Source organism: Curvibacter fontanus, from assembly GCF_054780335.1.
The window spans coordinates 56,737-99,426 of sequence record NZ_BAAGWN010000001.1 but is presented as its reverse complement, the minus strand read 5'-3'; the positions used below and the strand labels follow the sequence as shown (position 1 = coordinate 99,426).

Sequence of the window (42,690 nt, the reverse complement as noted above, 5' to 3'; positions counted from 1 at the left end):
GGGGACAAGGGCCACAAGGGCCACAAGGGCTGTGACCGCGACGGCGACAAACACGACCGTGATTGCGATAAGCCACGCTCCGGCCACCACAACCCGTTCAAGCCGAACGACAAGGACCACAAGTCGGGTGACATGGGTGACCGGAGCTGAAAGTGGCAGGCCGAGATGGCCTGTCACTGACCGCAAGCTGACCAAGTTCGACTCTCGCACCTGTTATCGTTGCGGGGCACATTCCATCGGTTGAATGTGTCGTTTACGTCGTCGAACCCTAGGAAATCTGAACATGAACAAGTTGCTCGCTGCCCTGATCGCCGGCCTGTTTGCCGCAGGTGCTTACGCCCAGGCCCCCGCTCCCGCTGTGGCTCCGGCTCCGGCGGTTGCACCGGCACCGGCCGTGGCCCCCACCAAGCCCGAGACCAAGCCCGAAGCCCGCGCTGACAAGAAGAAAAAGAGCAAGGTCAGCAAGTCCAGCAAGGCCAAGAAGTCCAAGAAAAAGGCAGAGATGAAGGAAGGCGCCGCCAAGTAAAGGCCGCTGTCCTCTGCGCAAGGCCCGCTACGGCGGGCTTTTTTCATGGGCTCTCGTAAAGCGCCGCCAGGACAGGCTTCAGTCCACGCCCACCAGCCTGGCCTTCACGCTTTTGCCCTTGACCTTGCCCGCATTGAGACGGGTCACGGCCTCGCCGGCAATGCTGCGCTCCACGGCCACGAAGGTGCAGAACTCGGTGACGTTGATCTTGCCGATCTGCTCGCGTGTGTAGCCGGCCTCGCCGGTCAGCGCGCCCAGCACGTCGCCGGGGCGGATCTTTTCCTTGCGGCCGCCCAGGATCTGCAGGGTGGTCATGGGCGGCAGCAGGGGCTCCTTGCTGGCCGGTTTCAGTTCGTCCAGCTTGTGCCAGACAGACTCCTGCGTCTGGTACTGCTCGATGCGGCCCACGGCCCCCATCTCGTCCATGCTGGCCAGACTCAGGGCCAGGCCGGATTCGCCCGCGCGGCCGGTGCGGCCGATGCGGTGCACATGCACCTCGGGGTCAGGCGAGATGTCCACATTGACCACGGCTTCGAGCTGTGTGATGTCCAGTCCACGTGAGGCCACGTCGGTGGCCACCAGCACCGAGCAGCTGCGGTTAGCGAACTGCGCCAGCACCTGGTCGCGTTCGCGCTGCTCCAGTTCGCCGTACAGCGCCAGCGCGCTGATGCCCTGGCTTTGCAGCAGCGCCACCAGTTCCTTGCAGCGTTGTTTGGTGTTGCAGAAGGCCAGGGTGCTGACCGGGCGGAAGTGCAGCAGCAGCTGGGCCACGGCCTGCAGGCGGGTGGCGCGTGTCACCTCGTAGAAACGCTGTTCGATCTTCAGCGCGCTTTGTTTCGTCTCCACCTTGACCTGCTGAGGTTCGCGCAGGAACTGGGTGGCGATCTTCGCGATGCCTTCGGGGTAGGTGGCCGAGAACAGCAGGGTCTGCCGTTCCCGGGGGCACTGCTGGGCCACGGTGGCGATGTCGTCGAAGAAGCCCATGTCCAACATGCGATCGGCTTCGTCCAGCACGAGGGTGTTGAGGGCGGCCAGGTCCAGGGTGCCGCGCTGCAGGTGGTCCATGATGCGCCCCGGCGTGCCCACCACGATGTGGGCGCCATGCTCCAGGCTGGCGCTCTGCATGCGCAGCGGCACGCCGCCGCAGAGGGTGACGATCTTGACGTTGTCCTGCGCGCGCGCCAGGCGCCGCAGCTCCACGGTCACCTGGTCGGCCAGCTCGCGCGTGGGGCACAGCACCAGGGACTGCACGGCAAAACGCCGCGGGTTCAGGTTGGTCAACACCACCAGGGCGAAGGCCGCGGTCTTGCCGCTGCCGGTCTGGGCCTGGGCGATCAGGTCCTTGCCCATCAGCGCCAGGGGCAGGCTGGCGGCCTGGATCGGCGTCATCGCGCTGTAACCCAGCTGCTGCAGGTTCTCCAGCATGGCGGGGCTCAGGGGCAGGGTGCTGAAGGCGGTGGGGCTGGACATGCCCGATTATCGGGCTTCGCAGCGTGGGGGATTGGGTAGGCGCTGTGCAACGGGGCGGGAGGGCCCCTAGACTACGAATTCCCAAACACCGAGATGAGGAGCCCCCGATGATGAACCGCGATCTTGAAACCGAATTCAAGGCCCTGCTGCCGGGCCGGAGTACCGAGATGGGCGCCACGCGCCGCACGGCGCTCAAGGCCGCGCTGGGCGTGGGTTATGCCGCTTCCGTCCTGCCCGTCATGGCGCAGACCGTGATCAAGACCCCGACCGACGGCCTGACCGTGGGCGAGGTCACCATCGACGTCAGGGGTTTCAGGATGCCGGCCTACCGCGCCATGCCCGCCGGTGGCAGGAACCTGCCCGTGGTGCTGGTGCTGTCCGAGGTCTTCGGCGTGCACGAGCACATCGCCGACGTGGCCAACCGCTTCGCCCGCGCCGGTTACCTGGCCATCGCGCCCGAGCTCTTCGTGCGCCAGGGTGATGCGCAGAGTTATGGCGAGATCGCCAAGCTGATCGCCGAGGTGGTCTCCAAGGTGCCCGATGCGCAGGTGCTGGGCGACCTGGACGCCGCCGTGGCCTGGGCCGGCGCCAACGGCGGCGACCTGGCGCGTGTGGGCGTCACGGGTTTCTGCTGGGGCGGCCGCCAGACCTGGCTCTATGCCGCGCACAGCAAGTCCATCAAGGCCGGTGTGGCCTGGTACGGCCGCATCACCGGCAACCAGAGTGATCTGACGCCGAAGAACCCGATCGACATCGCGGGTGTCATCAACGGCCCCGTGCTGGGCCTGTACGGCGAGGCCGACACGGGCATTCCGCTGGCCGATGTCGAGAAGATGAAGGTCGCGCTGGCCGCCGGCAATGCCAGCGCAAAGGCCTCGCAGTTCGTGGTCTACAAGGAGGCGCCGCACGCCTTCCACGCCGACTACCGCCCCAGCTACCGCAAGGAAGCGGCCGACGATGGCTGGAAGCGTTGCCTGGCGTGGTTCAAGCAGCACGGCGTGGCTTGAGCGGCACGCTGGAGATTGAAGACCCCCGTTCGGGCTGAGCTTGTCGAAGCCAGTCTTGAGTCCTGTCAACGAGCCCTTCGACAAGTTCAGGGCGAACGGAACAGGTTCTGGCGATTGTCTAGAGGCCTCTTGACACGTCTGCGAGAATCGAAGCCATGACCCTGATCGCCATTCTTCTCGGCACGCTGGCGGCCGGCATCGGCAGCGTCTGGCTGGCCGCGGCCCTGAGCTTCGGCGTGCTGGCGCGCTACACCCAGCACATGCTGAGCCTGGCGGCCGGCGCCCTCTTGGGCACGGCCTTTCTGCATCTGTTGCCCGAGGCCTTCGAAAGCGGCATCGAGCCGCAGGCGCTGTTCCTCACCCTGCTGGTCGGTGTGGTGTTCTTCTTCCTGCTCGACAAGGCCGAACTCTGGCACCACGGGCACGAACACCACCACGCCGAGGCAGCCGATGCGCACGACCATGATCATGCGCACCGCGACGGGCATCACCATGACCACGCACCGCAGCGCATGGCCGGCGGCTGGACCGTGCTGGCCGGGGACAGCGTGCACTGCTTCGGCGACGGCATCCTGATCGCCTCGGCCTTCATGGCCGACCTGCGCCTGGGTGTGATCGCCGCGCTGGCCGTGCTGGCGCACGAGGTGCCGCACCATATGGGTGACCTCATGGTGCTGCGCAAGAGCAGCGGCACGCGCCGGGCGGCCCTGCTCAAGGTCACGCTGGCCGGCGCCATCACCGCCCTGGGCGGCCTGGTGGGTTACTGGCTGGTGGACCTGCTGCATGACTATCTGACCTACTTCCTGGTCGTGGCGGCCAGCAGCTTCATCTACGTGGCCCTGGCCGACCTGATCCCCCAGCTGCAAAAGCGCCTGAGCCTGGGCCAGACCCTGGCCCAGATCGCCTGGCTGCTCGCGGGCATCCTGCTGGTCACGCTGGCCGGCGCGCTGGCGCACACGCACTGAGATCGTCCCCATGTTCAAGTTCAAGATGAACGAGCGCTCGCTGTTTGCGGTGCTGCTGCGCTCGCCCTGGTGGATCAGCCTGCTGATTTCACTGCTCATGTCGGTGGTCGCGTTTGCCCTGCTGTCGCGCGAGTACGCGATGGTGGTCACGCTGGGCACCTTCCCCTTTCTGGTCGTGGCGGCCATCGCCGCCTGGCGCCAGTGGCGCGCACCGGGTGCCGCCCGGCTCGACGCGGCGCTGACGCGCGCCGCGGCCATGAACTGGCGCGATTTTTCGGCCTGGGTCGCGCAGGTTTATGCGCAGCAGGGCTACACGGTCACGCGCCTGGAAGGCGAGGCGGCGGATTTCCGCATCGAGCGCCAGGGCCAGACCAGCCTGCTGAGCTGCCGGCGCTGGAAAGCGGCCACGCATGGCGTGGAGGCCCTGCGTCTGCTGCAGGCGGCCTGCGAGCAGCAGGGCGCGCGCGGCGTCTATCTGAGCCTGGGCCCGGTTTCGGAAGCGGCTGAGCCCTATGCCCGGGCGCAGGGCCTGCAACTGGCGCACGGCGCGGGACTGGCCCTGTTGCTGGTTCAGTAAAGAAATGCACCGGGCTCTTGTTAGCCCGGCAAGACGACCCATCTGCGACAGACGACCATGACTTCCATTTTCAAGATGATCTTCGGCCTGCTGCTGCGCATCGTGCTGGCCCTCATGGGCCTGGTGTTCCTGCTCAGCCTGCTGGTGGCGGGCCTTTTGCTGCTGGCCTTCTGGGGCCTGCGCGCGCTCTGGGCCCGGCTCACGGGCCGGCCGGTGCAGCCCCTGGCCTTCACCATCCTGCGCCGTGCGCAGTGGCAGCGTTTTTACCGTCCTGGAACGGCGCAGACCCAACAGGGCGCCGACGTGATCGACGTCGAGTCGCGCCGGGTCGATGGCCCGGCCTCGGACCGGCTGGGGCGCTAGCCCGCCGCGTCTTCCCAGGCCGGGTTCCACACCACCTCCCACAGGTGCTGGTCCGGGTCCTGGAAGTAGCCGGCGTAGCCGCCCCAGAAGGTGGCCTGCGCGGGCTTGACGATCACGGCCCCGGCCCGCTGCGCCTGTGCCATCACGGCATCGACCTCCTCGCGTGAGGCCACGTTGTGGCCCAGCGAAAGTTCGGTCGGGTTCGGCCGTGCCAGCGGCAGGCCGCTGTCCTGCGCCAGACTGGCGCGCGGCCACAGGGCCAGCTTGAGGCCGGCCTGCAGCTCGATGAAAACCACGGCCCCATGTTCGAACTCGGTGCCGATGATGCCCCCGGTGGCGAAACCCAGGCCGTCGCGGTAGAAGCGCAGCGCGCGCTCCAGGTCCTCGACGCCCAGGGTGATGACGGTGATGCGCGGTTTCATGGGAATGATGGTACCCCCCGAGCGGCTGCGCCGCTCCCCCCTGGGGGGAGACGCGCAGCGTCTCGGGGGGGAACCTAAAGCCAGCGGAATGCCAGCACCGCCACCAGGGTGGGCGGCAGCGCGCCCAGCAGCAGGCCCAGCGGGTTGATCGTGCTGTCTTCGAACTTGCCGCGCAGGATGGAAACGCCCGCAGGGTTGGGCGCGTTGGCGATCACCGTCAGGCCGCCGCCGGTGACCGCGCCGGCCACCAGCGCCACCTTGAACTCCTCGCTCAGGCCCTGCACCAGCGAGCCCAGATAGGTCAGGGCCGCGTTGTCGGTGATGGCGGTCAGCCCCATGGCGCCGTAGAACACGGCGGTTGCATCCATGCCCATGAGCAGGGGCTGCAGCCACCATTGCTGCAGGCCACCCAGCACCACCAGGCCTGCCAGGAAAAAGGCCACCAGCAGGGCCTCGCGCAGGATCAGGCGGTCCTGGTGGCGTTCATAAGCGTGGGCGTAACCCATGAAGAAGAGGAACAGTCCCAGGAAGACCGGCGGGTAGTGCGCAAACAGCACGGCCGCCAGCAGGAAAAGCAGGTGCACCAGCACCACGGTCCAGGGCACGGCGGGGGTTGAACTCTCTGCCGGCCGCTCCATGGGCCCCAGCTCCTTGCGGAACAGCAGCGTGACCAGGGCGGCGTTGACGACGACCGCCACGGCCGCTTTCCAGCCGAAGGTCGTGGCCATGAAGGCCAGGTCCCAGTTCCAGGGCGCGGCCACCATGAGCACCGGGGGCGCGGCAAAGGGCGTGAGCGTGCCGCCGATGGAGATGTTGACGAAGAGCACGCCCACCGTGGCGTACTGCAGGCGGCGCGAGACCGCCTGGGCAAACAGGGTGTCGCGCAGCATCAGCGCGGCCAGGGTCATGGCCGCGGGCTCGGTGATGAAGGAGCCCAGCAGGGGCACCAAGGCCAGCAGCAGGAAATACAGGGCCACGCCGCGCGGCAGCGGCAGCCGCTGCGCCAGCCAGCGTACCAGCGCGCCGGCGCATTGCAGCACGGCGCGCGTGCCGGCGATCACCATGATCACGAAGACGAACAGGGGTTCGGTGTAGTTGCGGCTGTCGAGGTAGGCCGTGGTGGCCTGCTTGCCGCTGAGCGCGAACATGCAGACCACCAGCACCATGGCCCAGAAGCCGAACACCACCTCCACCTCGCCCAGCAGATGCCACAGACCCGCATGGCGCGGCTGCGTGCGCGCCAGGAGCTCGAAGAATTGGGTCGAGAAGGTGTGGACGATGGCCAGCGCGAACAGCAGGGCGGCGAGGAGCTGGATCAGGGTCGGGCTCATCACCCGACCTTAACCCAGGATGGTGGCGCCGGCCGGCGCCGCGGGTTTGTTGATCCACGCCATCCCATGCGGACTTCTCAGCCCTGGGCCACCGGGCGTGCCGGATGGGCGCACCACTCGCTCCAGCTGCCGGCGTAGAGCGCGCCCCGGCCCAGACCGGCGACTTCCATGGCCAGCAGATTGGGCAGGGCGCTCACGCCGCTGCCGCAGTGGTGCACCACGGTGGAGGGGCGACGGCCGCCCAGCAGGGCTTCGAACTCGGCCTTGAGCTGTTCCGGCGACTTGAATTTGCCGTCCGGCCCCAGGTTTTCGGCAAAAGGTCGGTTCAGCGCGCCGGGAATGTGGCCGGCCACCGGGTCCAGCGGTTCCACCTCGCCGCGAAAACGTGCCGGGGCCCGTGCGTCGATCAGGGTCTGGTCGGGCAGCTCCAGGTGCTTGAGCACATCGTCGGTCGTGGCCAGCCGGGCACGCGGCGTGCCGGCCTTGTAGGGCGAGGGCACACGCGGCAGGTCGGGGCCGGTGGCCACGGGGCCGTTGACGGCTTCCCAGGCCTGCAGGCCGCCGTCGAGCACGGCCACGTTCTCGTGGCCCACCCACTTGAGCATCCACCACAGGCGCCCGCAGTAATTGACGCCCTGGCGGTCGTAGACCACGGCCTGCATATCGCTTTGAAAACCCACACGGGCCAGCCAGGCGGCAAACACCTCGGGCTTGGGTAAGGGGTGGCGGCCACCATTGACGGCCTGCGACTTGTCCTTGGCGCTCAGGTGCCGGTCCAGATCGGCGCGCACGGCGCCGGCGACACGCAGGCGTTCGTACTGCGCGTCGCCTTCGGCCGGTTTCATCAGTTCGAAACTGCAGTCGAACACCATCAGGGGCTTGTGGTCGTGCACCAGGTGCTTGAGCTGCTCGGCGCTGATCAGGGTGGTGTACATCAATGCTCCTCGGCGGGGGTGTCAGGGATGGCGCGTTCGCGCAGGAAGGTGGCGGCCACGCCGCTGGCGACGATGAGGGCGATGCCCAGCCAGCCGTAGAGCGGGATGCGGTCGCCGAACAGGATCAGGCTGTAGAAGGAGGCGAAGATGATGCCCGAGTACTGCAGGCTGGCCACCACCAGGGTGTGGCCGCGGCTGTAGGCGCGGGTCATGCACCACTGGCCCAGCGAGGCCAGGATGCCGATGGGCAGCAGCCAGATGGCGGCCTGCCAGCCGATCTGCTCCCAGGGGGTGAAGCCGGTGAACAGGATGCCCACCAGACCCGTGACCGCGGTGCCGACGGCAAAATAAAAGACCGTGCGGCCTTCGGGCTCGCCCGAGCGGGCCAGGGCCGTGACCTGCAGATAGGCCAGCGAGGCGCTCATGCCCGAGAGCAGGCCGATCAGGCCGGCAAAGAGCTGGTTGTGGTCGATGGTGGGGCGCAGCGTGAGCACCACGCCGGCAAAACCCAGCAGCACGGTGCCCAGCAGCGGCCCCTGGCGTTCGGACCTGCCGTAGAGCAGGGCGCCACCCACGATGAAGGCCGAGACCCAGATGCCGCTCATGTAGTTCAGCGTCATGGCCGTGGCCAGGGGCAGCCAGGCGATGGCGTAGAACCAGGCCGTCAGCGAGGCGCCACCCACGAGGCTGCGCCAGACGTGCATATAGGGCACGGGGGTCCTGAGCTGGATGCCGCGGCTGCGCAGCACCAGGGCCAGGAAGGCAACGCTGATGAGGCCGCGGTAGAAGACCAGCTCGAAGGTGTTGAAAGAGGCCGAGGCGTATTTCACCGCCACACCCATGGTGGCGAAGAAGAAGGCCCCGAGGACCATCCAGAGGGCTTGCATTTACTTGTTTGCTCTTGTGTGTTTTCTGGCGAGGCGTTGAACAACCCCCCAATCATCCCCCCGCCCTTCTTTGCCCCCCGCCGGGGGCAAAGAAGGGGGCCTGGATTTTGTTTTTGGTGTTTTGGACAGGCTTCTATGAAGCGAGGCGTCGCCACTGCTTGAGGTCATCCGAGATTGCTGGCTTGCGGTCGTAGTAAAAGGCTGCGTCCCTATATGCCAACGACGGCCGCCGCTGTGCGGTCTGCCGTTCGCGAGACAGGTTTCGTTTCTGGCCGGCGTAGCCGTCAGCCGTGGCGTGTTGGTGCGTGCGAGTTCTCTACGACCGTTGGCCTGCCAGTGGAGGCCAGCGAGGACGGTCGCGCCTTCCCGCGTCGTAGAAGCGTAGCCGGCGCGCAGTAACCAAATCCAGGCCCCCCTCTCTACCCCGGCGGGGGTAGAGAGGGGCGGGGGGGAGTGTGGGGGGAAGGAAGGTGCCCCGTCAGGGAAAAACATAACGAGGCAAAAAGATTCAGAGACGCATCTGCTTCCGGTACCACTCGTGGAAGTGCTGCATGCCATCCTCCATGGGGCTCTGGTAGGGGCCGACCTCGTTGTCACCGCGTGCCAGCAGGACCTTGCGGCCGGCGTCCATGCGTTCGGCGATCTCGTCGTCCTCGATGCAGGTCTCCATGTAGGCGGCCTGCTGGGCCTCGACGAATTCGCGTTCGAAGGCGGTGATCTCTTCGGGGTAATAGAACTCCACCATGTTCAGCGTCTTGTTCGGGCTGATCGGGTGCAGGGTGGAGACGGTCAGCACGTGCGGGTACCACTCGACCATGATGTGCGGGTAGTAGGTCAGCCAGATCGCGCCGCGCTCGGGCTTCTGGCCCTTGCGGTACTTCAGCAGCGCGTCGTGCCAGCGCTGGTAGACGGGTGAACCCGGGCGCTCGAAGGCCTCGGACACGCCCACGGTCTGCACCGAATAGCTGTCCTTGAACTCCCAGTTCAGGTCCTCGCAGGTCACGAAGTGGCCCAGGCCCGGGTGGAAGGGGCCCACGTGGTAGTCCTCCAGATAGACCTCGATGAAGGTCTTCCAGTTGTAGTCGCACTCGTGCAGTTCCACGCGGTCCAGGGTGTAGCCCGTGAAGTCCAGATCGGCGCGCGGGCCCATGCCGGCCAGATCGGCTTCGATGTCGCGGCCGTTGTCCTCGAAGAGCAGGCCGTTCCACTCGCGCAGCTTGTAGTTGTTGAGGTTCAGGCAGGGATCCTGTGCGAAATGCGGCGCGCCGATCAGCTGGCCCCGGGCGGAATAGGTCCAGCGGTGCAGGGGGCAGACGATGTTGCCGCCGGCGCTGCCGGGCTGGGTCTGGTTCAGCGAGCCGCGGCCCTTGAGCATGACGGCCTGGCGATGCCGGCAGACGTTGGAGATGAGCTCCACGCCCGAGGGCGTGCGCACCAGGGCCCGCCCTTCCTTTTCCTGGGGGAGGGCGTGGTAGTCACCGACTTCGGGAACGCTGGCGGCATGCCCCACATAACGGGGCCCGCGCTGAAAAATCTGCGCCATCTCGCGCTGGAACAGCGCTTCGTCGAAGTAGCTGGAAACTGGTAGTTGGCTGTGCGCCTGCTGCAGTTGAAGGCTTAAATCAGACATGGGTGACCTGACCTAAAGACTCCCCGCCATAGCTGGTTTCGGGAGGTATGCCCAGGGGCGTGACAAAAGGAAAATGGCGTTGCCAGCACGGCAGGCCAAGAGAGCACAGGATTGTACCCCGGGGGAGGTACGACGGACGATGCGGCTCGTTTTACGACCCGGTCCTGTATTTCAGGCCCCGATGGGGGCTGTGATCGGGCCGGATGGCCTTGCACAGCCTAAAATGCAGCGTTTGCATCCCTCTGTTTCCATGGTCAAGGCTTCCACATCCACGTCCGCACCCAACACGCCCGCCAGCTACGAGGCGGCTGTGCTGGAGCTCGAACAGCTGGTCAGCCGCCTGGAGTCCGGTGAGCTGCCGCTGGCGCAGCTGCTCACGGGCTACCAGCGCGGGGCCGAACTGCTCAAGTACTGCCGTGAGCAGCTGGCCGCCGTGGAAGGCCAGATCAAGGTGCTGGACGAAGGCATGCTCAAGACATGGACACCCGAGTGAAGCTGACGACGGAATTCGAGCTGCGCACCTGGAGCAGTGCGCGGCTGGCGCGTGTGGAGCGCGCGCTGGAAGCCTGGGTGGCGGCCGATGCGCCGGCCGGTCTGGGCGAGGCCATGCGCTACTCGGTGCTCGACGGCGGCAAGCGCCTGCGGCCCCTGCTGGTGCTGGCCGCCAGCGAGGCCGTGGGCGGCAACGAGCGGGCCGCCCTGCGCGCGGCCTGCGCGGTGGAACTGATCCACGCCTATTCCCTGGTGCACGACGACATGCCCTGCATGGACAACGACGTGCTGCGCCGGGGCAAGCCCACGGTGCACGTGAAATACGGCGAGGCCGGCGCCCTGCTGGCCGGTGACGCGCTGCAGGCCCTGGCCTTCGAGCTGCTCACCCCCGAAAGCGACAACGTTCCCGAAACCATGCAGGCCCGCCTGTGCCGCCTGCTCGCGCACGCGGCCGGCAGCGCGGGCATGGCCGGCGGCCAGGCCATCGACCTGGCCAGCGTGGGTCTCAAGCTCGATGAAAACGAACTGCGCCAGATGCACCGCCTCAAGACCGGCGCGCTGCTGCAGGGCAGCGTGCTCATGGGCGCGGCTTGCGGCGAACAGGCGGCCACCGTGCACACCGCCCTGTCCGACTACGGCGCCGCCCTCGGTCTGGCCTTCCAGGTGGTGGACGACATCCTCGACGTCACGGCCGATTCGGCCACCCTGGGCAAGACCGCCGGCAAGGACGCCGAGCAGGACAAGCCCACCTATGTGTCCCTCCTCGGACTGGAGCGTTCCCGTGCCTACGCGCAGGAATTGCATGCACAGGCCCTGGCCGCACTGGCTGTCAGCGGCCTGGCCGACACGCGCGCCCTGCATGCGCTGGCCGATATGGTCGTTCACCGAGCAAGCTGAACATGACTTCCGCACCCTATTCCCTGTTGCAGACGATCGACGACCCGGCCGAGTTGCGCAAGCTCTCGCGCGCCGATCTGCGCACCCTGGCCGACGAGCTGCGTGCCTATGTGCTCGAGAGCGTCTCGAAAACCGGCGGTCACCTCAGTTCCAACCTGGGCACGGTGGAGCTCACCGTGGCGCTGCACTACGTCTTCAACACGCCGCACGACCGCCTGATCTGGGACGTGGGCCACCAGACCTACCCCCACAAGATCCTGACGGGCCGGCGCGAGCGCATGGACACGCTGCGCCAGCTCGGCGGCCTCAGCGGCTTCCCGCAGCGCAGCGAGAGCGAATACGACGCCTTCGGCACCGCGCACAGCAGCACCTCCATCTCCGCCGCCCTGGGCATGGCCCTGGCCGCGCGTCAGAAGGGTGAGGACCGCCATGCGATCGCTGTCATCGGCGACGGGGCCATGACGGCCGGCATGGCCTTCGAGGCGCTCAACCACGGCGGTGTGGAGGACTGCAAGCTGCTGGTGGTTCTCAACGACAACGACATGTCCATCAGCCCGCCCGTGGGCGCGCTGAACCGCTACCTGGCGCAATTGATGAGCGGGCGTTTTTATGCCGCCGCCAAGCAGGTGGGCAAGCAGGTGCTCCAGGTTGCGCCGCCCTTGTTTGAACTGGCCAAACGTTTCGAGGAACACGCCAAGGGCATGGTGGTGCCGGCCACGCTGTTCGAGAAATTCGGCTTCAACTACATCGGCCCCATCGACGGTCACGACCTCGAGTCCCTGATCCCCACGCTGGAAAACATCAAGCAGCTCAAGGGCCCGCAGTTCCTGCACGTGGTGACCAAGAAGGGCCAGGGCTACAAGCTGGCCGAGGCCGACCCCGTGGCCTACCACGGCCCCGGCAAATTCGACCCGGCCGTGGGCCTGCAGAAGCCCGCCACCCCCCCGAAGCAGACCTTCACGCAGGTCTTCGGTCACTGGCTGTGCGACATGGCCGAGCAGGACATGCGCCTGGTCGGCATCACGCCGGCCATGCGCGAAGGTTCGGGCATGGTGGAGTTCCACCAGCGTTTTCCCGGCCGTTATTACGACGTGGGCATCGCCGAGCAGCACGCCGTCACGCTGGCCGCCGGCCTGGCCTGCGAGGGGCTCAAGCCCGTGGTGGCGATCTACTCCACCTTCCTGCAGCGGGGTTATGACCAGCTGATCCACGACGTGGCCCTGCAGAAGCTGCCCGTGGTCTTCGCGCTGGACCGCGCGGGCCTGGTCGGCGCCGACGGCGCCACCCACGCGGGCAATTACGACATCGCCTACCTGCGCTGCATCCCCAACCTGGCCGTGGCCTGCCCGGCCGACGAGCGTGAATGCCGCCAGCTGCTGAGCACCGCCTTCGAGCAGGACCATCCCGTGGCCGTGCGTTACCCGCGCGGCGCCGGTGCGGGCGTGGCCACTATGCCGGGTCTGGAATCCCTGCCCTATGGCAAGGGCGAGGTGCGCCGCGAGGGCAAGGGCATTGCCATTCTGGCCTTCGGCACCTTGCTGTATCCCGCGCTGGCCGCCGCCGAGAAACTCAATGCCACCGTGGTGAACATGCGCTGGGCCAAGCCGCTCGACGTGGAACTGCTGCTCAAGGTGGCCGCCGCGCACGAGGCCCTGGTCACGGTGGAGGAGGGCGCCGTCATGGGCGGCGCCGGCAGCGCGGTGGGCGAGGCCCTGCAGCGTGCGGGTGTGCTCAAGCCCCTGCTGCAGCTGGGTCTGCCCGACCTCTTCATCGAGCACGGCGACCCGGCCAAGCTGCTGGCCCTGCAGGGGCTGGATGCTGCCGGCATCCAGGCCGCCATCGAAAAGCGCCACCCGGCGCTGACGGCCCAGGCCAAACCCGCGCTCAAGGTCGTGGGTTAAGCCGAAGGGGTGTTCCAGCCCGCTGAATGGCGGGTCGCCCCGGTCGTGGTTACTGCACGGGCTGCTGGTTGCGTTGCTCCTGTTCTCGCAGTTCCTTGCATGCAGTGTGCGGGGCAAAACGCGGCTTGTCGCACTGCTCTTTCATGCATGTAAGGTAGCCGAGAAGGATGCGGCCCTTGCACTCCCCGTTCGGGTCCGGGAGTGCGTTGCTATCTGCTGTGGGTGCAGGTGCCGGAGTGGGGGCAGACGCTGGCGCAGTCTTTCCCGCACCCGCGGCCTTTGCGCTGGCCGGTGTCGCAGCCTTGACTGGTGGCGCGGCCTTGGCCGGTATCGCGGCAACAGCCTTTGGTATGTCTGTGGGCTGCGGTACCGGGGCAGCGGTCGCAGGGCTGGCAGGTGCCGTGTCCTGGACCAGGGCTGCGGGCTGGGGGGGCGGCGCCACTGGACGGGACATACCGAGGTAGCCGACCGCCATGGCGGCTACCGCGACCGCGCCGATGCCGCCCAGGATCCAGCCCCGTTTGCTGCCAGCCACTGCGGGACCGGATCGGGCTTGGCCCGGCGTGGCTGCACGCGGCGTCAGCTTGCGAGTGGCCTCAGGCTCGTCCGCATCCGTTTCCAGGTCCACCACGGTCGGCCGGGCGTCTGTGCCGAAGCCGGACTGGGAGCCGATTTTTTCGCCCGGGTTGGTCAGGCGCTTGATACGCCGCCGCGCCAGGTCCGAGTAAATGCCCGAGGGAAACTTGAGCAGGAAATCGCGGAACTCATCGATGTCGACCGAGTCCTTGATTTCCTTCCAGTACACCAGTTCCACTTCCTGCGTCACGGTGGAGCCGGGCACGCCGGACGTGCTGCCCGAACTGGTGCTGACCAGCGACTCGCCCTTGACCACGGTGGAGGTCCAGGTCGAGCTTTCGCCGGAGCGCGGCGCTGCCTTGGGCGGTGTGATCGTGGGGTCGGCCGCCGAACCGGCGGCGGCCTGCAGCGCTGCGTTGAATTCGCGGGCGGTCGGGTAGCGCCGCTCGCGTGACTTGTCCAGCGCACAGGCCACAAGCTGGTCGATGGCCGGCGGCAGTTTGGGGTTGATGGTGGAGGGCGCAGCTGCTTCCTCCGAGACGATCTTCTGGATGATCTCGTAGTCGCCCGGGCCGTCGAAGGGCCGGGTTCCCGTCAACAGCTGGTAGAGCACGATGCCGGCCGAAAACAGGTCGGAGCGCGAGTCGATGGGCAGGCCGCGCAACTGCTCCGGCGACATGTACTTTAGCGTGCCCACCACGGTGCCCTTGGTACGGGTGGCCTCGCCTGAATCCTGGATGCGGGCCACACCGAAGTCCGTGAGCTTGATACGGCCGCTGGCTTCTATCAGCAGATTGGCCGGCTTGATGTCGCGGTGCACGATATTCTGGCGATGGGCATAGTCCAGTGCCTCGAGCAGGTCGCTCATGATGCTCGCGGCCTGTTCCAGGGTGTAGCGCTCGCCCTGGTCCAGGTGGTGTTTGAGATCGTCGCCCTGGATGAACTCCATGACGAGGTAGGCGATGTCGCCATCGCGGTCGGAGTCGTAGACGCTGACGATGTTGGGGTGCTGCAGCCGCGCGGCGGAGCGGGCTTCGGTGCGGAAGCGGATCTCGTACTCGGCAGCCTCTTCGCTGCTGAGGTTTTCGACCTTGATGGTCTTGATGGCCACGCGTCGGTCCAGATTCGGGTCACGACCTTCGTAGACCAGGCCCATGGCTCCCTTGCCCAGGACACGGATCAGTTCGTAACGTCCCAGCTTGCTCTGATTCATGACTTGGGTCCCAGGGTCTTGACGGAGAATGCGATCGCAGGCGCGTCTTCTTCCTCGCGGGCACAGCCCGGCACGATCTGGCCGCTGCCGACCAGGGTGCATTCGGTGCGCCGCAGCACCATGGCCTCGTTCTGGTTGCCCAGGTAGACCCAGGTGCCGAAGCTGGAGGCGTCTGTCAGCACGAACTGGCCGCCGCGCCACTCCAGTGTCGCGTGCAGGCGCGAGACCCGGGGATCGTTCACATGCAGCGTCGCGTCGGCCGCGCGGCCCAGCGAGATCTTGCCGGTCTTGGCATCCAGCCGCAGCCGCTGCTCCCCGAAGGACAGTTCCAGGACTTCCTCGCGCCGGGGCGCGATGGTCGAGCGCCCGATCATGGTGGCTTCGCCGTCGCGCCCTGCCTGCCACTCGACCCGGTAGACGTGGCAGGACTCGGTCTTGCCGCGCAGGTACATGGGGCCCATGCTTCGCAGCGCGGCGCGCTGCACCGGGAAGATCGCGTTCCAGACGTTCTCGGTGGTGAGGATCTGCGAGGCCCCGGCCAGATCGGCCAGGCGGGCGGCGGAGTTGACCGTATCACCGAAGCAGTCGCCCTCGATCTCGACGATTTCGCCGCTGTCGATGCCGATCTGCAGCTCCACCGGCGCGCCGCTGCCACCTGCCCGTATCTGTTTTTCCAGCAGGTGGTTCTGGACCTGGATGCAGGCTGCGAGGGCTGCACCTTCGTGCTGGAAGACGACAAAGAGGCCGTCGCCCAGCACCTTGACGACGCGCCCGTGGTGCTGGCCGAAGATCTCGCTGAGCATGCTGACCAGCTGGGTCACAAACCTGGAGGCTGCTTCGTCTCCCAGTCGCTCGAATAGACTGGTGCTGCCCACAAGATCCGCAAAAACGACGGTGGCCATCAATCGCCCGGTTGGGTTGCTAGCAGGGGCGGTCACTCGAGCGTTGGCCGCGCTGACGCCCCATCTCCGAGGAATGGTACCTGAAAAGCCCGGGCGAGCCCCCGTACGGGTGGTGGGCAGGACGCGTGCTTGCGGCTATTACCTAGGGTTTCCACGGGGCCGGAGGAATACACTAGAAGGCTTCCCTGCACCCGAGGTGCGAGGAACCCTGCATCACTGAACTGGAGTCAAGAACATGGATCGTCGTTCCCTCATCAAGCAGGCCGGTATCGCCGGCGTGCTGGCCGCCGGTGCCGCCCCCGCTGTCCACGCCCAGGCCGCCGTGCGCTGGCGCCTGGCTTCGAGCTTCCCCAAATCGCTGGACACCATTTTCGGCAGCGCCGAGAAGTTTTCGCAGACCGTCAAGGCCCTGTCGGGCGGCCGGTTCGAAGTCTCCGTGCATGCGGCCGGCGAGATCATGCCCGCCTTCGGCGTGGTGGATGCCCTGCAGGGCAACACCATCGAGATGGCGCAGACCGCGCCCTACTACTTCACGGGCAAGAGCCCGATCTTCGCCTTCGGCTGCGCCGTGCCCTTCGGCCTGACCGCCCGCCAGATGGACGCCTGGATGGAGCACGGCAACGGCCGCAAGCTCATGGACGCCTTCCTGGATCCCTACAACATCAAGAGCGCCAGCGCCGGCAACACCGGCACCCAGATGGGTGGCTGGTACCGCAAGGAGATCAAGACCGTCAAGGACCTCAAGGGCCTGAAGATGCGCATGGGCGGCGGCCTGTTCGGCGAGACCATGGCCAAGCTGGGCGTGGTGGCGCAGAACATGCCCGCCGGCGAGGTCTACCAGGCCCTGGAGAAGGGCACGCTGGACGCCACCGAGTTCGTCGGTCCCTACGACGACGAGAAGCTGGGTTTCAACAAGGTTGCCCCCTACTACTACTACCCCGGCTGGTGGGAAGGCGGCGCCGAGCTCGAGTTCTTCATCAACAAGAAGGCCTACGCCGCCCTGTCGGCCGAGAACCAGGCCATCGTCGATGCCGCCACCGCCGTGGCCGCGCGCGACATGACGGCCAAGTACGACGCCCGCAACCCGATCGCCCTCAAGCGCCTGGTGGCGGCCAAAACCCAGCTCAAGCCCTTCTCCAAGGAGATCATGGACGCCGGCTACCAGGCCGCCATGGAAGTCTTCGCCGAGCACGAGGCCAAGTCGCCCGAGTTCAAGACCATCCACCGGGACATGCGCACCTTCCAGCGCGACCAGATCCTCTGGGCCCGTTTCTCCGAGTTCCGCTACGACGGTTTCATGGCCTCTGCCAAACTGTAAGTCGCACGACAATGCGCACAAGAAACGGGCCTGCGGGCCCGTTTCTTTTTTGCGTAGAAGCGCGTACGGGGGTAACTCCCTATGCCTGCTGCGATGGGCGCTTCCTAGAATCGGCCCATCTCAGTCCCCTACAAGGAGAAATACCATGGATCGTCGTTCCCTCATCAAGCAGGCCGGTATCGCCGGCGTGCTGGCCGCCGGTGTCGCACCGGCGGTGCATGCCCAGGCTACCGTCCGCTGGCGCCTGGCTTCGAGCTTCCCCAAGGCCCTGGACACCATCTTCGGCGCGGCCGATGTGTTCGCCAAGTCCGTCAAGGCCATGTCCGGCGGCAAGTTCGAAGTCTCGGTTCACGCGGCCGGTGAAATCATGCCGGCCTTCGGCGTGGTGGACGGCGTGCAGCAGGGCTCCATCGAAATGGCCCACACGGCTCCCTACTACTTCTTCGGCAAGGACGAGACCTTTGCCCTGGGCTGCGCCATCCCCTTCGGCCTGAACAGCCGCCAGATGACGGCCTGGATGTACGAGGGCAACGGCCTCAAGCTCATGCGCGAGTTCTACGCCAACTACAACATCATCAACCTGCCTGGCGGCAACACCGGCGCGCAGATGGGCGGCTGGTACCGCAAGGAGATCAAGTCACTCAAGGACATCAAGGGCCTGAAGATGCGCATCGGCGGCTTCGGCGGCAAGATCCTCGAGAAGATCGGGGGCGTGCCGCAGAACATCCCTGGCGGTGAAATCTACTCCGCGCTGGAAAAGGGCACCATCGACTCCGCCGAATGGGTGGGTCCTTACGACGACCTGAAGCTGGGCTTCAACAAGGTCGCTCCCTACTACTACTACCCCGGCTGGTGGGAAGGCGGCCCCGAGCTGGACTTCTACATCAACAACAAGGCCTTCGACGCCCTGTCGCCCGAGAACAAGGCCATCGTGCAGGCAGCGGCCAGCCACGCCCACGTGACCATGCAGGCCATGTACGACGCCCGCAACCCGATCGCGCTCAAGCAGCTCGTCGGCGCCGGCACCAAGCTGCGTCCTTTCCCGAACGACGTGATGGCCGCCGCCTACAAGGCCGCCATGGGCTTCTACGAGGAGCTGTCGGCCAAGAACGAAAACTGGAAGAAGGTCTACGCCGACTACGCCGTGTTCCGTCGTGACCAGAACCAGTGGTTCCGCTTCACCGAAGCCCGCTTCGACAGCTTCATGCAAGCGCAGAAGATGTAAGGCCCTGCGGCCCCAAAGAAAACCGCGCCTCGGCGCGGTTTTTTTATGCCCATGAGGAGCCGTTATCGTAGAAGGACTTGATCGGGGAATGCCGTGGAACCGGCTTGGCCGGGCCACTGGCGTTGCCCCCTTGAGGGGTGGCGTAGTGAACGAAGGGAACGGAGCCTGGGGGTGTTTCACATCTTCCGGAATTCAGCCACTTCGCGCACCAGGCGTTCGAAGTCGGCCAGCAACACCGGGTCGGCGGCGTAGAAGACTGCGAACTTGCCCATCAGGGTGCGGGCATAGAGGCGCGGCGCGATCAGCCAGTCCAGCCCGCGCACGCGGATCAGCTTGCCGTAGGCCAGCTCGCGCAGTTCCAGCTGCTTGTCCCAGACCCAGGTCTGGTGCAGCGCCCCTGCGTCCAGCCGGGTGCGGCTGCGCATGATGTGCCACCAGGTGTAGAGCATCAGGGCCAGGGCCGTGAGCAGCCAGACCAGGCCCGTGCTGCTGCCCGAGCCCAGGGCGCCGGCGCGCCAGAGCGAGGCCAGCCAGGCCGAGCCCGCAGCCACGATGACGGTGGCCAGGGCCTTGAAAGGGAGGGTGAAGGCCGGGCCGGACAGGCCGGCCTGGGTCGGGATGAAGCGGAAGGGCGGCGGGCCCAGGCTTTGCAACAGCTCTTCGTTCATGCGGCAAAGGGCGACCGGCCCTTTTATTTCTTGCTGTCCTTGAGCATGTCCTCAAGGCGCCTCTGATCCTCGTTGGCGCTGGCATCGGCGGCCTCTTCCGCGGTGGGCGCGGCCTGCCCATCCTCGCTGGGTTCGATCACCAGTTCCAGATTGACCTTGTCCAAGTCGATCTTCTCTTCCTTGTCGAGGAAGGCGGTCACGGTCTGCGGTACGAAGATCACGATGGCCACCAGCAGCAGTTGCATGATCACCCAGGGGATGGCGCCCAGGTAGATGTCATTGGAGAGCACCGGCTTGGCGATGCGTTTTTCCTTGAACAGGGTGTCGGCGATGCCGCGCAGGTAGAACAGCGCGAAGCCGAAGGGCGGGTGCATGAAGCTGGTCTGCATGTTCACGCACAGCAGCACGCCGAACCAGATCAGGTCGATGCCCATCTTGTCGGCCACCGGGCCCAGCATGGGGATGATGATGAAGGCGATCTCGAAGAAGTCCAGGAAGAAGGCCAGGAAGAACACGAAGATGTTCACCGCGATCAGGAAACCGAGCTGGCCGCCGGGCAGGTGGCTGAGCATGTGCTCGACCCACTTGGCGCCGTCGACGCCCTGGAAGACCATGGAGAAGACGCGCGAGCCGATCAGGATGAAGACCACCATGGCGGTCAGGCGCATGGTGCTCTTCATGGCGTCCCAGACCAGGGCCCAGGTCAGGCGCTTGTGCATGGCCGCCAGGATCAGCGCGCCCACGCAGCCCATGGCGCCGGCCTCGGTGGGCGTGGCGATGGCGGTGTTCAGGCCGGGCAGGCCGCCCATGGAGCCCAGCACGGCGAAGATCAGGATGGCCGAGGGGATGATGCCGCGCAGGCACTTGGCCCACAGGGCCCAGCCGTTGAGCGTGCGCGCTTCCTTGGGCACACCCGGTACGTGGTGCGGCTTGATCATGCTCAGCGCGAAGGTGTAGCCCGCGAAGATCAGGATCTGCAGGATGGAGGGGCCCCAGGCGCCCTTGTACATGTCGCCCACGGGTTTGCCCAGCTGGTCGGCCAGCACGATCAGCACGAGGGAAGGCGGCACCAGCTGCGTGATGGTGCCCGAAGCGGCCAGCACGCCGGTGGCGTAGCGCATGTTGTAGCCGTAGCGGATCATCACCGGCAGCGAGATCAGCGCCATGGCGATCACCTGGCCGGCCCACGGTGCCCGTGATGGCACCCAGGATGAAGCCCACGATGATGACCGAGTAACCCAGGCCGCCGCGCACCGGGCCGAAGAGCTGGCCCATGGAGTCCAGCATGTCTTCCGCCAGGCCGCACTTCTCCAGGATGGCGCCCATGAAGGTGAAGAAGGGGATGGCCAGCAGCAGGTCGTTGCTGAGGATGCCGAACATGTTGAGCGGCAGGTTGGCCATGAACTCGGCCGGGAACCAGCCCATCTCGATGGCGAAGAAGCCGCTGAACAGGCCCAGGGCCGCCAGCGAGAAGGCCACGGGGAAGCCGATCAGCATCACCAGCACCAGGCCGGCGAACATGATGGGCGCAAAGTTTTCCATCTGCATTTTTGATTCCTGAAGTCTTTGTGTGAGGGGCGGCAGATGGTGCTTATTGCACCGGCTTTTCGTAGTGGGTGTCCATCTCGATCAGGCCCATGAGGTAGGCCACGCGCTTGATGATCTCGCTCAGACCCTGCAGGAACATCCAGCCGAAGCCCAGCGGCAGCAGCAGCATGGCGGGCCAGCGGATCAGGCCGCCGGCGTTCTGGGACATCTCGCCCGTCATGTACATTTTGACGAACAAGGGCCAGCTGAACCAGGTCAGCAGCGCCATGACCGGCAGCAGGAAGACGGTGAGGCCGAACAGGTCCACGAAGACCGGGCCGTGGTTCTTGAGCTTGCCGTAGAAGATGTCCACGCGCACGTGCTCGTTGAGCTTGAGCACGATGGGCGCGCCCAGCATCACGGTGGCGGCGAACATGTACCACTGGATTTCAAGCCAACCGTTGGAGCTGATGTCCAGGCCGTAGCGCACGAAGGCGTTGCCGGCGGAAATCAAGGCGGCGGCGAGGACGCCGACGGCGGCGATCTTGCCGAACTTGTCGCTGATCCAGTCGATGAACTGGCTGAATTTCAGAAGGACATGCATGCTCTCTCCAGGAGGGGTGATCCGGTTTTGCCCGGTGGCCGGTCGCGCGGCAGGGCGCAGGCCGGCTCAAGCGAGCAAATCGGACGATTTTAACGGACTGCCGGCGCAATTCCAGGGGGTGTAAACGCCTAAGTAGTTCTGCCGACCTGCGCCTGTGGCAGTCAGGTCACCGTCAGGTCGACAGCGGACCCGGCCCGGGGAATAATGGGCCATGGCCTTCGAACTTCCCGTGCCTTCCTACTCGCGGCTGGATGCAGCCGATCTGCGCAGCGCCGGGCGTGATCTGCTGAGCCTGGCGCTGATGGACGCGCGCAACCACACCCTGTTCCTGATCGGGCAGTACGAGTCGGCCTTGCGCACCCAGGGCCTGCAGGTGCCCCTGCAGCCCGGGCTCAATCCCCCGCTGTGGGAGCTGGGCCATGTGGGCTGGTTTCAGGAGCGCTGGATCGGGCGCAACCTGCAGCGCCACCAGGGCCCGCGCGCCGACCCGCAGGCCACGCCCCTGGCCTCGCTGCTGCCCCAGGCCGACTTCTGGTGGGATTCCAGCCGCATGCCGCACGACCGGCGCTGGGCCCTGGAGCTGCCCCCGCTGGCCGACCTCAAGTCCTACCTGCTCACCACGCTGGAATCCACGCTGGAGCTGCTGGCCAAGACCCCGGACGAGGACGACGCCCTCTACTTCTACCGCCTGGTGCTTTTCCACGAGGACATGCACGGCGAGGCCTTCGTCTACATGGCCCAGACCCTGGGCCTGCGCCTGCAGCTGCCCCTGCCGGCGCCTGCGCTGGCGCGCGAGCCCCTGTGCCTGCCCGCGATGCGCTGGCGCCTGGGCCTGGACGCGGGCCAGGGCTACACCTTCGACAACGAGCGCCCGGCGCACGAGGTGGCCGTGCCCGAGTTCGAGATCGACGCCCAGCCCGTGAGCTGGACGCAGTACGTCGAATTCGTCGCCGACGGCGGCTACGACCGTCCCGAACTCTGGCTGCCGGCCGGCTGGGACTGGCTGCAGCAGCAGGTGCAGCGCGAGGGCCGGCGCGCCCCCCGCCATGTCGAGCAGATCGGCGTGGCGCGTCCGGGCGTGAAGGGGGGCGGCCAGGGCGGCGTGCTGCAGCGCTGGTTCGGCCAGACCGTGCGCCTGGGCGGCTGGTCGCCCGTGATGCACGTGAGCTGGTGGGAGGCCGACGCCTGGTGCCGCTGGGCCGGCCGGCGCCTGCCCACCGAGGTCGAGTGGGAAGTGGCGGCGCACCAGGGGGCCGCGCGCGGTTTCCGCTGGGGTGATGTGTGGGAATGGACCGCCGGCACCTTTTACGGTTACCCCGGTTTCAGCGCCGACCCCTACCGCGACTACTCCGAGCCCTGGTTCGGCACCCACAAGGTGCTGCGCGGCGCCTCGCTGGCCACGCGCCAGCGCATGAAGTCGCCCAAGTACCGCAACTACTACCTGCCCGGGCGCGACGACTTCTTCAGCGGCTTCCGCTCCTGCGCCCTCTAAGAGCCCGCTCACGGTCTCGCAGGGGTCCCCTGCGAGGCCGTGAGCGGGCTCTACGTCTTGCGCGCGGCCGGACTGGCCGGTTTGTCCTTGGGCCTGCGGTAGTTCCACCAGGGCAGCAGGCGGCTCATGGCCAGCACCGCGCCCATGCGCCCGGCCGCCTGGTAACCCGGCAGCAGCTGCAGCTGCTGCAACCAGTCCTCATCCTGCAGCACCGTACACAGGGCCTGCACGGCCGGCTCGTCCAGCGCCGACTTCAGGCACACCAGGTGGTAATCCTCCTGCACCAGGGGCACGAAGTCCAGGCCGCGCGCACGCGCGGCCGCCTCGATCCCCAGGCCTGCGTCGGCCTGGCCAGCGGCAATGGCCTGGGCCACGGCCGCGTGCGAAGGCTCGGTGTGGCGGTAGCCCTTGATGCGGCCGGGTGTGATGCGCTGCTGCTTCAACATCTCGTCGAGCAGCACGCGTGTGCCCGTGCCCAGGGCGCGGTTCACGAAACGCGCGCCGCCGCCGGCCAGCTGCTGCAGGCTGTGCAGCTTGAGCGGGTTGCCGCGCGCCACCATCAGGCCCTGGCTGCGCCGCGCAAAGCCGATGATCTTGTGCAGGCCGGGCTTGAGCAGGGGTTTGTAGGTCTTTTCGGCCAGCGAGCCCGCGCCGGGCTGCTGCGCCGTGTGAAAGCCCGCCATCACGCAGCGCCCCTCGTTGAGCGCGCGCAGCGCGTCCACGCTGCCCATGAAACGCACGTCCAGGTGCAGCTGGTGCTGGCTGGCGGCATGCGTGCGCAAGGCGCTCAAGGCGTCATCGTGGCTGGCGTAGAGCGTGAGCACGTGCACCGAGTCGTCGAAGGCCAGGGCGTAGGCGCGCTCCAGGTCGGCGCGCAGCGACTCGATCTGCGGTGAGAGGCGGGCCTGCGCCTGCCGTTCGGCCCACAGCAGCTTGTGGCCGAACTCGCTCAGGCGCGCGGCCTGGCCCTTCTCCCAGATCAGCAGCTCGTTGCCCAGCTCGTTCTCCCAGCGCTTGAGCTCGCCCCAGACGTGGCGGTAGGACAGGCCCAGCAGCCGCGCGGCGGCCGAGATCGAGCCGCTCTCCTGCACCGCGTGCAACAGGTCCAGCAGGGGGTTGCGGATCAGGCCGGTCTGCGGCTGCGCCTGCGGGACGAATGTGTAGTGGAACTGCAACCTATGCACGGTGATTCATATGGTGGGGTTTTGGACTCATCCGTACGATACCCGAGAAGCATTCCGATCCATGTCCACGTTCACCGAAAGCGCGAGCACAGCGCTGCAACTCATCCGCACCCTCGATCCCGCCCTGCTGACCATCGTCGGCCGTTCGCTGGCGGTCAGCGCGACGGCCTGCGCCATGGCCTGCGTCCTGGGCCTGGTGCTCGGCGCCTGGCTGGGCGTGGCGCGCTTCCCCGGGCGCGACGCCCTGCTCACCCTGCTCAACACCCTGCTGGCCGTGCCCTCGGTGGTGGTGGGCCTGGTGGTCTATCTGCTGCTCTCGCGTTCGGGGCCGCTGGGTCACCTGGGCTGGCTCTTCAACTTCCAGGCCATGGTGCTGGCCCAGGTCATCCTGGTGCTGCCCGTGGCCATGGCCCTGACGCGCCAGGTCATCGAGGACGCCGAAACCCAGCACGGCGAGCAGTTGCGCTCCCTGGGCGCGGGCACCGGCCTGCGCGGCCTGCTGCTGGCCTGGGACGAGCGCTACGCCCTGCTGACCATGCTCATGGCCTCCTTCGGGCGAGCCATCTCCGAGGTCGGCGCCGTGATGATCGTCGGCGGCAACATCGACGGCTTCACGCGGGTCATGACCACCGCCATCGCCCTGGAAACCAGCAAGGGCGACCTGCCCCTGGCCCTGGCCCTGGGGCTGATCCTGCTGGGCGTGGTGCTGGGCCTCAACACCCTGATCGCGCTGGTGCGCCGCTGGCGCGAGCGGCTGGAAGGTCAGGCACGTGCGGTGCGTCTTGTTCCCTCTCCCTCTNTGGCCCTGGCCCTGGGGCTGATCCTGCTGGGCGTGGTGCTGGGCCTCAACACCCTGATCGCGCTGGTGCGCCGCTGGCGCGAGCGGCTGGAAGGTCAGGCACGTGCGGTGCGTCTTGTTCCCTCTCCCACGGGGAGAGGGAGAAAGAAGCGGCTGCATGAACGCGGTGGTTTTTTCTCTGCGCTCGGCCGGCCTGTCATATGGCAGGCTGAGTGCCTTGCGCGACGTCAGCCTGAGCATCCAGCCCGGCGAATCCGTGGCCCTGGTCGGCGCCAATGGCAGCGGCAAGAGCACCTTGCTGCGGGTCTTGCACGGCCTGCTGCGGCCCACGGCCGGCAGCTGTGTGGCCGACGCAGGCCTGCGCCAGGCCATGCTCTTTCAACGTCCTTTCATGCTGCGCACCAGCGCGCAGAACAATGTGGCCCTGGCCCTGTGGCTGCGCGGCACACCCTGGCGCGAGGCCCGGGCCCTGGCCCTGGCCGCCATCGAGCGTGTGGGCCTGCAGCACCAGGCCGGCCAGAGCGCGCGCACGCTCTCGGGCGGGCAGCAGCAGCGCCTGGCGCTGGCGCGCGCCTGGGCCCTGCGGCCCGAGGTGCTGCTGCTGGACGAACCCACGGCCAGCCTGGACCCGCACGCCAAGCGCGAGGTCGAGCAGCTCATGGCCGAATTCGCCGCCGGCACGGCCGGACGGCCGATGACCGTCGTCTTCGCCAGCCACAACCTGGGCCAGGTCAAGCGCCTGGCCACGCGCGTCATCTACCTGGAGTTCGGCCAGGTGCTGGCCGACCTGCCGGTGCAGGAATTTTTCGATGCAGTACGCCTGCAGTCCGTCTCACCATCCGCAGCCATGTTCGTCAAAGGAGAACTCGCATGAACCGTTACACCTTCCTCTTCCGCCAGGCCGCCCTGGGCCTCACTCTGGCGGTGGTCACGTTGGCCGCTTCGGCGCAGCAGACCATCGTCATGTCCTCGACCACCTCCACCGAGCAGTCGGGCCTGTTCTCTTACCTGCTGCCCGCCTTCAAGGCGGCCAGCGGCATCGACATCAAGGTCGTGGCCCTGGGCACCGGTCAGGCCCTGGACATGGCGCGCCGTGGTGATGCCGACGTGGTCTTCGTGCACGACCAGGCGGCCGAGGAAAAGTTTGTCGCCGAAGGCTGGGGCCTCAAGCGCCAGGCGGTCATGTACAACGACTTCGTGCTGATCGGCCCCAAGGCCGACCCGCTGGCCACCAAGGGCAGCGACATCGTCGCGGCGCTCAAGAAGCTGGCCGCCGCCAATGGCGACTTCATCTCGCGTGGCGACAAGAGCGGCACGCACGCGGCCGAACTGCGCTACTGGAAGCTGGCCGGCCTGGAGGCCAAGGGCAGCGGCTACAAGGAATGCGGCTGCGGCATGGGCCCGGCGCTCAATATCGCCGCCTCCAGCGGCGCCTATGTGCTGGCCGACCGCGGCACCTGGCTCAACTTCAAGAACCGCGCCGACCTGACCATCCTGGTCGAAGGCGACAAGCGCCTCTTCAATCAGTACGGCGTGATGGTGGTCAACCCCGCCAGGCACCCGCAGGTCAAGCTGGCCCAGGCGCAGAAGTTCGTGGACTGGGTGGTCTCGCCCGCCGGCCAGAGCGCCATCGCTGCCTACAAGATCGGCGGCGAACAGCTCTTCTTCCCGAACGCGGGCCAGTAAACCGGGCCGTGCGGCATGAAGCGCATCAGCTGGCTGTTCGGCGCCCTGGTGCTCGCAGCTTGCGCCATGAACGATAAGGCGGCCGTGCCCGCCGCGCCGGTTCCGGTCTACGCGGCGGGCAGCCTGCGCGAGGCGCTCACCGCCATCGCCGCCGACTTCGAGGCCCGCAGCGGCCACAAGGTCGCGCTCACCTTCGGCGCCTCCGGCCTGCTGCGCGAGCGCATCGAGAAGGGCGAGGGCGCGCAGGTTTTTGCCTCGGCGGATACCGATCACCCTCAGCGCCTGGCCGCGCGCGGGGGCTGGCTGGCCCCCCAGGTTTTTACGCGCAACAGCCTGTGCGCGCTCACGGCCGCGCACATCGCGGCCAGGCCCCCCACGCTGCTGGCCACGATGTTGCGCACCGACGTGCGCGTGGGTACTTCCACCCCCAAGGCCGACCCTTCGGGCGACTACGCCTGGCTGCTGTTCCGCAAGGCCGAGGCCGTGCAGGCCGGGGCCTATGCCGCGCTCGACGCCAAGGCGCTCATGCTCACGGGTGGCGCCGACTCGCCCAAACCGCCGGCCGGCCGCGGCACCTATGCCTGGGTCATGGACCGGGGCCAGGCCGATGTCTTCCTGACCTACTGCACCAACGCCGTGTCCGCACAGCAGGAGGTGCCGCGCCTGAAGATCGTGCAGGTTCCGCCCGAGCTGCAGGTGGGTGCGGCCTACGGCCTCACCTTGCGCGGCGATGCGCCGCCGGCGGCACGCGCCTTTGTGGCCCATCTGCTCTCGGCCGAAGGCCAGGCGGTGCTGCAACGCTACGGCTTCGGCGCGCCATGAAAACCCTGCTCTTCCTGTTCTGCTGTTGGGCCGGCGCCGCGCAGGCGGCCGAGCCCGTGCTGCTGCAGATGGGTGGTTTGGTGCAGCACAAGCTCGCGCTCACGGCGCAGGATCTGCGGTCCCTGCAGGATCTGCGCCCCGGACCGCGCCATGTGCGCTGGCTGACCTCGGTCGAGGTCCTGCTGGCTCCGAGCCGTTAGTCCTGCCGGAACAGCGCATGCACCAGCTTGCGCAGCCAGGTGTGGGCCGGATCTTTCTGGAAGCGCTGGTGCCAGAACAGGTGCACGTCGATCACCGGTGACTTCATGGGCGTGTCGACGTAGCGCACCTCCCCGTGCTGCACGAAGAACGCCGCCAGGTCGCGCGGCACGGTGGCGATCAGGTCCGAGGTCTCGACGATGGGCAGCAGGCTCATGAAGTGCGAGAGCTCCACCACCACGCGCCGCTGCATGCCCCTGGCCTGCAGGAACTGCTCGAACACGTGTTCGCGGCCGTCGGGCTTGACCACCGCGTGCGAGGCCTTGAGGAACTGCGCCAGCGTGAGCTTGCCCTTGCCCAATGGATGCCCCTTGCGCAGCAGGCACACGTGCGAACTGCGGATCAGGCGCTGCTGGTAGAAGCCCGCCTTGTGCAGGTCGGGGAAATAACCGATGGCCAGCTCGGCCGCGCCCGATTCCAGCGCCGAGGCTGCGGCATGGCGCGGCATGGCCAGGGTCTTGAGATTGACCTGCGGCGCCTGCTCGGCCAGACGGGCCAGCAGGCGCGGCAGGAAGTTCATCTCGGCGATGTCGGGCGTCAGCAGGGTGTAGACGCGCTGGCTGCTGGCCGGATCGAAGACCGTGGGCTGCAGCACCTCGGTCTGGATGGTCAGCACCAGGGGCCGGATCACCGCGCCCAGGCTCTCGGCGCGCGGGGTGGGGTTCATCAGGGCGCCGGCGCGCACGAACAGCGGGTCGTTGAAGAGCACGCGCAGCCGCGCCACCGCCGCGCTCATGGCCGGCTGGCTCAGGCCCAGAGCCTCGCCGGCGCGCGTCACGTTGAGGTGCTGCAGCATGGCGTCGAACACCACGAACAGGTTCAGGTCGACCGATCGTATATCCATGCCGTGGATTCTATGTATTTATGGAATCGACTAGATCAATGATGGGGCTCTCCCTAGACTCGCCTTCATCACTGAATTGATCCGCGTCAAGACGCGGTCCGACCCACGAGGAGACAGACAAGGTGCAGACACTCACGCTCGCCCAGGCGCAGCAGATCCTGGCCGGCGCCCTGGCCCATTCCAAGGCCGCCGGCTACAAGCCCATGGGCGTTGTCGTGCTCGACGAGGCGGGCCACCTCAAGGCCTATGCCCGCGAGGACGGTGCCAGCATGTTCCGCTTCGAGGTGGCCCAGGCCAAGGCCTGGGGCGCCGTGGGCATGGGCGCCTCCAGCCGCCTGCTGGGCCAGCGCGCCAAGGACAACCCCAACTTCTTCGTCTCCCTGGCCGCCACGGCCGGCGGCAAGTTCCTGCCGCAGACCGGCGCGGTGCTCATCAAGAACGCCGCCGGTGAAACGCTGGGCGCTGCGGGTGCCAGTGGTGGCACGGGGGATGAAGACGAAGCCATCTGCATCGCCGGTATCCAGTCGGCCGGTCTGGTTGCGGGTTGAGCATGCCTTGCAACTGCGGCGTGGATGTCCACGCCCATGTCATCCCCGGTGAATTCCCCGCCTGGCTGGGTGGCGCCACGCCCAGCGGCTGGCCCTCCATGGCGCCCGCGCAGGACTGCCATCACCGCAGCGTGATGATAGCCGGCAAGAACTACCGCACCGTCTCCGACAAGAGCTGGACCACCTCGCGCCGCCTCGCTGATTTCGAAGCCATGGGCCTGGAATTGCAGGCCATCTCGCCCATGCCCGAGCTGCTGTCCTACTGGCTGGCACCGGTTGCGGGCGCCCAGCTGGTGCGTTACCTCAACGAGCAGATCGCCGGCATGGTGGCCGAGTCCGGCGGCAAGCTCATCGGCCTGGGCGCCGTGCCCCTGCAGGACCTGGATCGGGCCATCACCGAACTGCACTACCTCAAGGACAAGCTGGGCCTGAAGGGTGTGGAGATCGGCAGCAATATCAACGGCGTGGTCATGGGTGATGCGCGTTGGCTGCCCTTCTTCGAAGCCTGCGCCGCGCTGGACCTGCCGGTCTTCGTGCACGCGCTGCGCCCGGCCGGCATGGACCGCCTGGTCGGCCCGCCGCCCCTGCAGCAGGTGCTGGCCTATCCGACCGACGTGGGCCTGGCCGCGGCCTCCGTGCTCACGGGCAATCTGCTGGCCCGTGTGCCCGGCCTGCGCCTGGCCTTCAGCCACGGCGGCGGCACGCTGGCCATGCTGCTGCCGCGCCTGCAGCAGGCCATGAGCGTTTTCCCCGCGCTCAAAGACAGTGTCTTGAAGTCGCCGGTAGAGCAGGCGCATGAACTCTATTACGACACCCTGGTCTTCGACACGCCCACGCTGCAACACCTGGTGCGCACCTTCGGTGCTTCGCAGCTTTTGGTGGGCACCGATTACCCCTTCAACTTCCACGATGCCCGTCCACTGGAGCGCATCCGTGCCGCCGGCTTCGACGAGACCACCGTTGACCAACTGACGCAGGCCAATGCCCGTCGCTTTCTGGGACTGTCTCCCACTGTATGAAAGCTTTCATAAATCATGACCGTCAAACCGCATCCGTTCGCCCTGAGCCTGTCGAAGGGCTCTTCGTCCTGGCTCAGGACAGGCTTCGACCCTTCGACAAGCTCAGGACAGGCTTCGACAAGCTCAGCCCGAACGGGGTATGTCTTGGGTTTTGAAAACATCAGTGAAGGAATCTCCGCATGACCCATGCCTCCACACGCGTGGCCGCACTGCGCAGCGTGGCCCTGAATGTGCCCGACCTGCAAGAGGCCGAAAAGTTCTACACGCAGACCTGGCACCTCAGCGTGGCCGTGCGCACGACGGACGCCATTTATCTGCGCGGCACCGGCGCCGACCACCACCTGCTGGCCCTGCACCAGGCCCCTGGCCCGGCACGCATCCGCAACGTCACGCTGCGCGCGCGCAGCCGTGCGGCGCTGGAGGACGTGGCGCAGGCGGTGGTCGCTGCGGGCGGCCGTGTGCTTGAAGCCATTGCCCCCGTGCAGGAGCCGGGTGGCGGCACGGCCGTCACCGTGGCCGATCCCGACGGCCGCATCTTCCGCCTGGTGCATGGCGACGCCGTGCATCCTGATGCGCACGAAGCCGAGGACCGCCCCCTGCGCCTGGCGCACGCCGTTCTCAACAGCCACGACGTGGAAGCCACCCGCGCCTTCATGGAGCAGGTCTTCGACTTCTCGCTCTCGGACCGCACGCGCATCATGGCCTTCATGCGCTGCAACAGCGACCACCACAGCATCGCCCTGGGGGACACCGACAACGACGCGCTGAACCACATCGCCTTCCTCATGCCCGACCTCGAATCCGTCATGCGCGGTGGCGGCCGCATGCGCGACGCGGGTTACGGCATCGAGTGGGGCCCCGGGCGTCACGGCCCGGGCGACAACGCCTTCAACTACTTCGTCGGTCCCTTTGATGTGGTCATCGAGTACACGGCCGAGGTCGAGCAGGTGGACGACAGCTACCAGGCCGGCCAACCCTCGGACTGGACCTGGCCGCCCGGCCGTGTGGACCAGTGGGGCATCTCACAGCCGCCCAGCGCGCGCCTCAAGCAGGCGCAAAAAGCCATCGTTTTCGTTTCCTGATTTTTGTTTTCTGATTTTTTTAGCCAGGAGTTTTCATGCGTTTCACCACTTACATCCAGGGCCAAGAACAGCGTCTTGGCGTGGTCGTCGGCAAGGAGGTCATCGACCTCAACCAGGCCCAGCCCCAGATCAGCGCCGACCTGCGCACCGCGCTGCGCCTGGGCCAGGACCTGACCGGCGCCGCCCAGACCGCCATCGCATCCCATGCGCCGCGCCTGCCCCTGGCCAGCCTGCAGCTGGCCCCGGTGCTGCCCGAGCCCGGCAAGATCGTCTGCCTGGGTCTGAACTACTACGACCACGCCAAGGAAGGCGGGCGCGAGAAGCCGGTCTACCCCTGGTTCTTCCTGCGCTGCGCCTCCTCGCTGCTCGCGCCCGATGCCAGGGCCCTGCGCCCCAAGGTCTCCGAGCGCCTGGACTGGGAAGCCGAGCTGGCCGTGGTGATCGGCAAGACCGTGAAGCACTGCACTCTGGACAACGCGCTCGAAGCGGTGTTCGGCTACTCCGTCTTCAACGACATCTCGGTGCGCGATTACCAGAAGAAGACGCCGCAGTGGAGCATCGGCAAGAACTTCGACCGCACCGGCCCCTTCGGCCCCGTGCTGGTCACCGCCGACGAGCTGCCCCCGGGCGCCACCGACCTGCGCATCCAGGCCCGCCTGAACGGGCAGACCATGCAGGACGCCAACACGCGCGACATGATCTGGGGCGTGGCCGAGACCATCACCCTGCTCACCGAGTGCATGACGCTGGAGCCCGGTGACGTCATCGTCATGGGCACACCCGCCGGCGTGGGCCAGGCGCGCACGCCCCCGGTGTGGATGAAACACGGCGACGTGGTCGAGATCGAGATCGAGAGCATCGGTGTCCTGCGCAACACCATCGAGAACGAGGTCTGAGCATGGGGAGCGTGAAAGCGGCGACGCTTTTTGATGTCGCCATCGTCGGCTTCGGCCCCTCGGGCGCGGTGGCGGCGGGCCTGCTGGGCGCGCAGGGCATCCGCACCTATGTGTGCGACAAGTCGCGCGAGGTCTACGACAAACCCCGCGCCATCGCGATGGACCACGAGATCATCCGTCTCTTCCAGCAGATGGGCGTGGCCAGGAAGATCAAGCCTTTTGTCGAGCCCTTCACCGACTCGGTCTTCTACGGTGTGGACGGCCAGATCATCAAGCGCATGTCCACCGTGGCGCCGCCTTATCCGCTGGGCCACACGCCTTCGGTCGTGTTCACCCAGCCGCCGGCCGAGCGCATCCTGCGCGAGCACGCCTTGTCCTTCCCCTCGGTCACCGTGGCCCTGGGCCAGACGCTGACGCAGATCACGCAGGACGCCGACCAGGCAACGCTCACCTTGCAGGGGGAGGACGGCCCCGCCTCCACGGTGCAGGCGCGTTACGTCATCGCCTGCGACGGCGCCTCCAGCACCGTGCGCGGCCAGGTCGGCATCACGCTGGAAGACCTGGATTTCGACGAACCCTGGCTGGTGGTGGACGTGCTGGTCAACGAAAAGGGCCTGGCCAAGCTGCCGACCACCAGCGTGCAGTACTGCAAGCCGGAGCGTCCCAGCACCTACCTGATCTGCCCAGGCAAGCATCGTCGCTGGGAAATCTCTCTTCAGCCCGGCGAAGACCCGAAGCAGGTGGCCACACCCGAAGGCACCTGGAAGCTGCTGGCCCCCTGGCTCACGCCGGCCGATGCCACGCTCTGGCGTCAGGCCAGTTACCGTTTCCACGCCCTGGTGGCTGCCGAGTGGCGCAAGGGCCGTGTCTTCGTGGCCGGTGACGCGGCTCACCAGCAGCCGCCCTTCCTGGGTCAGGGCATGTGCCAGGGCCTGCGTGACGTGGCCAACCTCTGCTGGAAGCTGCAGGCTGTGCTGCATGCCGGCGCGCCCGAACGCCTGCTCGACAGCTACGGTCACGAGCGCAAGGCCCACGTGATCGACCTCACCACCCGCATCAAGGCCATCGGCCAGATCATCGGCGAGCGTGACCCCGCACGTGCCCGCGCGCGTGACGCCAGGCTGCTGGCCGAATGCGGCGGTGTCGTGCAGCCCACGCCGCGGCAGGAGGTGCAGCCCGCGCTGCGCGCCGGCCTGCTGGCCGCGCAGCAGCACCCTGCGCGCGGCAGCATCTTTCCGCAGCCCTGGCTGCAGCAGGCCGCCGGCGAACCGAAGCGCATGGACGATGTGCTGGGCAGCGGCTGGCTGCTGGTGCTCGATCGCCATGCCGATGCCGCCCTGCGGCAGCAGGCGCGCGTGCAGGCGCGGCCCGGCCTCACCGTGGTCCAGCTCGGCACCCCCGGCTGCACCGAGACCGAAGGCGTGCTGGCGCGCTGGTTCGAACGCCAGGGCTGCAGCGCCGCCCTGGTGCGGCCCGATCACTACGTCTACGGCGTGGCGTCCGACGCACAGCAGCTGTCGGCCCAGCTTGCGGCGCTCGCAGCTTTCTGAGAAAACCAGAGTTCGACAACGACAAACCAACGAGGAGACAGACATGCAACGCAGAAACCTCATCCAGGCCGGCCTGCTGGCCACGGCCGTTCCCGCCGCCTGGGCCCAGGGCGGCGCCTGGCCCGACAAGCCGGTCAAGTTCATCCTCTCGCAGCCCCCGGGCTCGGGCCCCGACAACGTGGCCCGCCTGCTGGGTGACCGCCTGGCCAAGGGCCTGGGCCAGGCCATCGTCATCGAGAACAAACCCGGCGGCCAGAACATCATCGGCGCACAGGCCGCCGCGCGCTCGCCGGCCGACGGCTACAGCTTCTACTTCGCCACCACCGCGGCGCTGGTCACGAACAAGTACCTGTTCAGGACCATGCCCTACGACCCCGAGAAGGACTTCGTGCCCGTGGCCTTCATCGCCAAGAGCCCCTTTGCCGTGGTCGTGAAGGCCGAGTCGCCCATCACCTCCATGCAGGACCTGATCGCCCGCTCCAGGGCCGAACCCGGCAAGCTGTCGGTCGCCAATGAAGGACCGCGCACTTTCGGCGGCATCATCGCCCGCGTCATCAATGCGCGCACCCGGATGCAGGGCAACCTGGTGGGTTATGCCTCGGTGGGCGTGGCCGTGCAGAACCTGATCGGCGGGCACGCCGACGTGGCCGTGGCCGACGTGGCCTCCACCGCCGCCCTGGCGCGCCAGGGCCGTCTGCGCTACCTCGCCGTCACCGCGGGCAAGCGCGTGGCCGGCTGGGATCAGGTGCCGGCCCTGTCCGAGCTGCTGCCCGGCTTCGAGATGGTGGGCTGGTTCGCCGTGGTGGCGCCGGTGGGCACGCCGGCGGCCATCGTCCAGCGCATGAACAAGGAGATCAACACCCTGCTGGGTGACGCCGATGTGGCGCAGCGCATGGCCACCATCGGGCCCATCGCCGAGTCCATGGGGGCGCCCGAGCAGACCGGCGCCTTCCTCAATCTGGAGCACCAGCGCTGGACCAGCGCCGCGCAGGAAATCGGCCTGCTGCCGGAATGAAGCGAAGGCTGCGCGCTCGGAAGCCTTCGAGGATCTTGCCGCGCCGGGCGCGGCGGACGGCGACTTTCGACACAGGCTACAGTGCCGGCATGCATCTGCGCATCCACGACGAAACCACCCTCGATGTGCCGGCCATAACAGCCCTCATCGAGGCCGCCTTCCTGCATGCCCCGCACAGCTGTCAAACGGCGCAGCACATCGTCAACGCCCAGCGCCGCGCCGCGCGTCTCCTTACCATCCCGGCATGAAGGAAAAAAGCACAGCGCATCCCGGTGGGCCGGCGTCTGCCAGCCCGCGGCTGTCGGTGGCGCTGCTGCAGGCCGAGAACCGGCGCCTGCGCGAGCAGCTTGACGGCCTGATGGCCGAGGCCCGCCTCAACCAGGACAAGCTGCGCCGCTTCGACCGGCTCGAGCGCAAGGTGATCGCCGCGTCCTCGCTGGCCGAGCTGCTGCAGACCCTGCTGGTGGACTACCCCGCGCTGTTCGAACTCGACTGCGTCACCCTGGCCCTGGTGGACGCGCGGTACGAGGCCGCGCGCATCCTGGGCGAGGGCGGCGCGGCCCAGCCCGCCCAGTTGCTCTTCCTGCACGACGAACAGCCCCTGCAGCAGCTTTACGCCGCCGGCGCCCGCCCCCTGCTGGGCGCGCCCAGGGCGGCGCTGGACTTTCTGTTCGAAGGGCAGGGCGCGCCGGCCTCCGTGGCCCTGCTGCCCCTGGTGCACCGCGGCGCTTTCATCGGCAGCCTCAACCTGGGCAGCCGCGACGCGACACGTTTTGCCGCCGGCAGCAGCACCGACTTTCTGGAGCGCCTGGCCGCGCTGGCCGCCGTCTGCCTGGACAGCGCCCTGGCCACCGAGCGCCTCAGGCTCGCCGGCCTGACCGACGGCCTCACCGGTGTGCACAACCGCCGTTATTTCGAATCGCGTTGCCTGGAGGAAGTGCAGGCTGCACGCCGCAGCAAGCTGCCCCTGGTCTGCCTGCTGCTGGACGTGGACCACTTCAAGCGCATCAACGACACGCACGGCCACCCGGCCGGCGACGCCGTGCTGCGCTACGTGGCCCGCCTGATCCGCGCGCAGCTGCGCGGCAGCGACGTGGTGGCGCGCTACGGCGGGGAAGAGTTCGTGCTGCTGCTGCCCGCCACACCGCTGCCCGCCGCGCTGGAGATTGCCGAGCGCATCCGCCGTGTCATTGCGGCGCAGAGCATGCCGGTGCAGGTGGCCGAGCCGCTGCGCATCACGGTCTCCATCGGCGCCGCGCTGCTGCAGCCGGAGGGCGAGGGGGACGCCGCCGTGCTGGCCGCGGCCCTGGTGCAGCGCGCCGACCAGGCGCTCTACGCCGCCAAGCAGGGCGGGCGCAACCGCGTGCTGGCTGCCGGGCAGCCTTGAGGATGCTCGACACAGTTCCCGTCATGGTTCATGAAAGTCTCGGCAGGCTGAAGAACCCGGATTTTTCCAAGGAGCGGGCATGAGCGACACCGTGCGTTCTGTGGCGCTGGTGTTCTGATACGCTCGGTCGCAAGCAACAACGGGGACGAGGCAGCCTCCCCGCATCAAGACGCCAGCGTCCAAGGCCTGCGCCTGTCTTGGGTTTAAATACCCTGAAGAGGAGAGCCCATGGAAGTTCAAAACGCGTCGGTTCCCGGTTCCCGGCAAGACGCCCCCCCGCCGGTCTCATTCTGGGAAGCCTTTCTGTTCTGGCTCAAGCTGGGGTTCATCAGCTTCGGTGGCCCCGCCGGGCAGATTTCCATCATGCACCAGGAACTGGTGGAGCGCCGGCGCTGGATATCCGAGCGGCGTTTCCTGCACGCGCTGAACTACTGCATGGTCCTGCCGGGGCCCGAAGCGCAGCAGCTCGCCACCTACATCGGCTGGATGATGCACCGCACCCGCGGCGGCATCGTGGCGGGTGTCCTGTTCGTTCTGCCCTCGCTGTTCATCCTGATCGCGCTGTCCTGGGTCTACATCGCCTTCGGTGAACAGCCCGTCGTCGCCGGGCTGTTCTATGGCATCAAGCCGGCCGTCACCGCGATCGTGGTGCACGCCGCCCACCGCATCGGCTCGCGGGCCCTCAAGAACGGCGCCCTGTGGGCCATCGCCGCCGCGTCCTTCGTGGCCATCTTCGCGTTGGACGTTCCCTTCCCGGCCATCGTGGCGGCCGCCGCGCTGACCGGTTATGCCGGCGGGCGCATCGCCCCGGAGAAGTTCAAGACCGGGGGCGGCCACGGCCAGGCCGGCGCATCCTACGGCGCCGCGCTGATCGACGACCACACACCGACGCCGGAGCACGCCCGCTTCCGCTGGTCACGCCTGTGGCAGGTGGCCGCCATCGGCGCCCTGCTGTGGCTCATCCCCATGGGCTTGCTCGGCGCCTGTTATGGCTGGGACCACACCCTGACCCAGATGGGCTGGTTCTTCACCAAGGCTGCGCTGCTGACCTTTGGCGGCGCCTACGCGGTGCTGCCCTATGTGTACCAGGGCGCGGTGGGCCACTACGGCTGGCTCACACCCGCGCAGATGATCGACGGCCTGGCCCTGGGCGAGACCACGCCGGGCCCGCTGATCATGGTGGTGGCCTTCGTCGGTTTTGTCGGCGGCTACGTCAAGGCCGTGTTCGGCCCCGAGAGCCTGTTCCTGGCCGGCGCCGTGGCCGCCAGCCTGGTGACCTGGTTCACCTTTTTGCCGTCCTTCATCTTCATCCTGGCGGGTGGCCCGCTGGTGGAGTCCACCCACGACGACCTGAAGTTCACCGCCCCGCTGACCGCCATCACGGCGGCCGTGGTCGGCGTGATCCTCAATCTGGCGCTGTTCTTCGGTTACCACGTGCTCTGGCCCGATGGTCTGCAAGGGCGTTTCGACGGAGTTTCCGCCCTCATCGCGCTGGGAGCCGCCGTGGCCCTGTTCCGTTTCAAGCGCAACGTGATCCACGTGATCGCGGCCTGTGCGCTGATCGGGCTGCTCGTGACCTGGTTGTTGTGAGTTGGTGCGCGATGTGATCGCGGCCCCGGGCCCGGCCTCAGCCGGTCGCCGCGATCACCACACCGGCTTCGTTCACCGCCGCCATGGCGCTGTGCCCCGGCTTCAGGCCGTGGCCAGCCGCTGCAAACCCCACCAGCTGCACACCGCTGCCCAGGCGCAGGCTCACTTCGCCGCCGGCGGCCGCGCGTGAGGCGCGGGTCACCACGCCCTGCAGCACATTGCGGGTGGAGGAGGGCGCGATGCGCTGCGCCACCTGCATGGCCGTGGCCTTGCACAGGGCCAGCACTGGCAGGCCGGCCCGCAGGCCCAGCAACTGCACGCTTTCGCGTGTGATGCGGGCATGGACCGCACCCCCATCGGCCAGCAGCAGCTGCACGCGCACCAGTCCCTGCAGCGGCTTGATCGTGCCTACGGTGCAGGGGAACTGGTTGCGCATGCTGGTGCGCAGGGACAGGGCGGCGCGCCCCGGGGTGCTGGCCTCGCCGGTGCCCAGCCGCGCCAGCACCTGCCGCCGCGCGCGGGCCAGTTCTTCGGCCGCCAGCAGCACGCGTTGGCCGGCCGGTGTCAGCACCGCGCCGCCGCCGCCGCTGCCGCCCACGGCCTTTTCCACCAGGGGCGTGCCGGCCAGGTTGGCCAGGGTCTCCAGCGCCTGCCAGGCCGCCTTGTAGCTCACACCCGCGCCGCGCGCCGCTTCCGAGATGGAGCCCGCCGCACCGATGCGGCGCAGGATGTCGATGCGCTTGTCGCCGGCCTCGAAGCCCAGCACCTCGGCCAGCGGCAGTGCCTTCTTGCTCATGGGGTTCTGGCGCTATTCATGGATTGAATAGCGTAGCAGATTCCATGCTACAGTTTCGCTATTCATTTTATGAATAGCGAGGGTCCGCATGAAACGTCTGTGCATTGCTCTGTCCGCCGTCTGTCTTGCGCTCGCGGCGCAGGCTGCCGAAGTCTCCGTCGCTGTGGCGGCCAATTTCACCGCGCCCATGCAGAAGATCGCCCCGCTGTTCGAGGCGGACACCGGCCACAGGGCCGTGCTGGCCTTCGGCTCCACCGGCCGTTTTTACGCGCAGATCAGGAACGGCGCGCCCTTCCATGTTCTGCTGGCCGCCGACGACGAAACACCCGCCAAACTGGAGAAGGAAGGGCAGGGTGTGGCCGGCACGCGTTTCACCTACGCCATCGGCCGCCTGGTGCTCTGGAGCAGACAACCCGGCCTGGTGGATGACCAGGGCGCGGTACTCAAGACGGGCAAGTTCGACAAGCTCGCCCTGGCCGACCCGAAGCTCGCGCCCTATGGCCTGGCCGCCATCGAAACCCTGACCCGGCTCGGCCTGCTGGACACGCTGCGCCCGAAGTTCGTGTTGGGCGAGAGCATCGCCCAGGCCCGGCAGTTCATCGCCACGGAGAACGCGCCCCTGGGTTTTGTCGCGTATTCGCAGGTGCTGGCCGAAGGCCGCCTGCAGGGCTCGGCCTGGCTGGTGCCGGCCGATCTGCACACCCCCATCCGGCAGGATGCGCTGCTGCTCGGCCGGGGCAAGGACAACGCCGCCGCCGCCGCCCTGCTGCAGTACCTGCGCGGCGACAAGGCGCGTGCCATCGTCCGTTCCTACGGCTACGATCTGGAAGACCCCCAGAAATAGCCAGCCCCGCACCCATGCCCTTCAGCCCCGAAGCCCTGCAGTCCGTCTGGCTTACCCTCGAACTGGCCGCGCTCACCACTGCGCTTCTGCTGCTGCTGGCCACACCCCTGGCCTGGTGGCTGGCGCAGACGCGTTCGCGCTGGCGCGCGCCCGTCAGCGCCCTGGTCACGCTGCCGCTGGTGCTGCCGCCCACGGTGCTGGGCTTTTACCTGCTGGTGGTCCTGGGCCCGCAGGGGCCGCTGGGCCAGCTCACGCAGGCCCTGGGCTGGGGCCTGCTGTCCTTCACCTTCACGGGCCTGCTGATCGGCTCCATCGTCTACTCCCTGCCCTTCGCGGTGCAGCCGCTGCAAGATGCCTTCGAGACCATGGGCCGGCGCCCCATGGAGGTGGCCGCCACGCTGCGCGCCCGCCCGCTGGACGCCTTCTTCACCGTGGCCCTGCCCCAGGCCCGCGCCGGATTCCTCACCGCCGCCATCCTGAGTTTCGCGCACACCGTGGGTGAGTTCGGCGTGGTGCTCATGATCGGCGGCAACATCCCAGGCCAGACCCGTGTGGTCTCCACCCAGATCTACGGCCATGTGGAAGCCATGGAATACGCCCAGGCCCACTGGCTGGCCGGTGGCATGGTGCTGTTCTCCTTTGTCGTGCTGCTGGCGCTGGCCCTGCTGCGCCGGCGCAATATGCGTGTGATGCCATGAGCGCCGACGGGTTCCACATCCGCCTCACGCTGCCGCGTGCCGACTTCGACGTGCATGTCAGCCTGGCCCTGCCTGCGCGCGGCATCACCGTGCTCTATGGTGCCTCCGGTTCGGGCAAGACCAGCGTGCTGCGCTGCGTGGCCGGGCTGGAGCGGGCGCAGCATGCACGCATCGTTGTGGGCGGCGAGGTCTGGCAGGACGGCGCGCAGCGCGTCTTCCTGCCCACGCACCGCCGCGCCCTGGGTTATGTCTTCCAGGAAGCCAGCCTGTTTGATCACCTCGATGTCGAGGGCAATCTGCGCTACGGCCTGCAGCGCGCCCGCGCGCCCGGCGCAGAGCTCACGCTGCACACCGCCGTGCAGCTGCTGGGCATAGGCGACCTGCTGCGCCGCCGCACCGACCAGCTCTCGGGCGGCGAGCGCCAGCGCGTGGCCATCGCCCGCGCCCTGGCCACCAGCCCCAGGCTGCTGCTGCTGGACGAGCCCATGGCCGCACTGGACAGCGCGCGCCGCCAGGACATCCTGCCCTGGCTGGAGCGCCTGCGCGACGAGCTGCGCATCCCCATGCTTTACGTCACCCACTCGGCCGACGAGCTGGCCCGCCTGGCCGACCACCTGGTGGTGCTGGAACGCGGCCGGGTGCAGGCCGAAGGGGCCGTGCAGGAGGTGCTCTCCGCCATCGACAGCCCCGTGGTGGCGGGGGAGGACGCCGGTGCCCTGCTGAGCGGCCGGGTGGCCGAGCGCGACGCGCACTGGCAACTGGTGCGTGTGGCCTTTGACGGCGGCAGCCTCTGGCTGCGCGACAGCGGCGTGCCCGTGGGCCAGGCCGTGCGCCTGCGTGTGCTGGCCCGTGACGTGAGCCTCACCACCGAAGAGCCGCAGCACACCAGCATCCAGAACCACCTGCCTTGCACGGTCGAATCCATCGCGCCGGATGCCCACCCCTCGCAGGTGCTGCTGCGGGTGCGCTGCGGCGCCTCGGTTCTCTTGGCGCGCATCACGCGCCGCGCGCTCGATGCCCTGGGCCTGCAGCCCGGCAGCGCGGCCTGGGTGCAGGTGAAGTCCGTGGCGCTGGTGCAGTAGGGTGGCGCGGGGCATCCCCTGTTTATGGGATGCCTATCGCGTCACAGTTGCGTAGCATCGCCTCAAGCCCTCAAGCCCTCAAGCCCTCAAGCCCTCAAGCCCTCAAGCGCTAGCTCCGGTGTTCTCAGCCGGCGTTGATCTCCAATCCTCCCGCGGGCAGGGCGGGTATCCAATGTCAGGAGTGACAGCAGGTGTTTCCACTTCGTGCCATGTTTCTTGAGCTTGCTTCCGATCAGGAAGAGCGTGCCCTGACGCCCTGCGATCGCCAACTGGAGCGCCAATTGGCTCAGTTGCCGGCTGAAACCGGTGAGCCTGCCACGCTTCATCCCGAACACAGCGAAGACAAGTCCTATCGGATCGACTTCGTCCTGAACCCCAAAGCCTGGGGCAATAGCGCATCAAACAAGCCCATCACGATCTGGATAGACAAGAAACCAGAAGGTTTCCCATGGGCGCTGGCACGCGAGGTCAACTCGGCTTTCGTCCTGGGAAGCTGGAGCCAGGTTGATCAGTTCGGTGTGGGTGTTTTCGGACTGCAGCGTTACGACAGCCTGAGCGAGTTCGGGCCCGGCGGGAAGCTTCACGGCGGCCTGTCCGGCGACGATCTCGAGAAATTCCTCGGTGCGCGGGTGGCTCTGGAGCGAAGGCCGCTCTGGGATGCCTACACGGCGGCCCGGCAAGCCTTGAGGCACAAGGCCCAGGTCCATGAGGAGCTGATCGAGAGTTATGCCCAGTGCCGAGCTCTGCGCGAAGAGTTGCCCGCCTGCGACCGCGCCACACTGGACGAGGCCCGTCGCTACCTGTCCCTGTCCGACCAGAGTGATGCGCGCGTGCGCGCGGCTTTGAAACCCACCTCCAACCTGACCCATGCCTTGACAGGCCCTGACGGGCGGGCCCTGGTGGCGGCTGTGCGAGCGCTTGCGCCGCCGCTGCAGCAGTTGCGAACCGCGCAGGAGAGCTACAAGAAGACATTGCCCGAGAGCACGAAGGAGATGCTCATGGGCAATCTCTGGATGGCGATGCTCGGGCCGCTTTCCTTGCCGCTTCAGATCCAGCGCCATGCACGCCAGGTCAAAAACGCCATGACGCCACCTACCGAGCGTGCCGCTGCCGCCGCAGCGCTCGCCCAAAAAAGCGCAGCTTTCCAGGAAGTCTACACCACCTATGCTGCAGCATTTCCCATCCTGAACAAGGTTGGCGAGCATGTGGATGAAGCCGCCGGCAAGCTGGGAGAAGGTCCGTTCACCCGCCGTGTGGTCGATGCGCTCCAGGACGCGCTGGAGGCCTCGACTGAGCTCAGCGAGGTCCTGGCCCAGGACCCCGTGAAAGTCTGGCGCTTCCCCGGCCTGATCAATCGTTCCCTGGAGCGAGGGTTTGGCACGGACCTCCCATTTGCGCAGCGCGTGGCCGCCAACCGGCTGCTCAAGGAAAATGCCACCCCTTTCTTTGCCCGACTCAACGGCGGGATTCAGTTGCTCGACAGCACGCTCACGCTCGTGCCCAGTCCGCACGTCAAGGTGGCCATGTTGTTAGCCACGGTGATCGGTGACACGGCCGAACTCGTCGAGAGCTATTTCCATACCGCAGAGCAGCGCCTGGGGTTCCGGGCTGCCATCGATCCTTCGCGTGCTCTGGGGCCTGATGCTTCCTATGCCAGCACAT

41 protein-coding genes and 2 pseudogenes (1 of these 43 only partly in view) are annotated in these 42,690 nt (G+C 67.4%); 29 read left to right on the top strand and 14 right to left on the bottom strand.

Features of this window, described 5'->3' with window-relative positions; all coding sequences use genetic code 11:
* Window positions 1–283 precede the first annotated feature (283 nt).
* Window positions 284–526, top strand: coding sequence for a hypothetical protein (locus ACYVH8_RS00470; protein ID WP_460486910.1), 243 nt, complete (start codon window positions 284–286; stop codon window positions 524–526).
* Between the two features lie 78 nt (window positions 527–604).
* On the opposite strand, the gene dbpA is transcribed toward ACYVH8_RS00470, so the two are convergent.
* The gene (dbpA, locus tag ACYVH8_RS00465; RefSeq protein ID WP_460486909.1) at window positions 605–1,996 is read right to left on the bottom strand and encodes an ATP-dependent RNA helicase DbpA; all 1,392 of its coding nucleotides are present in this window, start codon (window positions 1,994–1,996) and stop codon (window positions 605–607) included.
* Between the two features lie 107 nt (window positions 1,997–2,103).
* On the opposite strand from dbpA, the gene ACYVH8_RS00460 reads away from it, so the two are divergent.
* The 4 genes from ACYVH8_RS00460 to ACYVH8_RS00445 all read left to right on the top strand — a co-directional run bounded on the left by ACYVH8_RS00460 (window position 2,104) and on the right by ACYVH8_RS00445 (window position 4,908).
* Window positions 2,104–3,003: a dienelactone hydrolase family protein gene (locus tag ACYVH8_RS00460; RefSeq protein ID WP_460486908.1), complete on the top strand. Its 900-nt coding sequence runs from the start codon at window positions 2,104–2,106 to the stop codon at window positions 3,001–3,003.
* Window positions 3,004–3,158: 155 nt separating this feature from the next.
* On the top strand, window positions 3,159–3,968 hold the full coding sequence (locus ACYVH8_RS00455; protein ID WP_460486907.1) for a ZIP family metal transporter: 810 nt from the start codon (window positions 3,159–3,161) through the stop codon (window positions 3,966–3,968).
* Window positions 3,969–3,978: 10 nt separating this feature from the next.
* The gene (locus ACYVH8_RS00450) at window positions 3,979–4,545 is read left to right on the top strand and encodes a restriction endonuclease (protein ID WP_460486906.1); all 567 of its coding nucleotides are present in this window, start codon (window positions 3,979–3,981) and stop codon (window positions 4,543–4,545) included.
* A gap of 57 nt (window positions 4,546–4,602) precedes the next feature.
* Window positions 4,603–4,908: a hypothetical protein gene (locus tag ACYVH8_RS00445; protein ID WP_460486905.1), complete on the top strand. Its 306-nt coding sequence runs from the start codon at window positions 4,603–4,605 to the stop codon at window positions 4,906–4,908.
* Here ACYVH8_RS00445 and ACYVH8_RS00440 read toward each other — a convergent pair.
* The 5 genes from ACYVH8_RS00440 to ACYVH8_RS00420 form a co-directional block, all read right to left on the bottom strand.
* Window positions 4,905–5,330, bottom strand: coding sequence for a VOC family protein (locus ACYVH8_RS00440; RefSeq protein ID WP_460486904.1), 426 nt, complete (start codon window positions 5,328–5,330; stop codon window positions 4,905–4,907). The genes ACYVH8_RS00445 and ACYVH8_RS00440 overlap by 4 nt on opposite strands.
* A gap of 74 nt (window positions 5,331–5,404) precedes the next feature.
* A complete protein-coding gene (locus tag ACYVH8_RS00435; protein WP_460486903.1) occupies window positions 5,405–6,661 on the bottom strand; it encodes a putative Na+/H+ antiporter in 1,257 nt (418 codons plus the stop codon).
* A gap of 77 nt (window positions 6,662–6,738) precedes the next feature.
* Window positions 6,739–7,596 carry a sulfurtransferase gene (locus tag ACYVH8_RS00430; RefSeq protein WP_460486902.1) on the bottom strand — a complete coding sequence of 286 codons (858 nt, stop codon included), beginning with the start codon at window positions 7,594–7,596 and terminating at the stop codon, window positions 6,739–6,741.
* Window positions 7,596–8,483: a DMT family transporter gene (locus ACYVH8_RS00425; RefSeq protein WP_460486901.1), complete on the bottom strand. Its 888-nt coding sequence runs from the start codon at window positions 8,481–8,483 to the stop codon at window positions 7,596–7,598. Before ACYVH8_RS00425 ends, ACYVH8_RS00430 begins: the two co-directional genes overlap by 1 nt.
* A 508-nt stretch (window positions 8,484–8,991) precedes the next feature.
* A complete protein-coding gene (locus tag ACYVH8_RS00420; protein WP_460486900.1) occupies window positions 8,992–10,113 on the bottom strand; it encodes an aromatic ring-hydroxylating oxygenase subunit alpha in 1,122 nt (373 codons plus the stop codon).
* Between the two features lie 250 nt (window positions 10,114–10,363).
* Here ACYVH8_RS00420 and xseB point away from each other — a divergent pair, with 250 nt between their 5' ends.
* Genes xseB through dxs form a run of 3 tightly spaced genes read left to right on the top strand, consistent with a single transcriptional unit; the run spans window position 10,364 to window position 13,403 of the window.
* On the top strand, window positions 10,364–10,606 hold the full coding sequence (gene xseB / locus ACYVH8_RS00415) for an exodeoxyribonuclease VII small subunit (RefSeq protein WP_460486899.1): 243 nt from the start codon (window positions 10,364–10,366) through the stop codon (window positions 10,604–10,606).
* Window positions 10,591–11,502 (top strand): polyprenyl synthetase family protein, encoded by a 912-nt coding sequence (locus ACYVH8_RS00410; RefSeq protein WP_460486898.1) that lies wholly within the window; start codon window positions 10,591–10,593, stop codon window positions 11,500–11,502. The genes xseB and ACYVH8_RS00410 overlap by 16 nt, the downstream gene beginning before the upstream one ends.
* Before the next feature lie 2 nt (window positions 11,503–11,504).
* Window positions 11,505–13,403 (top strand): 1-deoxy-D-xylulose-5-phosphate synthase, encoded by a 1,899-nt coding sequence (gene dxs, locus ACYVH8_RS00405; RefSeq protein ID WP_460486897.1) that lies wholly within the window; start codon window positions 11,505–11,507, stop codon window positions 13,401–13,403.
* Between the two features lie 49 nt (window positions 13,404–13,452).
* Here dxs and ACYVH8_RS00400 read toward each other — a convergent pair whose 3' ends face one another.
* Window positions 13,453–15,192 carry a serine/threonine protein kinase gene (locus ACYVH8_RS00400; RefSeq protein ID WP_460486896.1) on the bottom strand — a complete coding sequence of 580 codons (1,740 nt, stop codon included), beginning with the start codon at window positions 15,190–15,192 and terminating at the stop codon, window positions 13,453–13,455.
* Window positions 15,189–16,094 carry an adenylate/guanylate cyclase domain-containing protein gene (locus ACYVH8_RS00395; protein WP_460486895.1) on the bottom strand — a complete coding sequence of 302 codons (906 nt, stop codon included), beginning with the start codon at window positions 16,092–16,094 and terminating at the stop codon, window positions 15,189–15,191. Before ACYVH8_RS00395 ends, ACYVH8_RS00400 begins: the two co-directional genes overlap by 4 nt.
* A gap of 235 nt (window positions 16,095–16,329) precedes the next feature.
* Here ACYVH8_RS00395 and ACYVH8_RS00390 point away from each other — a divergent pair, with 235 nt between their 5' ends.
* Together ACYVH8_RS00390 and ACYVH8_RS00385 are read left to right on the top strand one after the other, a co-directional pair.
* Window positions 16,330–17,412 (top strand): TRAP transporter substrate-binding protein, encoded by a 1,083-nt coding sequence (locus ACYVH8_RS00390; protein WP_460486894.1) that lies wholly within the window; start codon window positions 16,330–16,332, stop codon window positions 17,410–17,412.
* Between the two features lie 145 nt (window positions 17,413–17,557).
* Window positions 17,558–18,637 (top strand): TRAP transporter substrate-binding protein, encoded by a 1,080-nt coding sequence (locus ACYVH8_RS00385; RefSeq protein WP_460486893.1) that lies wholly within the window; start codon window positions 17,558–17,560, stop codon window positions 18,635–18,637.
* 176 nt (window positions 18,638–18,813) lie between these two features.
* Here the strand turns inward: ACYVH8_RS00385 and ACYVH8_RS00380 are convergent, their stop codons facing one another.
* From ACYVH8_RS00380 to ACYVH8_RS00370, 3 genes and pseudogenes are all read right to left on the bottom strand, one after another.
* Window positions 18,814–19,305, bottom strand: a complete 492-nt coding sequence (locus ACYVH8_RS00380; RefSeq protein ID WP_460486892.1) for a hypothetical protein — start codon at window positions 19,303–19,305, stop codon at window positions 18,814–18,816.
* 23 nt (window positions 19,306–19,328) lie between these two features.
* Window positions 19,329–20,853 (bottom strand): annotated as a pseudogene (locus ACYVH8_RS00375) (TRAP transporter large permease).
* Window positions 20,854–20,896: 43 nt separating this feature from the next.
* Window positions 20,897–21,436, bottom strand: a complete 540-nt coding sequence (locus ACYVH8_RS00370) for a TRAP transporter small permease subunit (RefSeq protein ID WP_460486891.1) — start codon at window positions 21,434–21,436, stop codon at window positions 20,897–20,899.
* 211 nt (window positions 21,437–21,647) lie between these two features.
* Between ACYVH8_RS00370 and senA the strand changes: the two genes are divergently transcribed.
* Window positions 21,648–22,928 carry a selenoneine synthase SenA gene (gene senA, locus ACYVH8_RS00365; protein ID WP_460486890.1) on the top strand — a complete coding sequence of 427 codons (1,281 nt, stop codon included), beginning with the start codon at window positions 21,648–21,650 and terminating at the stop codon, window positions 22,926–22,928.
* 50 nt (window positions 22,929–22,978) lie between these two features.
* Here senA and ACYVH8_RS00360 read toward each other — a convergent pair whose 3' ends face one another.
* Complete coding sequence (locus ACYVH8_RS00360) at window positions 22,979–24,112, bottom strand: substrate-binding domain-containing protein (RefSeq protein ID WP_460486889.1); 1,134 nt, start codon at window positions 24,110–24,112, stop codon at window positions 22,979–22,981.
* Window positions 24,113–24,173: 61 nt separating this feature from the next.
* Between ACYVH8_RS00360 and ACYVH8_RS00355 the strand changes: the two are divergent.
* The 5 genes and pseudogenes from ACYVH8_RS00355 to ACYVH8_RS00335 form a co-directional block, all read left to right on the top strand.
* Window positions 24,174–24,881, top strand: a pseudogene (locus tag ACYVH8_RS00355) (ABC transporter permease); the annotation flags it as partial.
* 187 nt (window positions 24,882–25,068) lie between these two features.
* Complete coding sequence (locus ACYVH8_RS00350; RefSeq protein WP_460486915.1) at window positions 25,069–25,785, top strand: ABC transporter ATP-binding protein; 717 nt, start codon at window positions 25,069–25,071, stop codon at window positions 25,783–25,785.
* Window positions 25,782–26,597: an ABC transporter substrate-binding protein gene (locus ACYVH8_RS00345; protein WP_460486914.1), complete on the top strand. Its 816-nt coding sequence runs from the start codon at window positions 25,782–25,784 to the stop codon at window positions 26,595–26,597. The genes ACYVH8_RS00350 and ACYVH8_RS00345 overlap by 4 nt, the downstream gene beginning before the upstream one ends.
* A 15-nt stretch (window positions 26,598–26,612) precedes the next feature.
* Window positions 26,613–27,419, top strand: a complete 807-nt coding sequence (locus ACYVH8_RS00340; RefSeq protein ID WP_460486888.1) for a molybdate ABC transporter substrate-binding protein — start codon at window positions 26,613–26,615, stop codon at window positions 27,417–27,419.
* Window positions 27,416–27,619, top strand: coding sequence for a hypothetical protein (locus tag ACYVH8_RS00335; protein WP_460486887.1), 204 nt, complete (start codon window positions 27,416–27,418; stop codon window positions 27,617–27,619). Before ACYVH8_RS00340 ends, ACYVH8_RS00335 begins: the two co-directional genes overlap by 4 nt.
* Here ACYVH8_RS00335 and ACYVH8_RS00330 read toward each other — a convergent pair.
* A complete protein-coding gene (locus ACYVH8_RS00330) occupies window positions 27,616–28,521 on the bottom strand; it encodes a LysR family transcriptional regulator (protein WP_460486886.1) in 906 nt (301 codons plus the stop codon). The genes ACYVH8_RS00335 and ACYVH8_RS00330 overlap by 4 nt on opposite strands.
* Before the next feature lie 122 nt (window positions 28,522–28,643).
* Between ACYVH8_RS00330 and ACYVH8_RS00325 the strand changes: the two genes are divergently transcribed.
* The 9 genes from ACYVH8_RS00325 to chrA all read left to right on the top strand — a co-directional run bounded on the left by ACYVH8_RS00325 (window position 28,644) and on the right by chrA (window position 37,608).
* A complete protein-coding gene (locus tag ACYVH8_RS00325) occupies window positions 28,644–29,069 on the top strand; it encodes a GlcG/HbpS family heme-binding protein (protein WP_460486885.1) in 426 nt (141 codons plus the stop codon).
* A gap of 20 nt (window positions 29,070–29,089) precedes the next feature.
* Window positions 29,090–30,088: an amidohydrolase family protein gene (locus ACYVH8_RS00320; protein WP_460486884.1), complete on the top strand. Its 999-nt coding sequence runs from the start codon at window positions 29,090–29,092 to the stop codon at window positions 30,086–30,088.
* Window positions 30,089–30,267: 179 nt separating this feature from the next.
* A complete protein-coding gene (locus tag ACYVH8_RS00315) occupies window positions 30,268–31,170 on the top strand; it encodes a VOC family protein (protein WP_460486883.1) in 903 nt (300 codons plus the stop codon).
* Window positions 31,171–31,205: 35 nt separating this feature from the next.
* Window positions 31,206–32,066 carry a fumarylacetoacetate hydrolase family protein gene (locus ACYVH8_RS00310; protein WP_460486882.1) on the top strand — a complete coding sequence of 287 codons (861 nt, stop codon included), beginning with the start codon at window positions 31,206–31,208 and terminating at the stop codon, window positions 32,064–32,066.
* Window positions 32,067–32,068: 2 nt separating this feature from the next.
* Window positions 32,069–33,616, top strand: coding sequence for a bifunctional 3-(3-hydroxy-phenyl)propionate/3-hydroxycinnamic acid hydroxylase (locus ACYVH8_RS00305; RefSeq protein WP_460486881.1), 1,548 nt, complete (start codon window positions 32,069–32,071; stop codon window positions 33,614–33,616).
* A 43-nt stretch (window positions 33,617–33,659) separates the two neighbouring features.
* Window positions 33,660–34,631 (top strand): Bug family tripartite tricarboxylate transporter substrate binding protein, encoded by a 972-nt coding sequence (locus tag ACYVH8_RS00300; protein WP_460486880.1) that lies wholly within the window; start codon window positions 33,660–33,662, stop codon window positions 34,629–34,631.
* An 89-nt stretch (window positions 34,632–34,720) separates the two neighbouring features.
* Window positions 34,721–34,879: a hypothetical protein gene (locus tag ACYVH8_RS00295; RefSeq protein WP_460486879.1), complete on the top strand. Its 159-nt coding sequence runs from the start codon at window positions 34,721–34,723 to the stop codon at window positions 34,877–34,879.
* On the top strand, window positions 34,876–36,018 hold the full coding sequence (locus ACYVH8_RS00290) for a GGDEF domain-containing protein (RefSeq protein WP_460486878.1): 1,143 nt from the start codon (window positions 34,876–34,878) through the stop codon (window positions 36,016–36,018). The genes ACYVH8_RS00295 and ACYVH8_RS00290 overlap by 4 nt, the downstream gene beginning before the upstream one ends.
* A gap of 228 nt (window positions 36,019–36,246) precedes the next feature.
* The gene (gene chrA / locus ACYVH8_RS00285; RefSeq protein WP_460486877.1) at window positions 36,247–37,608 is read left to right on the top strand and encodes a chromate efflux transporter; all 1,362 of its coding nucleotides are present in this window, start codon (window positions 36,247–36,249) and stop codon (window positions 37,606–37,608) included.
* 37 nt (window positions 37,609–37,645) lie between these two features.
* Here the strand turns inward: chrA and ACYVH8_RS00280 are convergent, their stop codons facing one another.
* A complete protein-coding gene (locus tag ACYVH8_RS00280) occupies window positions 37,646–38,404 on the bottom strand; it encodes a TOBE domain-containing protein (RefSeq protein WP_460486876.1) in 759 nt (252 codons plus the stop codon).
* Window positions 38,405–38,492: 88 nt separating this feature from the next.
* On the opposite strand from ACYVH8_RS00280, the gene modA reads away from it, so the two are divergent.
* The 4 genes from modA to ACYVH8_RS00260 form a co-directional block, all read left to right on the top strand.
* On the top strand, window positions 38,493–39,248 hold the full coding sequence (modA, locus tag ACYVH8_RS00275) for a molybdate ABC transporter substrate-binding protein (protein WP_460486875.1): 756 nt from the start codon (window positions 38,493–38,495) through the stop codon (window positions 39,246–39,248).
* Between the two features lie 14 nt (window positions 39,249–39,262).
* Window positions 39,263–39,946 (top strand): molybdate ABC transporter permease subunit, encoded by a 684-nt coding sequence (gene modB, locus ACYVH8_RS00270; protein WP_460486874.1) that lies wholly within the window; start codon window positions 39,263–39,265, stop codon window positions 39,944–39,946.
* On the top strand, window positions 39,943–41,028 hold the full coding sequence (gene modC / locus ACYVH8_RS00265) for a molybdenum ABC transporter ATP-binding protein (RefSeq protein WP_460486873.1): 1,086 nt from the start codon (window positions 39,943–39,945) through the stop codon (window positions 41,026–41,028). The genes modB and modC overlap by 4 nt, the downstream gene beginning before the upstream one ends.
* 191 nt (window positions 41,029–41,219) lie before the next feature.
* Window positions 41,220–42,690: the 5' portion of a hypothetical protein gene (locus ACYVH8_RS00260; RefSeq protein ID WP_460486872.1), read on the top strand. 131 nt of this gene lie beyond the right edge of the window; only the first 1,471 of its 1,602 coding nucleotides appear in the window; its start codon is at window positions 41,220–41,222; the stop codon falls past the right edge of the window.

What these genes read in the sequence shown, in the direction of transcription:
- ACYVH8_RS00470 (WP_460486910.1), top strand. Translation starts at nt 284, where the DNA reads ATGAACAAGTTGCTCGCTGCCCTGATCGCCGGCCTGTTTGCCGCAGGT.
- dbpA (WP_460486909.1), bottom strand. Translation starts at nt 1,996, where the DNA reads ATGTCCAGCCCCACCGCCTTCAGCACCCTGCCCCTGAGCCCCGCCATG.
- ACYVH8_RS00460 (WP_460486908.1), top strand. Translation starts at nt 2,104, where the DNA reads ATGATGAACCGCGATCTTGAAACCGAATTCAAGGCCCTGCTGCCGGGC.
- ACYVH8_RS00455 (WP_460486907.1), top strand. Translation starts at nt 3,159, where the DNA reads ATGACCCTGATCGCCATTCTTCTCGGCACGCTGGCGGCCGGCATCGGC.
- ACYVH8_RS00450 (WP_460486906.1), top strand. Translation starts at nt 3,979, where the DNA reads ATGTTCAAGTTCAAGATGAACGAGCGCTCGCTGTTTGCGGTGCTGCTG.
- ACYVH8_RS00445 (WP_460486905.1), top strand. Translation starts at nt 4,603, where the DNA reads ATGACTTCCATTTTCAAGATGATCTTCGGCCTGCTGCTGCGCATCGTG.
- ACYVH8_RS00440 (WP_460486904.1), bottom strand. Translation starts at nt 5,330, where the DNA reads ATGAAACCGCGCATCACCGTCATCACCCTGGGCGTCGAGGACCTGGAG.
- ACYVH8_RS00435 (WP_460486903.1), bottom strand. Translation starts at nt 6,661, where the DNA reads ATGAGCCCGACCCTGATCCAGCTCCTCGCCGCCCTGCTGTTCGCGCTG.
- ACYVH8_RS00430 (WP_460486902.1), bottom strand. Translation starts at nt 7,596, where the DNA reads ATGTACACCACCCTGATCAGCGCCGAGCAGCTCAAGCACCTGGTGCAC.
- ACYVH8_RS00425 (WP_460486901.1), bottom strand. Translation starts at nt 8,483, where the DNA reads ATGCAAGCCCTCTGGATGGTCCTCGGGGCCTTCTTCTTCGCCACCATG.
- ACYVH8_RS00420 (WP_460486900.1), bottom strand. Translation starts at nt 10,113, where the DNA reads ATGTCTGATTTAAGCCTTCAACTGCAGCAGGCGCACAGCCAACTACCA.
- xseB (WP_460486899.1), top strand. Translation starts at nt 10,364, where the DNA reads ATGGTCAAGGCTTCCACATCCACGTCCGCACCCAACACGCCCGCCAGC.
- ACYVH8_RS00410 (WP_460486898.1), top strand. Translation starts at nt 10,591, where the DNA reads ATGGACACCCGAGTGAAGCTGACGACGGAATTCGAGCTGCGCACCTGG.
- dxs (WP_460486897.1), top strand. Translation starts at nt 11,505, where the DNA reads ATGACTTCCGCACCCTATTCCCTGTTGCAGACGATCGACGACCCGGCC.
- ACYVH8_RS00400 (WP_460486896.1), bottom strand. Translation starts at nt 15,192, where the DNA reads ATGAATCAGAGCAAGCTGGGACGTTACGAACTGATCCGTGTCCTGGGC.
- ACYVH8_RS00395 (WP_460486895.1), bottom strand. Translation starts at nt 16,094, where the DNA reads ATGGCCACCGTCGTTTTTGCGGATCTTGTGGGCAGCACCAGTCTATTC.
- ACYVH8_RS00390 (WP_460486894.1), top strand. Translation starts at nt 16,330, where the DNA reads ATGGATCGTCGTTCCCTCATCAAGCAGGCCGGTATCGCCGGCGTGCTG.
- ACYVH8_RS00385 (WP_460486893.1), top strand. Translation starts at nt 17,558, where the DNA reads ATGGATCGTCGTTCCCTCATCAAGCAGGCCGGTATCGCCGGCGTGCTG.
- ACYVH8_RS00380 (WP_460486892.1), bottom strand. Translation starts at nt 19,305, where the DNA reads ATGAACGAAGAGCTGTTGCAAAGCCTGGGCCCGCCGCCCTTCCGCTTC.
- ACYVH8_RS00370 (WP_460486891.1), bottom strand. Translation starts at nt 21,436, where the DNA reads ATGCATGTCCTTCTGAAATTCAGCCAGTTCATCGACTGGATCAGCGAC.
- senA (WP_460486890.1), top strand. Translation starts at nt 21,648, where the DNA reads ATGGCCTTCGAACTTCCCGTGCCTTCCTACTCGCGGCTGGATGCAGCC.
- ACYVH8_RS00350 (WP_460486915.1), top strand. Translation starts at nt 25,069, where the DNA reads ATGAACGCGGTGGTTTTTTCTCTGCGCTCGGCCGGCCTGTCATATGGC.
- ACYVH8_RS00345 (WP_460486914.1), top strand. Translation starts at nt 25,782, where the DNA reads ATGAACCGTTACACCTTCCTCTTCCGCCAGGCCGCCCTGGGCCTCACT.
- ACYVH8_RS00340 (WP_460486888.1), top strand. Translation starts at nt 26,613, where the DNA reads ATGAAGCGCATCAGCTGGCTGTTCGGCGCCCTGGTGCTCGCAGCTTGC.
- ACYVH8_RS00335 (WP_460486887.1), top strand. Translation starts at nt 27,416, where the DNA reads ATGAAAACCCTGCTCTTCCTGTTCTGCTGTTGGGCCGGCGCCGCGCAG.
- ACYVH8_RS00330 (WP_460486886.1), bottom strand. Translation starts at nt 28,521, where the DNA reads ATGGATATACGATCGGTCGACCTGAACCTGTTCGTGGTGTTCGACGCC.
- ACYVH8_RS00315 (WP_460486883.1), top strand. Translation starts at nt 30,268, where the DNA reads ATGACCCATGCCTCCACACGCGTGGCCGCACTGCGCAGCGTGGCCCTG.
- ACYVH8_RS00310 (WP_460486882.1), top strand. Translation starts at nt 31,206, where the DNA reads ATGCGTTTCACCACTTACATCCAGGGCCAAGAACAGCGTCTTGGCGTG.
- ACYVH8_RS00305 (WP_460486881.1), top strand. Translation starts at nt 32,069, where the DNA reads ATGGGGAGCGTGAAAGCGGCGACGCTTTTTGATGTCGCCATCGTCGGC.
- ACYVH8_RS00300 (WP_460486880.1), top strand. Translation starts at nt 33,660, where the DNA reads ATGCAACGCAGAAACCTCATCCAGGCCGGCCTGCTGGCCACGGCCGTT.
- ACYVH8_RS00295 (WP_460486879.1), top strand. Translation starts at nt 34,721, where the DNA reads ATGCATCTGCGCATCCACGACGAAACCACCCTCGATGTGCCGGCCATA.
- ACYVH8_RS00290 (WP_460486878.1), top strand. Translation starts at nt 34,876, where the DNA reads ATGAAGGAAAAAAGCACAGCGCATCCCGGTGGGCCGGCGTCTGCCAGC.
- chrA (WP_460486877.1), top strand. Translation starts at nt 36,247, where the DNA reads ATGGAAGTTCAAAACGCGTCGGTTCCCGGTTCCCGGCAAGACGCCCCC.
- ACYVH8_RS00280 (WP_460486876.1), bottom strand. Translation starts at nt 38,404, where the DNA reads ATGAGCAAGAAGGCACTGCCGCTGGCCGAGGTGCTGGGCTTCGAGGCC.
- modA (WP_460486875.1), top strand. Translation starts at nt 38,493, where the DNA reads ATGAAACGTCTGTGCATTGCTCTGTCCGCCGTCTGTCTTGCGCTCGCG.
- modB (WP_460486874.1), top strand. Translation starts at nt 39,263, where the DNA reads ATGCCCTTCAGCCCCGAAGCCCTGCAGTCCGTCTGGCTTACCCTCGAA.
- modC (WP_460486873.1), top strand. Translation starts at nt 39,943, where the DNA reads ATGAGCGCCGACGGGTTCCACATCCGCCTCACGCTGCCGCGTGCCGAC.